The following is a 55,372-nucleotide window of genomic DNA, read 5'->3' as shown; positions in this document are numbered from 1 at the left end:
CAGACGCGCCGCGGCCACCGGGGCGGTCCGGCCCGCCGGATCGGCCGCACTCTCGCCCTCGTCCTGCCCGTCGTCCTGGTTCTCTCCGGGACCCTCGCGGTCACCCGGGTCAACTGGACGGGAAGCCCGTCCGGCTCGGTGCTGGCCGCCTCCGACGTCTCCGCGGCGAAGGTTCACGCCGCGGAGGCCGCCCAGGCTCCGCAGGACGTGCTCCGTGACCAGCTGATGACCGAACTCCAGGACCAGAACCCCGGGGTCGTCCTCACCCACCTCCAGCAGGCGGTCAACGGACACCCGTCGCTGGCGCAGCACTGCGGCTCGATCGCCCGCGCCCTCGGCAAGGCCGCGGTGCGCATCTACGGCGCCTCGCGTGCCCAGTCGTACGCCCGCCCGGTCTGCGACACGGCCTTCGCCTCGGGTGTCCTCGCGGCGCACAGCTGATTGCGGTACGGCCCGCTTCCGGTGGGAAGTGGGTAACACCTGCCCGAGGAGTCCGCTGCCACCGGCACGCGGTGCGGGGGCGCCACGTACAGTGCGGTCATGACCCATCCGAACGCCGCGTCGCGCCCCACTCAAGCCGTGGTCCTGGCCGGTGGCCAGGGCTCCCGGCTGCGTCCGTACACCGACGACCGGCCCAAGCCGATGGTCGAGATCCCCGGCACGGGGACTCCGATCATCGGCCATCAGCTCATCTGGCTCGCCGAGGAAGGCGTGACGGACGTGGTGGTCTCCTGCGGCCACCTCGCCGAGGTCCTGCAGAAGTGGCTCGACTCGGCCGACCTGCCCGTCTCCGTCACCACTGTCGTGGAGTCCGAGCCGCTCGGCCGCGGAGGCGGCCTGCGGTACGCCGCCGCGCATCTGCCGCACCCCGACCGGCCCTGGTACGCCACGAACGGGGACATCTGGACGCGGTTCTCCCTGCGGGACATGGCCGACTTCCACGCGGAGCGGGACGCTGTCGCGACCCTGGCTCTGGCTCGTCCGCGTATTCCGTGGGGCGCGGTGAAGACCGACGGGTTCGGGCACATCACCGACTTCATCGAGGCTCCGCCGTCGACGTTCGAGATCAACGCGGGTGTGTACGTCTTCTCGCCCGAGTTCGCCGGACTGCTCCCCGAGCGGGGGGACCATGAGCGGACGACGTTTCCCCGGCTGGCCCGGGAGAAGAAGCTGGCCGGTTTCCCCATTCCGCAGGGGGCGTACTGGCGGGCCATCGACACGGCCAAGGATCTGACGGAGGCCGCGAAGGAATTGGCGGCGCTGGGCCGGTGACGGCGGCGCTCCGGCCGACGGCCGGTGGGAGCTGGTCGCGCAGTTCCCCGCGCCCCTGACCCGGCACATGTGCACCAGGCCGCCGCGCCCCTGACTCAGCACCTGTGCGCCACGCCGGCGCGCCCCTGACACGGCACACACGCGCCGCACCGAAAGGGCCCCGTACCGCCAGTGGTACGGGGCCCTTTCCTGCTGGTCGGGTCAGCCCAGCAGGCCGCCCACCAGGCCGGGCTGGCCGCCTGAGGACGTGCCGCCGCCGGAGGTGCTGGTGCCGCCCGTCGACGTGGAGCCGCCGGAGGTGCTGCTGCCGCCCGTGCTGGTCGGCCCCGCCGTGGTGCTGGGGGCGCCGCCCGTGGCGGGCGAGGTCGGGCGGGGCGGGACCTGGCCCGTGGTGCCCTGGGTCTGGCTGGGCGTCGTGACGGTGGCGCCGGTGCTGTGGCCGGCACCCGGCGTCGTCGCCGCCCCGGAGGGCACCGCGCCGGCCGTGGCTCCGCCCGTCGGAGTGCTGGAGGCCGCCGGGGTCTTCTTGTGCCGCTTGCCGGGCTCCTGCGGGAAGGGGGAGCCGGGGAGCTGGTTGCGGGGGGCCTCGCCGGGGCCGGGGACGACCACGCGGCTGGAGTCGCGCACCGCGCCGCCCAGCAGGGAGCCGATGAGGAGGGTCAGACCGACGGTGACGGCCGTGATCAGGGCGCCGCGGCGCAGCACGTACCGGCGCAGTTCCCAGATGTCGGAGCGGGGGCCGAGCCGGCGCCAGGCGCTGCCCGCGAGGCGGCCGTCGATGGAGTAGACGGGGGCGCCGGCGATGATCAGCGGGGACCAGGCGGCCAGGTAGATGATGTCGGGGGCGTCGTAGACCGGGACGGTCTTCCAGCTGACGGTGACGATCAGTGCGGCCGAGAGCAGGACGCCGACGACGGCGGCCACGCGCTGCCAGCATCCGAGGATGGTCAGGACGCCGACGACCACCTGGAGGAAGGCGATCACCAGGCCGGAGCCGACCGGGTGGTGCAGGGCGAACTGGCGCAGCGGCTCGGCGACGTCCCAGGGGTGGAGCGTGTTGAGCCAGGTGACCATCGAGCCGCGTTTGCCGCCGTCGAAGTAGACGGGGTCGCACAGCTTGCCCATGCCGGCATAGATGGAGATGAAGCCGAGGAAGATGCGCAGCGGGAGGAGGACGACTCCGAGGTTCAGCCGGCGGCCGGGGTAGTACGCGTGCCGGGCCGGGTCGTCGCCGTGACGCTTGGCGGGGCGCGGGCTGTCGTCGTCGGTGTCGGCCGGGTCCTGGTAGTCGTCGTACGGCTCGCCGTCGTACGGCTCGTAGCCGGTGTCCGGGTAGGGCGGGTCGTCGTAGGCGCCGGTCACCGTGCGCATGTGCGGCAGGAGACGGGTGCCGTCGGCGTCGGGTGCGGTGCGCTGGTGGCCGACGAGGGGGGTCTCGACGGTCTGGTCCAGTGTGTCGTAGGCGTCGGCGTAGCCCGTCTGGACGCGCGGGATGACCTGGGTGGCACCGGCCTCGGGCTCGTCGGCGTAGCGGACGCTGCTGCCCCGCACGGCCTGGAGGAGGCGGTGGGCTCCGGTGTCGTCGGGGGCGGACTTGCCGCTCCACACGACGGGGCGGCGGCGGCCGGCGGCGCCCGCCCGGCCCGCCGTACCCACGACGGGCTTCCGGGCGGTGTCCTGGCCGGCGCTCAGATGCCGGGCGATCCGCTGGGATTGGGTGCGCTTCACCGACGTGCCGAGCTGCACGCGGAAGCTGGCGTGATTGACGATGACCTGCGCCGGATCGCTCGGCACCTTCACCATGCTCAGCGCGGGAGCGTCGTCGAATCCCGACGAGCGGTCCCCCGTGGGTGTGCGGGGTGTTCTGGTGTCCACACTCATCTAACCGAGTGACGTGGCGTTAGGACACTGCCCTGACCGGGCGGATGTGTCTGGACCCCGTCAAAGCCGCACCGAACGCCACATGGACGCCAAAATTACCCCGCAAGGGTGAACTTCCGGACGGGTATTCGAGCCCGTCCGGACCGTTGTTCAGCTCCGCCTGCGCGCGGTCTCGTACAGGACGATCCCCGCAGCCACACCCGCGTTCAGCGACTCCGCACCGCCCGGCATCGCAATGCGGACCCGGAAGTCGCAGGTCTCGCCGACCAGGCGGGACAGGCCCTTGCCCTCGCTGCCGACCACGATGACGACCGGCCCCTCCAGGGCCTGCAGATCACCGAGTTCGACCTCGCCGTCCGCCGCGAGGCCGACCACCGTGACGCCGGCCTTCTTGTAGGACTCCAGCATGCGGGTGAGGTTGGTGGCGCGGGCGACCGGGGTACGGGCGGCCGTACCGGCGGAGGTCTTCCAGGCGCCGGCGGTCATGCCGGCCGAGCGCCGCTCGGGGACGACCACTCCGTGGCCGCCGAAGGCCGAGACCGAGCGGACGACCGCGCCGAGGTTGCGCGGGTCGGTGACCCCGTCCAGGGCGACGACCAGCGGGTCCTCTCCCTCGTCGGCCGCCGCGTCGAGCAGGTCCTCGGGGTGCGCGTACTCGTACGGCGGGACCTGCAGGACCAGGCCCTGGTGGTTGAGGCCGTTCGTCATGCGGTCCAGCTCGGGACGCGGGGCCTCCATCAGGTTGATGCCGCCCCGCTCGGCGGCGAGCTGGAGGGCCTCGCGGACGCGCTCGTCGTTGTCGATGAACTGCTGGACGTAGAGCGTCGAGGCGGGCACGCCCTCGCGGAGCGCCTCGACGACCGGGTTGCGGCCGACGACCAGCTCGGAGGCGGACTTGCCGCCGCCCCTGCGCTGCTGCGTGCGGCCCTGCGCGCGGCGGGACTTGGCAGCGGCGGCGCGCTGCTTGGCGTGTCCCTTGCGCATCTCGGCGGGCGGGGTCGGGCCCTTGCCCTCAAGGCCACGGCGCCGTTTGCCGCCGCTGCCGACCTGCGCGCCCTTCTTGCCGGACATGCGGCGGTTGTTCGCGGCCATCAGTTACTCGTCTCCGTGAGCGTCGTACATACGTCTTATGCAGTGTGCCGCCCGGCGGGCCGGGCGGCACAGTCGATCAAGCAAGGGGTCAGCGGGCGCCGAGGCTCCAGCGCGGCCCCTGCGGGCTGTCCTCGATGACCAGACCGGCCTGGGCCAGCTGGTCGCGGATGGCGTCGGCGGTGGCCCAGTCCTTGCGGGCGCGGGCGGACTCGCGCTGCTCGAGGACGAGCCGGACCAGGCTGTCGACCACGCCGTGCAGATCCTCGCCCCGGTCGGTCTCGCCGGCCCAGTGCGGGTCGAGCGGGTCGAGGCCGAGGACGCCGAGCATGGCCCGGACCTCGGCGAGCCGGGCGACGGCGGCTTCCTTGTCGTCGGCGGCGAGTGCGCTGTTGCCCTGCCGGACGGTGGTGTGCACGACGGCGAGCGCCTGCGGGACGCCCAGGTCGTCGTCCATCGCCTCGGCGAAGGCGGGCGGGACGTCGGCGGCCGGCTCGACGGTCTCCCCGACCAGCTCGGTGACGCGCTGGACGAAGCCCTCGATCCGCGCGAACGCGGACTCGGCCTCGCGCAGCGACTCCTCGCTGTACTCGATCATCGAGCGGTAGTGCGGCGTGCCCAGGTAGTACCGGAGCACGATCGGCCGCCACCGCTTGACCATGTCGGTGACCAGGACGCTGTTGCCGAGCGACTTGGACATCTTGTCGCCGGCCATGGTGACCCAGGCGTTGTGCACCCAGTACCGGGCGAAGTCGTCGCCGTAGGCCTTGGCCTGGGCGATCTCGTTCTCGTGGTGCGGGAAGATCAGGTCGAGGCCGCCGCCGTGGACGTCGAAGGCGGAGCCCAGGTACTTGTGGGCCATCGCCGAGCACTCCAGGTGCCAGCCGGGCCGGCCGGGTCCCCACGGGGTCGGCCAGGTGGGCTCGCCGGGCTTGGCGGACTTCCACATGGCGAAGTCGCGTGCGTCCCGCTTGCCGGTCTCACCCTCGCCGGACGGCTGGCGCAGGTTGTCCAGCTCCTGGCGCGACAGCTCCAGGTACTGCGGGTAGGACCGTACGTCGAAGTAGACGTTGCCGTCGGCCGCGTAGGCGTGCCCGCGCTCGATGAGGCCCTGCATCATCTCGACCATCTCGGTGATGTGGCCGGTGGCGCGGGGCTCGTACGTGGGCGGGAGGCAGCCGAGGGCGGTGTAGCCCTCGTTGAAGGCGCGCTCGTTCTCGTACCCGATCGACCACCAGGGGCGGTTCTGCTCGTGGCTCTTGGCGATGATCTTGTCGTCGATGTCGGTGACGTTGCGGACGAACGTCACCTGGTAGCCGCGGTACTCGAACCAGCGGCGCATGATGTCGAAGTTGAGGCCCGAGCGGATGTGGCCGATATGGGGTGCCGCCTGCACGGTGGCGCCACACAGGTAGATCGAGACACAACCCGGCTTGAGCGGGGCGAAGTCACGGATCTGCCGGGCGCTGGTGTCGTACAGGCGAATGGTCACCACTCCAGAGTAGTGGGCGCCGGGCAGTGCCATGCGCCCACCGGCAAGGATTCCCCCGTGCCAGGAGCCCGCTCAGAGCAGGCCGACCACCTTGCGCGGCAGGACCCGCACGACCGCCCGGTCGGCGTCCTGCGCGGAAGCCGGGTTGAAGTCGGCGTACTTCTTGCCGGTGTACTTCACGCTCAGCTCGTCGATGAGGTCCTGGCCACCCTCGGTGGTCGTCTCCACGGTGCCGCGGATCTCGGCGTACTCGTAGGGCTGCTCGGGGTTCATGACGACGACCGTCACACGGGGGTCGTTGCGGAGGTTCTTGTACTTGCGCCGGTCGACCGTGGTGGAGAACAGCAGGGTGTCGCCGTCGCGCTTCACCCAGACCGGGGACATCTGCGGGCTGCCGTCGGGCTGGATGGTGCCGACGACGATGAACACCTTGCCGTCGAGCACGGACTTCAGGCGGTCGGACAGTACGGCGGACATGGGCACCCTCCGGATTCCAGGGGTCACTGGCGGTCCTGCGGGTACCCTCGCACGCCGTCAGCTCACCCGCACGACGAGCGCCGTGGCCACCGCCATGAGTCCTTCCTCACGGCCCGGGAAGCCGAGGCCGTCGGTCGTCGCGCCGGACACCGAGACGGGCGCGCCCGCCGCTTCCGAGAGGATCTTCTGGGCCTCGTCGCGCCGCTTGCCGATCTTCGGGCGGGGTCCGACGACCTGGACGGCGATGTTGCCGACGGCGAAGCCGGCCTCGCGCACGATCCGGGCGGCCTCGGTGAGCAGCGTGACCCCGGAGGCGCCGGACCACTCGGGGCGGCCGGTGCCGAAGTGCCGGCCCAGGTCACCGAGCCCGGCGGCGGAGAACAGCGCGTTGCAGGCCGCGTGGGCGACGACGTCGGCGTCGGAGTGGCCGGCCAGGCCGGGGCCCTCGCCCTCCCACTTCAGGCCCGCGCACCACAGTTCGCGGCCCTCCTCGAAGGCATGGATGTCGGTGCCGATGCCGACCTGGGGCAGGACGAAGGGGACCTCAGAAGCCATCGTTCAGCCTCCTGCGGGCCAGGACCGCCTCGGCGAGGACAAGGTCGAGCGGGCGGGTGACCTTGAAGGCCTCCTCGTGGCCGGGGACGGCCACGACCGTCAGCCCCAGCCGTTCCACCATGCTCGCGTCGTCGGTGACGTCGCCGGTGACGGTCTCGTGGGCACGGACCAGAGTCGCGCGGTCGAAGCCCTGCGGGGTCTGCACGGCCCGCAGCCGGGCCCGGTCGGGCGTGGCGACGACCGGCTCGGGCTCACCGGCGGCTCCGGCCGCGGGCTCGACCTCCTTGACGGTGTCCGCGAGCGGCAGCGCGGGCACCACGGCGGGGGCTCCGGCGTATACGGCCTCGATGACGGCGTCGACGGTGTCGACCGGCACGAGCGGCCGGGCCGCGTCGTGGACCAGGACGATCCCGTGCTCCGGCGGCAGCGCGTCCAGGCCGAGCCTGACCGATTCCTGCCGGGTCTCCCCGCCGGGGACGACCAGGAAGTCGGTGCGGTCGGGCAGCGCGTGCGCGTCGAGCAGCGACTTGACCTCGGCGGCTCCCTCCGGCGGGGCCACTACGACCACCAGGGAGACATGGCGGGACGCGGCGAGGGCGCGGACCGCGTGGATGAGCATGGGGGTGCCGTTCAGCGCGCGGAGCGCCTTGGGGGCGCCCGGACCTAGGCGCACGCCCCGGCCGGCGGCGGGAATCACGGCGGCGACGGGGGTCTGCGCGGGTTGGGGGCGCGATTCGTCAGACATCGGTTCCTGTCAGGTTTGTGTGCTCGACCTACGTGGGTATGGCCTGGAGGAGTGCCGGGCGCGACGCCTTGACCGGACCCTTTCCGTGACCCTGGTCGAGCCATCAGCCCGGGCCCGGCACATCAAGTATCGGGGGGTTTCCCCGAAGGGGTACGGGAGGCTTTCCGGCATCCCGTACCGGCGCGGGGGTTTCCCGGGAACGAACATGCCGCAGCGCCCGGCGACAGAATGTGTCATCGGGCACCGCGGCATTTCACTGTGCTGAGCGTGCCGGAAGCGAAAACTCGCTGCCGCTGCGCGTCAGGAGGCGAGCACCTCGTCGAGCAGAGCCTCTGCCTTGTCCTCGTTCGTGTTCTCGGCGAGAGCAAGCTCGCTCACCAGGATCTGGCGGGCCTTGGCGAGCATGCGCTTCTCACCGGCGGAGAGTCCGCGCTCGCGCTCGCGACGCCACAGGTCACGCACGACTTCCGCGACCTTGATGACATCGCCGGAGGCGAGCTTCTCCAGATTTGCCTTGTAGCGACGGGACCAGTTCGTGGGCTCCTCGGCGTACGGCGCGCGCAGCACCTCGAAGACCCGGTCCAGCCCGTCCTGACCGACCACATCACGCACGCCGACGAACTCCGCATTGTCCGCTGGCACACGTACCGTCAGGTCACCCTGGGCGACCTTCAGCACCAAGTAGGTCTTGTCCACGCCTTTGATCTGGCGAGTTTCGATGGCCTCGATCAGCGCGGCCCCGTGATGGGGATAGACCACGGTGTCGCCAACCTTGAACGTCATGTGACAGGTACCCCTTCCGTGGCTATCCAGGGTAACACGGATACGGCGTCTTCTGAATGGCGTTTTCGCAGGTCAGGGCATATCTCGGGGCTTGACAACAGCAACCGGAACGTGCTGCGGGGAGTCTGCGGAACCGGGTATTCGCAGGTCGGAGGGGCTGTCCGGGCGCGGCGAAACATGTACGTCACAGGCCCTGCGAGGCCACCCCGAGCGGCCGAACGTCCCGATTTGTCTCGTTCCAAGCGTACGACTTCCGCTACTCCGTTCGGTGACCCGGGACGGATGTGAGACGAATCCGGAATTGATCAACGGGGCCCGGCAGGGTGCTCCGGTGATCAATATCCGGCCGTCCGCGCATTCCTTCACGGAAAATTTTCGAGGGGTGTTGAGAGAGGCTCACCGTCGCGTTATGTGAATGAAGGACGAGCGGCCCCGCAATGTGACCGTGGAGTCACGTGCGGCCTGTGCGGTACCCCCACCTGGAGGGAAGGCCGGGGCCTGGGGGAGGGTCGGGTGCAGTGGCGCCGGAACGGCTCGGTAACCTAAGGCCGCTGACAGACACTTAGGGTGGCTTTATTAGGGGAGCCGCCCGCGCGTTCAAGGAGTTGCCGCCGCCGTGAGCAGCAGCCTTCGACGCGGCGCCCTCGCCGCCTCCGCCATCGTCTTCTCGATCGCCTCGCTCGCCGCCTGTGGCGCCGGCAACAACGCACAGACCCTGGAGATCAAGCCGGACAACGCGGCGACCAGCGTCGGTGACATCAAGATCCAGAACGCCGTGGTCATCACCCAGCCCGACCTGAAGTCGACGGGGCCGGCCGCGGTCGCCGCGACCCTCTTCAACACGGGTGACACCGACCAGACGCTCCAGTCGATCGCCATCCCGGGCTCCGGCGAGACCGTCAAGCTGACCCCCTCCAAGGGCCAGAGCCTGACCGTCCCGGCCCACGGTTCCCTGGTCATCGGCGGCAAGAACAACGCCTCCGCGGTGATCCCCAACGGGCGTGAGTCGGTCCAGGACGGCAACGCCCAGAAGGTCACCTTCACCTTCAGCAAGACCGGCAAGGTGAGCCTGCCGGCCTTCGTGGTCCCGGCCACCAGCTACTTCGGCACGTGGGGCCCGTCGGAGATCCCGTCCGCCTCGGCTCCCGCCTCCGGCGCCCCGGGCGCCTCGGCCTCCCGCAGCGGCAAGCCGGAGCAGGGCGACGAGAGCAGCCCGTCCGGCACCCCCACCGGGCCGGCCGCCACCCCGAGCGACTCGGCCTCCCAGTCGGCCGCCGGCCACTGACCCAGCCGCACGCACGAGGGCGGCACCCCCGCAACGGGGTGCCGCCCTTCGTCGTACGCGAACCGGACCGCCGACGGTCTACGGCTCGAACTTGTACCCCAGACCCCGCACCGTCACCAGGTACCGCGGCGCCCCGGGGTCCGGTTCGATCTTGGCGCGCAGGCGCTTGACGTGGACGTCGAGGGTCTTGGTGTCGCCCACGTAGTCGGCGCCCCAGACGCGGTCGATGAGCTGCATGCGGGTGAGGACGCGGCCCGCGTTGCGCAGGAGCATCTCCAGGAGGTCGAACTCCTTCAGCGGGAGGTCGACCTTGGAGCCGCCGACGGTGACCACGTGGCGGTCGACGTCCATGCGGACCGGGCCGGCCTCCAGGGCGGCCGGGGTGACCTCTTCCGGCTCGCCGCGGCGGCGCAGCACCGCGCGGATGCGGGCCACCAGCTCGCGCGAGGAGAACGGCTTGGTGACGTAGTCATCGGCTCCTATTTCGAGACCGACGACCTTGTCGATCTCGCTGTCCTTCGCGGTCACCATGATCACGGGGACGTTGGAGCGGCCGCGCAGCTGACGGCAGACCTCGGTGCCGGGCAGGCCCGGCAGCATGAGGTCGAGGAGGACCAGGTCGGCGCCGTTGCGCTCGAACTCGTCCAGTCCGTCGGGGCCGGTCGCCGCCACGGCGACTTCGAAGCCCTCCTTGCGGAGCATGTACGACAGGGCGTCGGAGAAGGACTCCTCGTCCTCGACGACGAGCACTCGGGTCACGGAAGGACCTCCGGGGCGGGAAGCGGTTCGTACGCGGATGTTTCCTGGGGTCCGGCCTCGTCATCGAGGCCGGGATGCTGCCCGGCGCGGTCGCGGGCCGCGCCCGCCTCCGGCAGCCTGAGAGTGAAGGTGGAGCCCTGGCCTTCGGCGCTCCAGACCGTGACCTCCCCGCCGTGCGAGGCGACCACGTGCTTGACGATCGCGAGACCCAGACCGGTGCCACCGGTGGCCCGGGAGCGGGCCGGATCGACACGGTAGAAGCGCTCGAAGACGCGTTCCTTGTCCTTCTCCGAGATGCCGATGCCCTGGTCGGTCACGGCCAGCTCGATCATGTCGCCGCCGGGCGCGGACACCCGGCGGGCGGCTATGCCGACGCGGGTGCGGGCCGGGGAGTAGTTGACGGCGTTCTCGACCAGGTTGCCGAGGGCGGCGGCCAGCTGCCCGCGGTTGCCCCAGACGTGCAGGTCCGCCGTGCCGCCCGCGGCCATCGTGATCTGCTTCGTGCCCGCCTGGTGGCGGCAGCGGTCGATGGCCTCGGCGACCAGCTCGTCCACGCGGACGGGCTCGGCGTCCTCCAACGGGTCGTCGTTCTGCACCCGCGAGAGGTCGATCAGTTCCTGGACCAGATTGGTCAGCCGGGTCGCCTCGATCTGCATCCGGCCCGCGAAGCGCTGCACGGCCTCGGGGTCGTCGGAGGCATCCATGACGGCCTCGGAGAGCAGCGAGAGCGCGCCGACCGGGGTCTTCAGCTCGTGGCTCACGTTCGCGACGAAGTCGCGGCGTACGGCCTCGATGCGGCGGGCCTCCGTCAGGTCCTCGACCAGCAGCAGGACCAGGCGGGAGCCGAGCGGGGCCACGCGTGCGGAGACGGCGAGTGCCTCGCCGCGTCCGGTGCCCCGCCGGGGCAGGTCCAGCTCGACCTGACGTATCTCACCGTCCCGTCTGGTGTCCCGGGCCATCTGCAGCATGGGTTCGATGGCGAGTTTGCCGCCGCGGACCAGCCCGAGGGCGTACGCGGCGGAGCTGGCCTTGACGACGGCGTCGGCCTCGTCGAGGACGACGGCGGAGGAGCGCAGCACCGACAGCACGGTGTCCACGCCGGGCGGGAGTACGGGATCGATGTGCAAGGAAGTCCTGGTGGGTCGCTTCTGGTCGCGTTCGCTCCAGCGGAACGCCAGCATGGCGATGACACCGGTGAGCACCCCGGCGATCGCTGCCGCTGCGGCGACCGCCGCGTTCACGTCCATGCATCCAGGTTAGGCATGCGGTACGACATGACCACAGCCGTCGAGGTGCGACCTCCAACACTCGTCGCCCAGAGTTCACCTTGGAGCCAGTACCGGTTCATTTGGGGTGGCGGAAACAGACGCGTACGGGGCACACGTTGGGAGCATGGGGTTCGTACCGCCGGTTTCGCCACGGGGCGCACGCGTGAAGTGACGGCCCCCGGAACCCCCGAACGATGACGCACGAGAGGGAACCCTGATGCGGGACGCGTACCACGAGGAACTGGACTCGATCGGCGACGGACTGGTGGAGATGGCCCGGCTGGTCGGATCGGCGATCGGGCGCGCCACGACCGCCATGCTCGACGCCGACCTGAAGCTCGCCGAGAACGTGATCGAGGCCGACCAGAAGGTCGATGAACTCCAGCACGACCTGGAGGCCCGGGCGATAGCCCTGCTGGCCCGTCAGCAGCCGGTGGCGACGGATCTGCGGATAGTCGTCACCTCGCTGCGCATGTCCGCCGACCTGGAGCGCTCCGGCGACCTCGCCCAGCACGTGGCGAAGCTGGCCCGTCTTCGCTTCCCGTCGCGGGCCGTGCCGCAGGACCTGCACGCCACCATCCTGGAGATGGGCCAGCTCGCGCAGCGCCTGATGGCCAAGGCCGCCGAGGTGATCATCACGAAGGACGTCGACCTCGCGCTCCAGCTGGAGCAGGACGACGACGAGATGGACCTGCTGCACCGCACCCTCTTCCAGCACCTGATCGACGATCGCTGGAAGCACGGCATCGAGACGGCCGTGGACGTCACCCTGCTGGGCCGCTACTACGAGCGGTACGCCGACCACGCCGTGGCCGTCGCCAAGCGCGTCGTCTACCTGGTCACCGGCGAGCACGCGGACGAGCTGCAGCAGGACATCCAGCCGGTGACCGGGGTCGAGGGCGCGTAACCCTCCCGGGGGAGCCAGGGGCTCCACGGCCCGGCGCCTCCGTGCGCCGTTGATGCGCCCGGCAGAACGGGCATGAAATGGGCGAGGGCAGCCCTGCCCCAGCGTCTAGGAGGGACCCATGGCCGAATCCCCCGGCACCACCCCCGACCCCACGCAGGAGCGCGACACCGAGCAGCCCGCCGAGACCAGGAGCCTTCCGCTGTTCGGCGCCTGCGGCTGCGGCTCGGGATGCAGCTGCGGGTGCCAGTCGGGCAACCCCTGCCAGTGCGGCTGAACGACGACCGGGGGCCGGTGCGAACTCGCTTCGCACCGGCCCTTCGCCGTACCGGAGGCGGTCCGGATGCCGTACCGGAGTCGGTACCGGATGCGGCAGCTGATGCCGTCCGGAGGTGGTACCGGAGGCGGCAGCTGATGCCGTCCGGAGGCGGCGGCTGATGCCGCCCTGAGGCGGTACAGGATGCCCGTCCCGGCCGCCGGGCGCAGCATGGACGTGAGCAGTGGCAAGGGGAAGGAGGCGTGAGGCCATGCCGAAGTTCATGGACGTACACCGCGGGATGAAGGGCGTCACGGCCGATCAGCTGATGGAGGCGCACCGGGCCGACCTCGCCATCGAGAAGGACGAGAGCGTGCACTTCGAGCGCGCATGGGCGGACCCGGAGTCCGGAATCGTCTACTGCCTCTCCGAGGCTCCCTCCGCCGAGGCCGTCCAGCGCATCCACGAACGCGCCGGACACCGGGCCGACGAGGTGCACCCGGTACCGCTGGAGGTCTGAGAACGGCCTCAGGACGCCCGTGCGCGCCGGTGCAGATCCTCCAGGACGCTGTGGAGCGTGGCAGTCCGGTGCCGGTCCACCGGGCTCCGTCCTCCCGGGCGATGCGGTCCAGCGCGCCGGACTCCCCCGGATCGCCGCCGAAGGCCTACGGCTGGAAGCTCAGCCGGCGGGCCAGGACGTCCCGGGCCACCTGGCTGACCGTGCGGCCGTCGGCGAACGCCCGGCCCCGGAGCCGGTCCAGGGCCTGCTCGGGGTCCGCGTCCACCTGCACCATCACCATGCCCACCGCCTGGTAGACCTCGGTGTGGTCGGCCTCGGAGGCCGCCACCCAGGACGCCACCTCGTTCTCGGCGTCCTGACCGCTCTCCCCGGCCTCGGCTGCCTGGAGGTCCGCCAGCGCGTAGGTGACCGCGTCGCGCACCCACAGCGCGGTGCGCAGATCCGGCTCCGCGAGCCCGCCGGTCTGTTCGCTGTACAGGTCGAGCGTGCCGATCGCGGCGCCGTTGACGCCGAGCGGCAGCGAGAACACCGCGCGGACGCCGAGGCCCACCGCCTCGTGCGCGAAGATCGGCCAGCGGCGGACGTCGGGGCCCTGGGTGAGGTCGGCCGCGATGACCGGGGCGCCCTGGTCGAGAGCGGTCTGACAGGGGCCGTCGCCCACGGTGTACTGCAGCTCCGCCAGCCGGGCGGCCACCCGGTCGCTGGCGCACCAGGTGACCCGGACACCCTTGCCGCCGGAGATCGACACCGACGAGCCGGCGACCGGCAGCAGCCGGGCGCACGCCTCGCACAGCGCGCCGGGCACCGCTTGCGGATCGCCGGCACCGCGCGCGGCAGCGGCCAGCGCCTCGGTGACCCGCAGGCGCTCCGCGTCCGGCGGCCCGCCACGGCCGGCCGACGCCCGGGGCTCCTCGGGCGGCATCCGCATCACCCCCGCGGCATACGCACATCCGACATGATCCACCAGTGATCCCGTCCGTCCCCCGGACCGGACGGACATCACCGACCCGTTCCTGCTACCGGGTTCCCAGCATGGGAGAAGTACGCGGGCGAAGCCGATCGCTTGTACGGCGTGTCACCGACGGCCGACGGTGATGGCCCACCGGACGCCGGAGGGTGCCGTCACACTCACCGTTCCTCCGCTTGTACGGCGTGTCACCGACGGCCGACGGTGATGGCCCACCGGACGCCGGAGGGTGCCGTCACACTCACCGTTCCTCGTGGTCGGGCTCGTTCCACCTCCAGCCGGTTCTCGATGCTGCCGACCTCCCCGGCGACGCACGTCACCGGAAAACTCAGCCCGACCGGTTCGATCCGGACGGTCAGCTTCCCGGCGCCCTCGCAGTTCACCGCCACCGTCAACGTTCCGGTTCTCAGGCCGCCTTCCAGGTCCATCTCCCGGTTGCCGCCGACGTTCACCGCCTGGGCGACCACCGTGCCGTCCGGCAGGACCGGTGCCTCGGTGACGGATTCGCCGGGGACGTGCTCGGCGCGAGGAGAGGGCGACGAAGGAGACGAGGGGGAAGCGGCGGAAGAGGGAGCAGAGGGAGGCGAGTTGGGCGAGTTGGGCGAGGGAGGAGAACTGACTGAAGGGGAAGAAGCGACCGAAGGGAACGACGGGACCGGAGGGGTTGAAGAGCCGGACGTGCGGCGGGCGTTCGTCGAGGCGCCGCCGTCACCGCCGTCACCGCCGTTGCCGCCGCAACCGACGGCGAGCGCGGCGACAGCGGCGAGCACCACCGCTGGCCTGAACAGCCGGCGCCTGGCGGCCGGGCCGGCCGCCAGGCGATACCTGCGGCGCTGCTTCGCAGGAAAGGATTCCAGTGACATCTTCTCCCCAGGCTCGCTCCGGAGACGGTCGGACACGGTGACCGTAGGGCGGGACCATGGCGGAGGCGCAGCTTCCGCGGATCTCCTGAGCAAGAACTGAGGTGGCCGCCCACCCGCGCCACGCCGTCCGCCTGGCCGCCCGGTCCGGCTGGGCCGTCCGCAGCGGCGACGAGTACGGCGGCGGCTTCTCCTCCTGACCCGGTCGGGCCTTCAGCCTGCCGACTCCACGGTCAGGTCACCGTTCGTCGTCGACAGATCCAAGCGGTACCTGCCCGACGGGTCGTTCCGGAACGCGAGCTTCTTGTCGCCGTGGGAGTCGTCCGCCGCGATGCGGTACCGGGTGGGCGGGGCCGTGACCGTGAGGTTGCCGTTGGTCGTGCCGGCCGTGATGTTCTGCGGGGTGGCCGCGTGGATCGTCACCTCGCCGTTCGAGGTCTGCGTGTCGATGCCGCCGCCTTTGACGTCCTTGACGGTGACGTCGCCGTTGGACGTGCGCAGCTTCACCGGGCCCGCCGCGCTGTTCACCGCGATCTCACCGTTGCTCGTGTGCACGTCGACCATGCCGACGCCGGTGAGGGTGAGGCCGCCGTTGGACGTGCCTCCCGTCACAGGAATACCGGCGGGCACTTTGACGACGTAGTCGACGCCGCAGTCCTCGCCGCAGCCGGAGAGCGTCAGGACGCCGTTCTCCACGCTGAACGACGAGCCACGCGGCTTGTCACGGCGATAGCTGACCTTGCGGTGCACGGAGACTGTGGAGACGTCCGCCGAGGCGTCCACCTTCACCGCGCCGTCCTTGCCGTCGAGACGGATCGAGGTGACTTTCCGGGACACGTCGGCGTCGTCCTGGAACGTTCTCTGCTCGAGGGCCGAGCACGCGGAGAGCCCGCCGGCTGCGAGAACAGCCGAAGTCACCGCTACAAGGATGCGCGTATGCGTGCGCTGCATGAAGTTCCCCCGTGTGGAGCAAGTTGTGCGTCGATGATCATTCACGTCGACCATACGCAGCCACACCAGCGCGCACATTGGGGAAAACCCCCCTTGCCAGGAGGGAAACGGGGGCGGCGGCATTCCTCACCGCAGCACGGAAGACGGCCCGGTCAGGTGCCGGAGCCACCGTCGTTCGTGAAGCTAGGCCGCCTTGGGCCGCGCCGCACGTGTGTCCGAGACGGGCGCCTGGGCGTCCTCGAGCGGGAAGGTCTCGTCTTCCCCGAAGTCAGGGGCCTGGAAGGGGTTCGTCGCCGGAGGCGGCGATGCCGCGGTGGAGCGGCGGGGTTGCCCTTCCAGGGCGGAGAACAGCGACGTCGTATCGATGGGAGGACTCTCTTTCGTTGCAGGTCCCTCAAGGGGCCTGGGTGTGCCGTGACCGGGCACAGCGGTCCTACAGCTTGATCATCTTGGCGTACGGGCTCAAGATCCGCATCTGCACAGAGCCGAAATCCACGAGCGCCGCGATTCCGTCCTCGATGCCGGTTACCCGACCGAGGCCGTACACGTCGTGTGTGACCTGATCGCCCACGGCGAAGTGCTTGGGAGCCGGTGTGACCGGCGCCTTGAAGGGGCTGGTGGGCAGATGGCGCTTCGGCGCAGCAGGCTTCGTCATGGTTCAGTATGACCCTATGGGCGGCCGGTTCGCTGTGGCCGTCGGCACAGATCCTGACGGCGGACCCGCGACCGTCACATGCCGCGACGTCCGATCGGCGCCGTCCAGCGGCTTCCCGACCGGCTCGGGCAGCCGAGTGATCTACGGCCGATCACCGGTCTGACCTGGCGTTCGCGGGGCCGGCCACGGCTGGAGTGATCGCCGAGCGGAAGCGGGGCGAGCCGTACGCCGGGTCGCGCGCGAACGGTATAACGATAGGAGCAGACAGGCGCGCGAAATGCGCCTGCGAACCAGGTGTCGCCACGCCGCGGCCGTTGGGCAGACCGCCAGGTGGGGCGGGCGTTCGACGTACGCATGCATCTGACGCGTCGACCGTCGCGAGTCTGACGGCCCAGAGCGCGAGTCGGACGGCCCAGAGACGGCCCGAGTCCGGCAAAGAGCCCCCCACCAGCGCATAACCGCAGGCAGGGGGCTTCTTCAGCTCGGCTTACTTCTTCTTGCCCTGGTTCTTGACCGCCTCGATCGCCGCCGCGGCCGCCTCGGGGTCGAGGTACTTGCCGCCGGGGGTGGTCGGCTTGAAGTCGGCGTCCAGTTCGTAGAACAGGGGGATGCCCGTGGGGATGTTCAGGCCCGCGATGTCCGCGTCGGAGATGCCGTCGAGGTGCTTGACCAGGGCGCGCAGGCTGTTGCCGTGGGCGGCGACCAGGACCGTGCGGCCGGTCAGCAGGTCGGGGACGATGGCGTCGTACCAGTACGGGAGCATGCGAAGGACGACGTCCTTCAGGCACTCCGTCTTCGGGCGCAGCTCCGGCGGGATCGTCGCGTAGCGCGCGTCGTGGGCCTGGGAGAACTCGGAGTCGTCCGACAGCGGGGGCGGCGGGGTGTCGTACGAGCGGCGCCAGAGCATGAACTGCTCCTCGCCGAACTCGGCCAGCGTCGCCGCCTTGTCCTTGCCCTGCAGGGCGCCGTAGTGGCGCTCGTTCAGCCGCCAGGAGCGGTGGACCGGGATCCAGTGGCGGTCCGCGGCCTCCAGCGCGAGCTGGGCGGTGCGGATCGCGCGCTTCTGGAGGGACGTGTGGACCACGTCGGGCAGGAGATCGGCGTCCTTCAGGAGCTCGCCACCGCGGACTGCCTCCTTCTCGCCCTTCTCGTTCAGGTTCACGTCCACCCAGCCGGTGAACAGGTTCTTCGCGTTCCACTCGCTCTCGCCGTGGCGGAGGAGGATCAGCTTGTACGGTGCGTCGGCCATGGCTTCGAGCCTACCTAAGGGCCCGGTGGGGCCGCCCCGGGCGCTCGGGTCGTGGGACGGCCGGCCGGGAGCCCGCCCGGCCGCTTTCGAAGTTCCGGTTAACGCTTCCACAACCTTTGCCCACATTCATCTGTCTCGTTATCGCCAGGTGAATCCAGGGGGAAGAAGAGCCGAAACGTGACCGTGCGTTCCAGGACCGCGGCGTCGCGGAGATCCTGGACAAGGAGACCAGCGCCTCCCGGTACACCAGCCACGACGAGCTGAAGTACTCGCTGCGCTCGCTCGCCATGTACGCCGACTTCGTCCGGCACGTGTACATCGTGACCGACGGCCAGAAGCCGCACTGGCTCGACGACACCGCACCGGGGATCACGGTCGTCGACCACCGCGACATCTTCCCGGCGGATGTGCTGCCGGTCTTCAACTCGCACGCGATCGAGACCCGGCTGCACCACATACCGGGCCTGTCCGAGCACTACCTGTACTTCAACGACGACGTCTTCGTCGGCCGCCGGGTCACCCCGGAGCACTTCTTCTTCGGCAGCGGTCTGCTGAAGATCCCGGTGTCCCCGCTGAAGATCGGCGTCGGCAAGCCGCACGCCGAGGAGACGGCGACCAACTCGGCCAGCAAGAACGTACGGCGGCTGCTGCTGGAGAGGTTCGGGCGGATGACGACGAACAACTTCATGCACACCCCGCTGCCGCAGCAGCGGGGGGCGCTGCTGGCGCTGGAGGAGCTGTTCCCGCAGGACATCGGCCGCACCACGGCGTCCCGGTTCCGCTCGCCGCAGGACATCGCCATGACGGCGCCGCTGCTCTACCAGTACGCGCTGATGACCGGCCGGGGCGTGCCCGGCAAGTTCAGCTTCCGGTACGTGAACATCAGCAGGCCGGACGCCGAGCGGCGCCTGGCCGATCTGCGCCGCAACCGCCGCTTCGACTTCTTCTGCCTGAACGACGTCGACGTGGCGCCGGAGGAGCGGGAGCAGGTCAGCGTCCGGATGCACGAGTTCCTGGAGAACTACTTCCCGTTCCCGAGCCCCTTCGAGAAGCAGAAGCCGTCCCAGGACGCCTTCGCTCGCGAGGAGCCGGGGCAGGGCGCGTTCGCCGGCGAGGAGCCGGGGCAGGGCGCCTTCGCGCGTGAAGAGCCGGAACAGGGCGCCTCCCCTCACCGAGAGCCGGAACAGGGCGCCTTCGCTCGCCGAGAGCCGGGGCAGAGCGTCTTCGCGCGTCAGGAGCAGGACCCGGCCTCGTTCGGGCAGCAGAGCTGACGGGCCGCGGCCATGGCCATCGACATCCGCCACCGGTTCGCGGCACCGCCGCCGGGCCTGCGGGCCGCCCGGGATCTCCTGGTGCGCCTGCGGCTGTGGCTGGCCGCCCGGCTCTGGGCGCTGCGCGCGGCCCCGGCCCGGCGCCGGCTGCGGGCCGGTGTCCCGGGACTGCGCCGGGTGGTCTGCGGACGGGTGCGGCTGTACGGGCGTACGGTCGCCGGATACACCGCGGCGGACGCCGCCGCGGACGACCTGGAGCAGGTGTGCGCCCTGCTGGAGACGGTGGGCGTCCCCTACTTCCTGGTCCCGGGCGAGCAGGAGCCCGGGGTGCTGCGGCCGGTGGTCGGGGTGGACGAGTCCCACCGCGCCGCGGTCCTCGCCCACGCCGGGCGGCACTTCGCCGGCAGCGCCCGGTACGTGGGCGGTGTGGGCCCGGACGGGGCCGTGACCGGCGCGGCGCTGTGGGCCGACGGGAAGCTGCCGCGGGCGCTGCGCGGGGCCGCGGTGCTGCGGACCGGGGTGGTGCGGCTGGGCCCCGGCGGGCAGGTGCTCAGCGGGCTGGAGTCCGGCTGTGACATCGAGTTCTGGCGGCACGGCCGGGAGCTGGGCGCTGATCCGGCGCATCTCACCGTGCCCGGCACCCGCCTGCGGGACGACTTCGGCCCGGCGCTGGTCGCTCCGCGTCGCAACGCCGTCTCCGAGGTGGTGCCGTCGGCGGCGCAGCAGCCGGCCGCGGTGGCGGGGCGCGGGCGCGGCGTGCCCACGTTCGCGGCGTTCGCCGAGCCGGGCATCGACGAGGTGCGCTTCCCCGTGGATGCCGTGTACACGTGGGTCGACGGGGACGATCCGGCGATGGCCGTGAAGCGGCGCGCGCACCAGGCGCTCGCCGATCAGGTCATCGCCGCGCGCGAGACGGGTGCCTCCCGCTACACCAGCCACGACGAGCTGCGGTACGCGCTGCGCTCGCTGGAGATGTACGCCGGTTTCGTCCGGCACGTCTATCTGGTGACCGACTCCCAGGTGCCGGCCTGGCTGGACCCGGAGGCGGAGGGCCTGACCGTGGTCGACCACCGGGACATCCTCCCGGCGGACGCGCTGCCCGTCTTCAACTCGCACGCGATCGAGAGCCGGCTGCACCGCATACCCGGGCTGTCCGAGCGTTACCTCTACTTCAACGACGACGTCTTCATCAACCGGCCGGTACGGGCCGAGCCCTTCTTCCACGGCAACGGCATCGCCCGCATCCCGCTGTCCCCGCTCAAGCTCGGGGTCGGCGCCCCGCACCCGCTGGAGCCGGCGCCGAACTCCGCCGGGAAGAACGCCCGCGAGGTGATCCACCGCTTCCACGGCAGGTCCGTCACGCACAAGTCGCTGCACACACCGCACCCCCAGTTGCTGGCCGTCATGCGGGAGATGGAGAGTCTCGGCATCACGGAGCTGGAACGGACGGCGTACTCCCGGTTCCGCTCGACCACCGACGTCGCTCCGGCGTCCACGCTGCACCACCACTGGGCGATCGCGACCGGTCGGGCCGTGCCGGCCGACTACCGCTTCCGCTACGTGCAGTTGGGCACGCCGGACATGCGGCGGCGGCTGGCTCGTCTGGCAGCCGGCGAGGACGTCGACTTCTTCTGTCTCAACGACGTGGACACCGCGCCGGCGGACCGGGTGGCGGCCGAGGCGGCGATCCGTGCGTTCCTGAAGCGGAAGTATCCGTTCCCCAGCCGCTTCGAGCGGACGGCCCGGGCCGTCTCCCGTCCGGTCGCGCCCCGCACGCACAGCGACTCGCACGTACAGCGGCTCGCTTGACGCGTCCCGTTAATCCAGTGGCGGCACCGGAGGCCCCATCGGTAAGTTGTGACCTCGTTCAGGGCCACTTACATTCGCGGGGGATTCTCGATGTCACCAGCCGGTATGAAACGTGCCGTCCGGGAGTCCGTCTCCGGCCTCCCACGCGACTTCTGGTGGCTGTGGACCAGCACGCTCGTCAACCGGCTCGGCGCCTTCGTGGCCACGTTCATGGCCCTCTACCTCACGCTCGACCGCGGTTACTCCGCCTCGTACGCCGGTCTCGTCGCCTCCCTGCACGGGCTCGGCGGCGTCGTCTCCGCGCTGGCCGGCGGGGTGATGGCCGACCGGCTCGGCAGGCGGCCCACCCTGCTCGTCGCCCAGACCGCCACCGCCGCCTCCGTCGCCCTGCTCGGCTTCATGACCGACCCGGTCGCCATCGCCGCCGTCGCCTTCCTGGTCGGCATGGCCTCCAACGCCTCGCGGCCGGCCGTGCAGGCGATGATGGCCGACATCGTCCGCCCCGAGGACCGGGTGCGGGCCTTCTCCCTCAACTACTGGGCCATCAACCTCGGCTTCGCGGTCTCCTCCATGGGCGCCGGTTTCATCGCCGAGGTCAGCTACCGCGCCGGGTTCCTGATCGAGGCGGGGATGACCCTGGCCTGCGCGATCGTCGTCTTCGCCAAGCTGCCCGAATCCCGGCCCACGGCCCCGGCCAAGCAGGCGGAGGCGGACGTCGGCCTCGGCACCGTGCTGCGGGACGGCCGCTACATGGCCGTGGTCGGACTGTGCTTCCTCGTCGCCCTGGTCTTCCAGCAGGGCTCGGTCGGGCTGCCGGTGGCCATGGGCCGGGCCGGTTTCTCGCCCGCCGACTACGGCATGGCCATCGCCGTCAACGGCGTCCTGATCGTGGCCCTGCAGATCCCCGTCACCCGGTTCATCGAGCACCGCGACCCGCGCACCCTGATGGTCGTCTCCTCGCTGGTCGCCGGTTACGGCTTCGGACTCACCGCCTTCGCCGGCTCGGTGGGCGTCTTCATGGTGACCGTGTGCGTGTGGACCCTGGCCGAGATCGTCAACGCCCCCATCCAGGCCGGTCTCGTCGTCCGCCTCTCCCCGGTCCACGGCCGCGGGCGCTACCAGGGCATGAACACCCTCTCGTGGTCCCTCGCCGCTCTGATCGCCCCGCTGATGTCCGGCACGGTCATCGACCGGTTCGGCGCGGGGTGGCTGTGGGGCATGTGCGCGGTGGTGGGCACGGTCGCCGGGGCCGGATACCTGGTGCTCATGCGCCGCCTGCCCCAGGAGAGCCCCGCGGCGGCACCGGCACCGGCGGACGCCGAGGCCGAGGCCGACACGGCCGGGGCACGGGCGACGGCACCGGCGCCGGCGGACGCCGAGGCCGGGACGGCCGGGGCGCGGGCGGTCTGAGAGGGGGCGGACGGCCGGCGCGGAGCGCTCGCCGGTCGCCGTGACGCGGGTCACATCCAGCCGTGTCACATCCCGGCGGGCCGGCCCGTCAATGAGGTGACAGCAGCGGCAACCACACAGGAGCTGGAACCATGGACGCTCGCATGAACCTCCACGCCAACCCCCTCACCGGCAAGCTCTTCAAGCACTTCAACGCCGCGGGCAAGGTGATCGCGGACTCCTCGCTGCCGGCCGCCGTGCAGGAACTGGTGAAGATCCGCGCCAGCCAGATCAACGGGTGCGCGTTCTGCACCGACATGCACACCAAGGACGCCACGGCCGCCGGCGAGAGCGCCACGCGGCTGCACCTGGTCGCGGCCTGGCGCGAGGCCACGGTGTTCACCGACGCCGAGCGGGCCGCCCTGGAGCTGGCCGAGCAGGCCACCCGGATCGCCGACGCGGCCGGCGGGGTCACGGACGAGGCGTGGGCGAATGCCGCCAAGCACTACGACGAGGAGCAGCTCGCCGCCCTGATCGCCCTCATCGCCCTGATCAACGCCTACAACCGGGCGAACGTCATCGTGCAGCAGCCCGCAGGCTCCTACGTGCCCGGCATGTTCGGCTGAGCCGCGGCACGACGTCTCACGGGTGCATGCGCGCACCCTTGAGGACCTTGTCCACGCCGTTGCGCGGGCCGTACACCGCCAGCCCCACCACATCCAGCGCGGCGGTCGGCACGGCCCGGACCGCCGCGCGGTTGTCGCGGTCGTTGCCCGTGGAGAACAGGTCCGCCGTGAACACCGCGCGGGGCAGGGCACGGCTCAGTGCCCTGCCGTGGGCGGCCTTCAGGGTTTCCTTCGTGCCCTCGAAGACGAGCACCGGCTGGCGGAACATCGGGAGGTAACCCACCCCGTCGGCGTCCTCGTAGGGCTCGCCGATCACCTCGGGCAGTGTCGCGCCCAGGCCGCTGACCAGGAACGCGGTCACGTTCAGACGCTGCCAGGGCTCCAGGTCCTCGCGCAGCAGCACGGCGATCTTCGTGTCGAAGCGGACGGGTTCGGGGCTCGTGGACCCGTTCATCCCGGGGCTCGTGGACCCCGTCATCCCGGGGCTCGTGGACTCGTTCATGGAGTGAGACTGCCGACCGGCGCCGGGCCGCGTCTTGTACGTTCTTTGCATGGCCGCAGGTCAGGAAGTCACCGCATGGCGGCCCCGGGTCCCGGGTGTCACCGAGGTCTTCCACGCCCGGTTCACGGAGTACGCCTACCCGATGCACGTCCACGACGCCTGGACGCTGCTGATCGTGGACGACGGGGCGGTGCGGTACGACCTGGACCGGCAGGAGCACGGCACCCCGCTCGACACCGTGTCGCTGCTGCCGCCGCACGTCCCGCACAACGGCTCCCCCGCCACCCCGGACGGGTTCCGCAAGCGGGTCGTCTATCTCGACGGCAGCCGGCTCGGCGACGAGTTCATCGGCCCGGCCGTGGACACGCCCGATCTCCGCGATCCCGTACTCCGGCTGCGCGTCGGGCAGCTGCACGCCGCCCTCGCCCGGCCCGGCGACGAACTGGAGGCGGAGAGCAGACTGACCCTCGTCGCCGAGCGGCTCCGCGGCCATCTGCGGCGACGCACGGATGCCCCGCGCCGCCACCCGGACCCCGTACTCGCCCGTGACCTGCGGGAGTTGCTCGACGCCCGGGTGGCGGACGGTGTCTCGCTGGAGGAGGCCGGTCTGCTGCTGCACGCCCATCCCGCCCATCTGGTGCGGGCGTTCAGCGGCGCGTACGGCATCGCCCCGCACCAGTACCTCATGTCCCGCCGGGTCGGGCGCGCACGGCGGCTGCTGCTGGACGGGGTGCCGCCGGGCGAGGTGGCGCCGCTGACCGGGTTCTACGACCAGGCCCATCTCACCCGGCACTTCAAGCGGCTGGTCGGGGTCACTCCGGGGCGCTACCGGGACAGGGCGCGCTGAGCCTCGTAGAGGTTGCGCGGGCGCACGGCGTCCGTGGTGCCGTACAGCTCCAAGCGGGAGTGCAGGTCGCCGGTGAAGTCGGGCACGTCGGTCTGGTCGGACTCCGTCACCGTGTTCAGCCCCACGGTCGCCGAGCAAGGGGCCAGTCCGTCGATCTTCATCAGGCCGGCCCTGCCGTTGGTGACCCGGATGTTCCAGTGGGTGAAGCGGGCGCCGAAGAGCGGGCCGGCACTGGCGTCTCCGCCGTGGCGGCCGTTGTTGTTCACGGTGATGTCGGTGCGCACGTTCGCGAAGGGCAGGCCGCGGTGGCTGTCGAAGGTGCCCATCTGCATCTCGCCGCGCGACCAGACGTTGTACGAGGACAGGCCCTCGACGTTGATGCCGTGCAGCTGGGTGCCGGCGGGTGCGGGGAGCGTGCGCTGTTCGATCGCGAAGTCCTCGATCAGGTTGTCGTGGGAGCCCTCGCGGCAGAAGTAGGGGTGGTGCGAGCCGCGGCCGGCGACCCTGGTGCGGCGCAGGGTGCAGGCGGAGGCGGCGACCAGGCCGAAGCCGTTGTCGACGTGCCGGACCGTGACGTCGTCCGCCCAGCAGTCGTAGGCGCACTGCAGGACGACGCCGTTGTAGCCCTTGTCGAGCAGGTGCGGGGACTGCGGGGTCTGCACCGCCTCCAGGGTCAGGCCCTCGACGCCCGATCCGGTCAGCTCCGGCACGTGCGTGGTGAACCGCGGCTCCCACTGCGGGCGGAGGTCCAGCGGGAGGGGGCGTTCGAGGGTGACGCGGCGGCCGTGCACGCGGGCGATGCGGACGGGCCATTCGTACGGGACGTACGACAGCAGCTTGGACTTGTCCTCCCAGACGTACGACGCCGGGCCCGGGCCGCCGCCCGCCATGTGCTGCAGGAGCGTGTGGCCGGCGTCGTCGGCGAGGCGGAGCAGGACGAGCCGGCCGGGATGCAGTGCGGAGGCGTCGGCGACCGTCCAGGAGCCCTGCTTCGCCGGTGCCACGGTCGTCAGGGTGGTCCACTCGTCCCGCCTGTTGCCGGTCCAGCCCTCGAACGGCCAGGCCCTGGCCCTGATGGCGGCGGTCAGGGAGTCCAGGCGGCCCTTGGGGGCGAGCCAGATCAGACCGCCCGCCCAGGACCAGGAGGACTTGTCGCCGCCGTAGCGGGATCCGTAGACGCCGATCAGCTCGGTGAGGTTCTTCGTCGCGTACAGGGTCGTACGGCCGCTGCCGGCGCCGCGCAGGACGACGTTCGAGTCGCCGATGCGGATGACGTCGTCGATGCGGTAGGTGCCCGGCGGGATGGTGACCGTGCCACCGCCGGCCCTTCCGGCGGCGGCGATGGCACGGTTGATCGCGGGGGCGCAGTCCGTGGTGCCGTCGGGTACGGCGCCGTAGGCGGTGACGTCGGCGACGGTCCGAGGGCGGGGGAGGCGGCCGGCTCCGGCCCGGTGGCCGGCCCGGCCGATGTACGGGATCTGCGGGTGCGTGAAGGGGGTGCGGGTGAACTCGTGCCACGAAGCGGGCGGTTCGGCGGCGCGGGCGGTGCCGGTCGCGGCGCCCAGGGCCATCGCGGTGGCGCCCGCGAGGACAGTCCGTCTGGTGAGGTGCGCGTTGCTCATCTCCACCCGCCCCTTCGCTTCATGTACATGAATTGGGTTCATGAATGCGTTGGCGGTGAGCATGTCATTGCGGCCCGTGTACGGGAAAGGGGTTGTACAAGAGAAAAGAGCGTCAGTCCGCGGGGCGCTCGATCAGGTGCATGAACGCCTCCAGGTTCCGCGTGGACTCGCCGCGGGCCACCCGCCAGGCGTACTCCTTGCGGATCGAGGAGGCGAAGCCCAGCTCCAGCAGGGTGTTGAAGGCGCCGTCGGCCGCTTCCAGGACCTGGCCGAGCAGCCCGTCGACCGCGTCCGGGGTGACGGAGGCGAGCGGCAGGCGGGCGGTGACGTAGACGTCGCCGAGATGGTCGACGGCGTAACTCACGCCGTACAGCTTGAGGTTGCGCTCCAGCAGCCAGCGGTGGACCCCGGACTCGTTCTCGTCGGGGTGGCGGATGACGAAGGCGTTCAGCGAGAGGGAGTGCCGGCCGACGAGGAAGGAGACCGTGGTGGACAGCTTGCGCGAACCGGGCAGCCTGACCACGTAGTTCCCGGGCCCGGGGCTCTCCCACTCCAGTTCGGCGTCCTTGAAGACAGCCTCCAGGACCTGCCCGGCCTTCTCGACGTCACCCATGGTGGGAGCGTACGTGACGGCGGTGGGACTGGGTCGCGGCCGTATAGACCTCGGCGGTGGCGGCGGCCGCCGTGTCCCAGCCGAAGGACCGGGCGTGCCGGGCTGCGGCCTCGCCCATGCGCGTGGAGAGGGCCGGCTCGTCGGCGAAGCGGCGCAGCACGCGCGCGTAGTCGGCCGGGTCGTGCCCCTGGACGAGGAAGCCGGTCTCGCCCTCGCGCACGGCCACCGGCAGACCGCCGACCGAGGCCCCGAGCACCGGGGTCCCGGCCGCCTGCGCCTCTATGGCGACCAGCCCGAAGGACTCGCTGTACGACGGCATGACGAGGACCGACGCGGCCCGGAACCAGTCCGCCAGCTGCTCCTGGCCGACCGGCGGGCGGAAACGTACGACGTCAGCGATACCCAGCCGGGCCGCCAGCTTCTGCAGCCCCTCCGGCTTGGCGAGCCCGCTGCCGCTGGGACCGCCGACGACCGGCACGAGGATGCGGGAGCGCAGCTCCGGCCGCTCGTCCAGCAGGACGGCCACGGCCCGCAGCAGCACGTCCGGCGCCTTCAGCGGCTGTATGCGGCCGGCGAAGAGTGGTATCAGGGCGTCCTGCGGCAGGCCCAGGCGGGCCCGGGCGGCGGCCCTGGCCTGCCCTGCGGTGGCGTTCTCGGGTGCGCCGGCGGGGAAGGGGCGGAACCGCTCCAGGTTCACGCCGGGGTGGACGACGGCGACCTTCGCCGGGTCGGCCGCGTAATGCCGGACCAGCTCGTCCGCCTCTTCGGCGGTGTTGGCGACGAGCCGGTCGGCGGCGGCCACGATCTGGGTCTCGCCGATGACGCGGGCGGCGGGCTCGGGGGTGTCGCCGTCGGCCAGGCTGGCGTTCTTGACCTTGGCCATGGTGTGCATGGCGTGCACCAGCGGGACGCCCCAGCGCTGGGCGGCGAGCCAGCCGACATGGCCGGAGAGCCAGTAGTGGGAGTGGACCAGGTCGTAGTAGCCGGGCCGGTGGCCGGCCCAGGCCTGCATCACACCGTGCGTGAAGGCGCACAGCTGCGCCGGCAGGTCCTCCTTGGCGAGGCCTTCGTAGGGGCCGGCGTCCACGTGCCGGACGAGGACGCCGGGTGCCAGTTCGACGCAGGGGGGCAGTCCGCCGGCCGTGGCCCGGGTGAAGATCTCGACCTCGATGTTGATCGCGGCGAGGCGCTGGGCCAGCTCCACGATGTAGACGTTCATCCCGCCGGCGTCGCCGGTGCCGGGCTGGTGGAGCGGTGAGGTGTGTACGGAGAGCATGGCGACCCGACGGGGCCTGCGGTGCGGCCAGAGCCGCGGGGCGACCGACGGGGAGCGTCGCCCGAGCCTGCTGACGTACTGGCTCACGTGGCGTTCCTCCTTGCTGCGGGCATGCCTGCCGGAGGGCCCACCTCGCCCTCCAAGGGGGTCCAACAGCAACCGGGGGCCCGGCCATTTCCCGATCAAGCCGCTTTACCGAATCATTACGATGCATCGCTCAACCGTTCGAACCGGATCCATGTCAGCGGGGAGGCACCCCGAAAGGGGCACGGGGAACTGCCCGACCAGCCACAGCGGACCCGCAGGAAAGGCGCCCCGAAGGGGGCGCGGGGAACTGCGCGACCGACCACGGCGGACCCGCAGCCGGGCGCCCCCCGCGGGCATGACGGCGAGTCCCCGCACCCGCTTACCCTCGTATGCATGGCAGCCCGCGCAGCGACCCTCCCCCACCCCCGGCTTCGTCCGACCGGGGGGACCTCCGTCGTGGGAACGGTGACGCGCGGGACGACCAACCCCAACCGGCTGCGCCGCATGGACCGCTGGATCGCGGCCGTACACGGCGCCGAGCTGCGGCGCGCCGCGGACCCGGTGGCGATCGACCTCGGTTACGGCGCCGCACCCTGGACCGCCGTGGAGCTGCTGACCCGGCTCCACGCGACAGCGCCCCGCACGCGCGTGGTCGGCATCGAGATCGAACCGGAGCGGGTGGCGGCGGCCAGACCGTACGAGCGCGCGGGGCTGACCTTCCGGCACGGTGGCTTCGAGATCCCCGTGCACGGCCGCCCGATGCTCATCCGGGCCGCCAATGTGCTGCGGCAGTACGACGAGGGCGAGGTCGCCGCGGTGTGGGAGCGGCTGTGCGCACGGCTCGCCCCGGCCGCCGGCGGCTCGCGCGGCGGACTGCTGGTCGAAGGCACCTGCGACGAGATCGGCCGTCGGCACGTGTGGGTGGCGCTCGGCCCCGACGGCCCCCGCACGGTCACCTTCGCCACCCGGCTGGGCTCCCTGGAACGCCCCTCCGACCTCGCCGAACGGCTGCCGAAGGCGCTGATCCACCGCAACGTGCCGGGCGAGCCGGTGCACGCCTTCCTCCGCGACTTCGACCGCGCCTGGGCCGCCGCCGCGCCCTACGCCTCCTACGGCGCCCGGCAGCGCTGGCTCCGCGCGGTACGGGACCTGACGGCGGACTGGCCGGTGACGGACTCCCCGGCCCGCTGGCGGCAGGGCGAAGTGACCGTCGCCTGGAAGGCCTTGGCACCGGTGCGCTGACCGCCCGGTGCCGGTGCGCCGACCATCCGGTTCCGGTGCGCTGACCACCCGGTGCCTGTGCGCCGACCATCCGGCGCCGGTGCGCTGACCACCCGGTGCCGGTGCGCCAGTTGCTGCCCCGCGTACGCGTCCGTGCCGCGTGGGCTTCGACGAAGAGGGGAACGATCTGCGTGCGTCGTTCGTCACATCGGCACGGAGATCGCCGTACCGGCGGTCGGCGGGGGGAATTCCGGTTTCCGACGGCCTCTGTCGCTTTGCACGCGGCCGTGGCACGATCCCTCAGGCGACCGTAAGTTACTGACGGTAAATCAGTTTGGGGGAAGTGGTATGGGTTCGGGCAAGCGCGGCCTGCTCACGGCCGCCCTGACCGTGGTCTGCGCGGTGACCGTTCTCTCGGCACCGGGCACGGCGTTCGCGGCCCCCGCGCCCACGCCCGCACCCACGGCCGGCGGCTCACCGGGCCCCACGCCGACTCCCGATCCCGGCAAGGACCTTGAACAGGTCCGCGAGAAGCTCGACGCGCTCTACCACGACGCGGCCGTCGCCACCGACTCCTACAACGCGGCCGAGGAGAAGACCAAGAAGCAGTCCGCCGAGATCGTGGAGCTGGCGAAGAAGATCGTCCAGGGGCAGAAGCGGCTGACGAAACTCAAGGACCAGGCGGGCGCCGCGGCCCGCGACCAGTACCGCACCGGCGGCCTGTCCTCCACCGCCCGGTTCCTGCTCAGCGACGACCCCGGCCGGTTCCTGGACGGCGCCGGCCGGGTGCTCCAGGGCCAGCAGGCGGCGAAGAAGCTGATCGGCGAAGTGTCCCGCACCCAGAAAGAGTTGAAGCAGTACGCCGAGGACGCGTCCGCCCAGTGGAAGAAGCTGGAGAGCAACCGCAAGGCCAAGGCCGCCGCCAAGAAGAAGATCGAGGAACAGATCGACGCGGCCGAGAAGCTGGAATCCCGGCTGGAGAAGAAGGAGAAGGAACGGCTCGCCCAGTTGGAGCGGGAGGCCGCCGACAAGGCACAGACCGCCTGGCTGGACACCGGCATCCTCAAGGACATCGACGGCAAGGCCACCGCGCAGGGCAAGAAGGCCGTGAAGTACGCCACCGCCCAGCTCGGCAAGCCGTACGTGTGGGGCGCCGAGGGACCGGACGCCTTCGACTGCTCGGGCCTGACCTCCCAGGCCTGGGCATCGGCCGGCCATCCCGTGCCGCGCACCTCGCAGGAACAGTGGAAGCAGCTCAAGCACGTCGACATCAAGGACATGCGCCCCGGCGACCTCGTCATCTACTTCGGTGACGCCAGCCATGTCGCGATGTACGTCGGTGACGGCGCGGTCATCCACGCCCCGCGCCCGGGACGGTCGGTGACGCTCGCGGGCGCCGGCACGATGCCGATCCTGGGTGTCGTACGACCTGACGCGTAGGCCTCACAGCCGTGTCCCGCAGAGCGGTGCGGCGCCGTTGAACCGCGGCCGTCCCACAGGTGCGGACTTCGCCGCGGCTGATCGCGCCCACGCGGCCGAACCGCACGCCGGACAGGGCCTCGCGCCCCTTCGGCAACACTCGTGACGCATGCCATACACGTCATGCCGGCGCACGCCGCCCACGTCGCCGTGACCCACGCCATGTGACCCAATGCACCGCCAACCCCTGCCCAAACCCGCCCAGGACGTGAGCTTCGTCATCCCTTCCGGGCCGCCGGCCTGTCCAACTGCGGTACGGAACGCGGCATATGACAGTGGCGGCCACCGGAGCGACGCGGCTCACACCATTCCATCGGGGCGGTCACAGCCGCTATGGTCCCGGTCTGGTGAGTCGAGACCCCTCGACGCCGCCGTGCCCTCGGGGGGAGGGAAGGAACCCAACACGATGCCCGTACCCGTACCGCGGCAGAGAGCGATCCCGGCCGTGGAGAGTGGTCAGGCGCAGGCCGCCCGCACCGTCGGCGGTCCCCTCAAGGAAGAGGCCCACCGCGACGCCACGACTGTGAACGGCACCGGCGCCACTCTCACCCTGCTGCTGATCGAGGACGATCCGGCCGGCTTGCCGATCGTGCCCGACCTGCTGGACCCGGCCGGCAAACCGATCCGCGTCCGCACCGCCCGCAACCTCACCGAGGCCGAGCGGCTGCTCACCGACGACGTCCACTGCATCCTGCTGGACCTGGCGCTCCCGGCGCCGGGCGGCAGCGGCACCGACGACGAGCTGGCCGTGCTCAGGCACGTCCTCCAGCTCGCGCCCCGGCATGCCGTGATCGCGCTGACCGCCTCCGGCGACGCCGAGCGCGGCGCCGAGGCCGTGCGCGTCGGCGCCCAGGACTACCTCTTCCGGGACGAGCTGGACAGCCGGCTGCTCAGCCGTGCCATCCGCTACGCGGTGGAGCGGAAGCGCTCCGACACGGCCGAGCGGCGGCTCGCCGAGGGCAAGCTGCGCGCGCAGGAGAACCGCCGGCTGGAGCGCGGCCTGCTCCCCACCCCGCTGCTGGAGGGCTCCGCGCTGCGCTTCGCCGCCCGCTATCGCCCCGGCCGCTCCCGGGCCCTGCTCGGCGGCGACTTCTACGACGCCGTCCGCACCCCCGACGGCACCGTGCACGCCATGATCGGTGACGTCTGCGGGCACGGCCCGGACGAGGCCGCGCTCGGCGTGGAGCTGCGCATCGCCTGGCGGGCGCTGACGCTGGCCGGGCTGTGCGGGGACGAACTGCTGAACACGATGCAGCAGGTGCTGGAGCACGAGCGCTCCGACGAGGAGATCTTCGCGACGCTGTGCACGGTGGACATCGCGCCGGACGGGCGCCGCGCGGGCCTGTGCCTGGCGGGCCATCCGGCCCCGCTGATCGCCCGCCCCGGCCGTCCGGCCCGGCTGCTGCCGTACGACAACAACGGCCCCGCGCTCGGCCTGCTGCCCGGCGCCCGCTGGCCGCGGATGCAGGTGGAGCTGGGCGCCGAGTGGAGCCTGATGCTCTACACCGACGGCCTCATCGAGGGCCGCGTCGGCGTGGACGGGGAGCGGCTCGGCCAGGACGGCATGGTGGAGATGATCCGCCGGCAGCTCTCCGAGGGGCTGCGGGGCGAGGACCTGCTGCGGGCGGCGGTGAGCGAGGTCCGCGACCTCAACGGGGGCGAGCTGACGGACGACGTGGCGGTGGTCCTGCTGGACCGCACGGCGTGACCGGGGTCTCGCCGTAGGGCTCCTCCCGCAGGGTGCCTCCCGCAGGGGGCCTCCCTGCGGGGTTCTCGTCGACTGTCGGGTGCGGGCGGGTCGGGGCTGTTCGCGCAGTTCCCCGCGCCCCCTGGGCAAGCTGGAACTCGCAGGCTCAAGGGGCGCGGGGAACTGCGCGACAAGGCACGGGCGACCCGCACCCGGCGGCGGTGAAGCGGCCCTCGGCGGGATGCCCCTAGCGGCCGCCGTTGTACGGCCCGTACGGACCGTCGCTGCTGCTTCCGCGGCGGCGGCCCCAGCCGCGGCCGCCGCCGACCTGCCGGAGGGCGGGGCGTACGTCCACGATGTAGACGATGCTCGCGACCGCGCCGGCGATCGGCAGGATGGACAGGATCGAGAACAGCCAGCTGACCACGAGCGCGATGCCGAGGATGATCAGCCAGAAGACCTTGTTCTGCTTGTCGGCCGCGCGGAAGGCGTCCTCGCGCCGGAACGCGGCGTCGAACAGCCCGAACGCGGCCAGGGCCATCAGAACGATCTTCAAGATGCCCATGAACCCGTCGAAGCCCGACATCAGCATGCTGTCCACCGCCCGTTCGATCCCGATCACTGCTACGCCGCCACCGTACCCATAGAACGGGCCGGACACCCCAAAGGTGCCCGGCCCGGATGCGTCTTGCCGGTCGTCACTTGGCCGGCGGGGTCGTCTTCTTCGCCGTGGTGCTCTTGCGGGGCGCCGGGGCCTTCTTCGCCGCGGCCTTCTTCTCCGCCTCGGGCTCGGCCTGCGCCGCGGCCGGCGTCGGCTCGCCGTCCCCGGCCGGCTCCGGCTTGCCCTCGACGACGATCGCCAGTTCCTCGATCTCCTCGGCGGCCTCGCCGCGCCAGGTCTTCACGGTCTGCTCGCCGTGCTCGGCGACCTTCTCGTAGGCCTCGCGGGCCTTGACGGCGTACTCGGCGGCGACGCCGACGCCGCGCAGGGCGAGGTCCTGGGCGGTCTCGCCGAGCTTCTTGAGGTCGACGTCGAGGGTGCCGATGAACTCGTTGACCTTGGTCTGCAGGGTCTCCTGCGCCTCCTTGGCGCGGGCGGCGGCCTTCTCCTGCACGGCCTTCGGGTCGGTGTTGCGCACGGCCTCGATGCGGGCCGGGGCCTCGGCGCGCAGCTGCTCGACCAGGGCCGGCACCTTCTTGGCCTGCTGAAGCGCCAGGTCGGCGGTGCCTGCGGCGAAGTAGAGCGGGGTCGGGTCGCTGAGGGTCTTGCGCAGGTCGTCGGTGATGGCCATGGTGAGGGTTCCTCCCGGATCGGATTCGCGTTCGGCTGGGATGGTGGTCCGCGGTGGGCGTCCGGAGCCCTGGTCCGGCGTCATCCGGCCGTCCGCCGTGGACCGGCGTCTGTTTCGCTTCCGGCGGCATCGCCTCCGCCGGCCGTACGGCTGCCGTCGCCGGTCTCCCGGCCCACGGCCCCCTCCCCGTCCTGCCCGCGCTCGGCCTGCTCGCCGGTCCCGAATCCGTTCTCCTTGCGGAAGGATTCGTAGATCTGCAGCAGCACCTGCTTCTGGCGCTCGTTGAGAGAGGGATCGGCGAGGATGACCGCCCGGGTCTCCACCTCGTCCAGATCCCGCTCGGCGTCGAGGATGCCTGCACGGACGTACAGCGTCTCGGCGGAGATGCGCAGGGCCTTGGCGACCTGCTGGAGCACCTCCGCGCTGGGCTTGCGCAGCCCGCGCTCGATCTGGCTCAGGTACGGGTTGGACACCCCGGCGGCGTCGGCGAGCTGCCGCAGCGACAGCTGCGCGTTTCGCCGCTGCTCGCGCAGGTACTCACCGAGATTGCCGACGTTCAGCGATGCCATGCCTCCACCTTGCCCCACCCGCGCTAACAATTGCAAGCATCCGCTTGCAGAAGTGTGCCACGTGTCGGACCGCTGTGGCGGCCCATAGCGTGTCGGCATGGACCTCGACACCGTCCGGACCTTCGTCGCCGCGGCCGACACGGGGCAGTTCCGGGAGGCCGCCGCCGAGCTGGGAGTCACCCAGCAGGCCGTCTCCAAACGCATCGCGGCGCTGGAGCGCAAGCTCGGGGTGCGGCTGTTCACCCGCACCCCGCGCGGCGCCGGGCTCACCATCGACGGGCAGGCGTTCCTGCCCCACGCGCGCGAGCTGCTGCGCGTCGGCGAGCGCGCCGTCGCCTCCGTGCGCCCCGGCCGCCGTCCGCTGCGCGTCGACATCATCGCCTCGCGCGGCGCGGCGTCGGCCCTGATGCGCGGCTTCCACCACGCGCACCCCGAGATCGACCTCGACGTGGTGATGCTGCTCGACATCGAGACAGCCGTCGCCTCGATCCGGTCCGGTGCGATCGACGCGTCCTTCCGCGCCGTCACCGCGCCCGGCCGGCCCCTTCCCGGGGACATCGCCGCCGTCCGGGTGCTCGACGAACCGCTCCAGCTCCTCACGGGCCCCGCACACACCCTGGCGGGCGCCCGCTCGGTGACCGTCGCTCAGCTCGCCGGGCACCGGATCTGGATGCCCGGCATCGTCCCCGGTTCCGAGTGGGCCGCCTACTACGACGACCTTATCGCCGAGTTCGGCCTCACCATCGAGGCGACCGGCCCCAACTTCGGCTCCGACGCGCTCCTCGACACGATCGCCGGCACACCGTCCCTGGCCACCTTCATGGGCGAGCACACCCTCCCCCGGCTACCGCCGGGAGGCGCCCCCGGCGTCCGGCCCGCCGGCCACGGCCTGCGCCGCATCCCGGTGACCGGCCCGACACCCGTCTACCCGCACTCGCTCCTCTGGCACCGCGACAACCCGCACCCGGCGCTGGCCACCCTCCGCGCCCACCTCGCCGCCACGACCGCCGGCCAGGACACCGCCGGGACCTGGGCACCGGGCTGGGTGATCCCCCGCTGAGCCGGCGGGGAACCGGTCAGGATTCGAGAAGCGGCGGCCGGGCGGACGCCGCTAGCGTGGCGGAGGCGATTTCACGGACGGAGAGACGATGAGCATCACCATGAGGACGGACGTGACGGCGGGCGCGGCGCACGCCGCCGACAGCCACGAACTGATCCGCGTGCACGGTGCGCGCGAGAACAACCTCAGGAACGTCAGCGTCGAGATCCCCAAGCGCCGGCTGACGGTGTTCACGGGCGTCTCCGGTTCCGGCAAGAGCTCCCTGGTCTTCGACACCATCGCCGCGGAGTCGCAGCGGCTGATCAACGAGACGTACAGCGCGTTCGTCCAGGGCTTCATGCCCACGCTGGCACGGCCCGACGTCGACGTGCTGGACGGGCTGACCACCGCGATCATCGTCGACCAGCAGCGGATGGGCGCCGACCCGCGCTCCACGGTCGGCACCGCCACCGACGCCAACGCCATGCTGCGTATCCTCTTCAGCCGGCTCGGCACCCCGCACATCGGCTCGCCCAAGGCGTTCTCCTTCAACGTCGCCTCGATCAGCGGGGCGGGCGCGGTCACCGTGGAGCGCGGCGGGAAAGCCGTGAAGGAGCGGCGCGAGTTCAGCATCACCGGCGGCATGTGCCCGCGCTGCGAGGGCCGCGGCTCCGTCACCGACATCGATCTCACCCAGCTCTACGACGAGGACAAGTCGCTCGCCGAGGGCGCGCTCACCATCCCCGGTTACAAGTCCGGCGGCTGGAACCACCGCCTCTACACCGAGTCGGGCCTCTTCGACCCGGACAAGCCGATCCGCACCTTCACCAGGCGGCAGCTGGACGACTTCCTGTACCGCGAGCCGACCCGGATGAAGATCGCGGGCATCAACATGACCTACGAAGGTCTGGTCCCGCGGATCCAGAAGTCGATGCTCGCCAAGGACCGCGAGGCGATGCAGCCGCACATCCGGGAGTTCGTGGACCGCGCGGTCACCTTCACGACCTGCCCCGACTGCGCCGGCACCCGGCTCAGCGCGACGGCCCGGTCCTCGAAGATCAAGGGGATCAGCATCGCCGACGCCTGCGCCATGCAGATCAGCGACCTGGCCGAGTGGGTGCGCGGCCTGGACGAGCCGTCGGTGGCGCCGCTGCTCACCTCGCTGGGCGGCACCCTCGACTCCTTCGTGGAGATCGGCCTCGGCTACCTCTCCCTGGACCGCCCGGCCGGCACCCTCTCCGGCGGCGAGGCCCAGCGAACCAAGATGATCCGCCATCTCGGCTCCTCACTCACCGACGTCACCTTCGTCTTCGACGAGCCGACCACCGGTCTGCACCCGCACGACATCCGGCGCATGAACGACCTGCTGCTCCGGCTGCGGGACAAGGGCAACACCGTGCTCGTCGTGGAGCACAAGCCGGAGGTCATAGCGATCGCCGACCACGTGGTGGACCTCGGCCCGGGCGCCGGCACGGCGGGCGGCACGGTCTGCTTCGAGGGCACCGTCGCCGAGCTGCGCGCAGCCGACACGCTCACCGGCCGCCACCTGGACGACCGGGCCACGCTGAAGGAGACGGTCCGCAAGCCGACCGGAGCCCTGGAGATCCGCGGTGCGACGGCCCACAACCTGCAGGGCGTCGACGTGGACGTGCCGCTCGGCGTGCTGGCCGTCGTCACCGGTGTCGCCGGCTCCGGCAAGAGTTCGCTGGTGCACGGTTCGATCCCGGCCCGCGAGGGCGTCGTGTCGGTCGACCAGACGCCGATCCGCGGCTCGCGACGCAGCAACCCGGCGACGTACACCGGGCTGCTGGAGCCCATCCGCAAGGCGTTCGCCAAGGCCAACGGCGTGAAGCCGGCCCTGTTCAGCGCCAACTCGGAGGGCGCCTGCCCCGGCTGCAACGGCGCCGGTGTCGTCTACACCGACCTGGCGATGATGGCCGGGGTGGCCACCACTTGCGAGGAGTGCGAGGGCAAGCGGTTCGACGCCTCGGTGCTGGAGTACCGCCTCGGCGGCCGGGACATCAGCGAGGTGCTGGCGATGCCGGTGACGGAGGCCGAGGAGTTCTTCGGCAGCGGCGAGGCGCGCACCCCGGCCGCCCACCGCATCCTGCGGAACATGGCCGACGTCGGCCTCGGCTACCTCACCCTCGGCCAGCCGCTGACCACGCTGTCCGGCGGCGAGCGGCAGCGGCTGAAGCTGGCCACGCACATGTCCGAGAAGGGCGGGGTCTACGTCCTGGACGAGCCGACCACCGGTCTCCACCTCGCCGACGTCGAGCAGTTGCTCGGCCTGCTCGACCGGCTGGTCGACTCCGGCAAGTCGGTGATCGTCATCGAGCATCACCAGGCGGTCATGGCGCACGCGGACTGGATCATCGACCTCGGTCCCGGAGCGGGCCACGACGGCGGCCGCGTCGTCTTCGAGGGCACCCCCGCGGAACTGGTCGCGGCACGGTCCACGCTGACGGGCGAGCACCTGGCCGAGTACGTCATGCCTCCGGCGCAGGGCCGTGCGGCGCGCCGCTGAGCTGTCGGGCGTCTTCCGGCCGGGGCCGGGTGGGAGCCGGTCGCGCAGTTCCCGGCGCCCCTTCGGGCCGCGTTCCGCCGGAGGCGGAGTAGGCAAGCCGTCCCTCCCCGGGCACGCCGTCTCCGCGGCGCCGTCGAGGCATTGGCCGTCGGGGCCGCGGCGCACGCTGTCTGCCCCGCGCTGCCGGGGCGTCGGTCGTCGCGAGCACGGCGCACGCTGTCCCGCGCTGCCGGGGCGTTGGCCGGGATCACGGCGGACCCGCTGTCCCCGCGCGGGCCGCCGTCAGAACGGCAGCGGGCGGGCGTGCACCACGTCCAGCCGGGACACCGCCCGGGTGAGCACCACGTAGAGCCGGTGGGCGCCCCGCTCCTCCGCCTCGGCCACGGCGGCCGGTTCGACGGCGACGACGTGGTCGTACTCCAGTCCCTTGACCAGGCTCGCGGGGACGACGGTGACCCGGGCGCCGAGCGCGTCGGGGCCGGCCGTCTCGATGCCGGCCGCGGTGAGCGCCTCGCGCACCCGGTCCGTGTCGGCGTCCGCCGCGATCACCCCGACCGATCCCTCCCGGGCGAGGGCGTCCCGTACGGCGGCGACGGTGGTGCCGGGCACGTCGTCGGTCGGCCGGAGGGTCAGCTCTCCGTCCGAGCGCAGGGAGGTGGCGGCGGGCACGGCGACACCGAGCCGGGCCAGGAGCCGGTTGGCCAGCTGCAGCACGGCCGCGGGCACCCGGAACCCGGTGGTGAGCGGCACCACGGCCGCGTCCGGCCGACCGAGGTGGCGCAGCTGGACGGACCAGTCGCGGGCGGCCCACGGGGTGGTGCCCTGGGCGAGGTCGCCGAGGACGGTCAGCGACCCGAACACGGCCCGGCGGGCGATGGCCCGGCACTCCATCGGGGAGAGGTCCTGCGCCTCGTCCACGACGATGTGGCCGTGGCCCTCGGGGTGTTCGATCAGTCCGGCGAGTTCGTCGAGCAGGACCAGGTCGGCGGCCGACCAGCGGGCCGACTTGTACGAGCGCGGCGGGCGGGGCCACAGCAGTGCGGACTGCTCCTCGGGGTCCAGCAGCCCGTCGGCCGCCCGGGCCAGCACCGCGCGGTCGGTGAGGAGTGCGGCGAGGATCTCCTCGGGGCGGACCTTGGGCCACACGGTGTCGAGCTGTTCGGTCAGCGGCCGGCACCGCTCGATCCGGCGCACCCAGGAGGCGGGCAGGACTCCGGAACGCCGTTCGGCCCGGTCCCGCAGCCGCCGTACCACCCGGGTGCGCACCCGCTCCCGCCCGACGGCGTACGGCGGTTCCTCGGCGCGCACCTCCTCGACGACGGCGGCGAGTTCGTGTGCGGGCACCCGCCAGCGGTAGGAGCCGTCGGGTACGGCGAGGTCGGCCACGCCCGCGGTGGTCACCCGCTCGTACAGCGCCCGGCGCAGCACCTCGGCCATCCGCGGGTCGTGCTTGACGGTGGCCGTGGGGTCGGGGTCGGTGCCGGTGACCGGGTGGCGGGCGATCTCCTCCAGCAGCGTGGACTGGCGCACGCCCGACTCGCCGAGGGCGGGCAGTACCTCGGCGATGTACGTCAGGAAGGTGCGGTTGGGGCCGAGGATGAGCAGGCCGGAGCGCTGGAGCCGCTTGGGGTGGGTGTAGAGCAGGTAGGCGGCGCGGTGCAGGCCGACGGCGGTCTTGCCGGTGCCGGGGGCGCCCTGCACGCACACCGACTCGGTGAGGGCGGCGCGTACGAGGTCGTCCTGCTCGGGCTGGATGGTGGCGGCGATGTCCCGCATGGGTCCGACGCGGGGCCGCTCGATCTCGCGGGCCACGATGGCACTGGTCCGTGACTCGCCCCGGCCGAGGTGCTCGTCCTCCAGCCCGGTGAGGTCGGCGGAGTCGCCCCGGCTGCCGGGCGCCCAGCCGAACCGGCGCCGGACCTCGACGCCCTGCGGGTCGCGGGCGCCGGCCTGGTAGAAGGCGCGGGAGACGGGGGCCCGCCAGTCGACCACGAGGGGCGGCGCGGCCGGGTCCTCGGTGATCCGCAGCCGGCCGACGTGGTAGTGCTGGCCGCCGTGTCCTGGCTGCCCGGCGCCGAAGTCGAGGCGGCCGAAGAAGAGCGGGCCCGGCGGGAGTTCGCGCATGGCCTTGGCCTGGCTGCGCAGCCGGTGGCCGAGGACTTCGGCGTCGGCGCCGGAGGCGGAGACGTCCTCGCCGATGACGACCTGTTCGGCGGCGCCCTCGACCATGGCGGCGAGGGCGGCGCGGCAGGTGTCGTGGTAAGCGCGCTCGGTGTGGAGGGCGTCCATGAGGGCGGGGTGGAGTGACGTCATACCCACCAGCCTACGGCAATAATGTGACCGAGTTAAGTTTTTAACCCAGTTTCATCAGGCGGCCCCCGCCCCACGCGGCCGACCCGGTCCACTCGCTCGACCGGGTCTCACTCGGTGCCGCCGGCCGCCGTCCCCGCCAGCCCCGCCGCCAGCTGCCGGAACGCCCGCTCGGCCGCCCGCACCGCGTCCGGCGCGACCTGGGCGACCGGCTCCCCCGCCGCGATCCGCCGCCAGTTCTCCAGCGCGAGGATCCGCTGCACGGCGACGATCTGCCCCGCCGCCAGCCGCGCGTCCAGCCCCCCGCCGAGCGCCTCCGCGAGCGCCGTCTCCTGCCGCTCCAGATGCCCGTGGGCCCGCGCCACCAGAGCGGGGGTGCCGTAGAGCAGGGTGTGGAAGGCGAGCACGTCGGGATGGTCGTTCAGCCCGGTGACCGGGTCGCGCCGTTCCAGGCCGGCGAGGAAGTTCCGGCGCAGCGCGTCCACCGGATCGGCCGCCCCGGCCACCACCCGGGCGGCCTCGGTCTCGTGGTCCGCGATCCGGTGCAGGACCAGGTCCTCCTTGGCCGGGAAGTACCGGAAGAGGGTCGGCTTGGAGATCCCGGCCGCGGCGGCGACCTCCGCCACCGACACCGCGTCGAAGCCCCGCGCCAGGAAGAGCCGTACGGCGATGTCCGACACTTCCTGGTACATCCGCTGCTTCTTGCGCTCACGCAGGCCCATCTCACCCATGCCGCCGAGCCTACGCAGCGCAGCGGCGCACGACGGACGCCGGCGCCCCCGGGAGAACCGGACTCCGGTTCCGTCACGGCCCTCTACGCGAGGACACGAGCGAGATATGGATTCGCCGCCGGCCGGACGGCCAGGCCCAGGGATGCGGTGGCCGCCGAGAGGGTCATGGCGTACGAGTGGACCGCGCGGCGCACGTTCGGCGCGTCGAGCCCCTTGCGGGTGGCCATGCGGTCCAGGTCCACGTAGGCCGAGCGGACGGTCTCGATCCAGCGGTACGCCCCCACGTCCTGCTGCCAGTTGTGGGTGTACTGCGCGGGCAGGCAGCGCTCCCAGCGCCGGAACATCCGGTGGCGGATCTCCGGCCGGGTCGGGGTCAGATGCATGTGCCGGACCAGGTCGTACAGCGGGTCGCCGACCAGGGCCATCTCCCAGTCGATGAGCGTCAGGCCGAACCCGTCCTCCCGGCGCACCAGGTTCCAGGGGTGCAGGTCGCCGTGCAGCAGGGCGGGAGCGCGGTGGGTCACCCTGTGCCGGGCGAGGATCTCCTGGAGCCGGGGGGCGTCGGGCAGTCCCAGGAAGCGGGCGAGCTGCCGTGACTCCTTGGGGAGACCGGCGACCAGGGTGACGAGCTGCTCGCTGAGCCAGCCGTAGAACCCGGTCCAGCCCGCCGTCGGGTCCACAGCGGTGTGGTCGATGCCCGTCAGTCCGGCGAGCTGGTCGACGAGGCCGTCCGCCTCGTGCGGGCGCAGCCCGTACACCGGGTGACTCGGATACTGCCAGGGGTCGCGGGGCCCTTCGTAGGTGAGGATGGTGAACCGGTCGTCGGGACGTGTCCGTCCGTCGGCGCCCCTGGCCAGATCCTGCCCCAGCGCGAGCACCCTGGGTGCGGCCACCGGCACCCCCGACCACTCGATCTGCCGGAGCACCGCGTGCTCGCTGAGGAAGCTGGGCTCGCGACGGCCGGCGTCCGCCCGGGAACGGCGGACCACCACGGGGAAGTCGATGCCCGGAACCCGGACGACCGAGTTCACGTGCGTGACGCCTTTGAACACCCGGGTGGACGGAGCCGCCGCCTCCAGCGCCAGTGCCTCCGCGACCGCGGAGTCCGGAAAGTCCGGGCGCTCGGGAAGACGCCTGTCGGGCACCCACCCGGCCGGCCTGCGGATCCGGCCCCGCCGGCCCTCGCCGAGTGCCTGCGCGGCCGCACGCCAGCGCACGAGAACGCCCTCGATCTCTGCCGCCTCAGGCACCCGGGGAAGCCGCAGCGGCTCCGCGGCGGCCTGCAGGGCCGTCTCCACGGCGTTCGTCGCCCTGTCCAGACTCCGCTGGTCGAAGGAGCCCTCCAGGGACTTCGCGGCCCGCATCACGTCCGGGTAGACGGACTGCGCCCGCTCGAAGGCCACGTAGTGCCGCAGGTCCTCGGCCAGCCCCCGCACGGCGGCGGGCCGGACCTTCCCCATGGCCTCCGCCCAGGCGTCGACGACCTCCGCCCACTGATGGGCCGGGTACTGCATACGCACCAGATGGATCGCGAGATCGTGCAGGTGGTCGCCGAAGGTGGCCAGTTCCCAGTCGACGCATATGAGCGGCGGATCACCGCCGTACGACATGATCACGTTGTCGCGGTGCAGGTCGGCGTGGAGCAGGCCGTAGGGCCGCCGGGTCATGGCCGGCACCCGGTCCGCGAACTCGGTCAGGGCGGACGCCGGGACGCCGAGGGTCGAGAACAGACCGCCGAAGTACGGCCAGTTGGGCTGCCGGATCCGGGTCTCCGCCAAGTGGGCCAGCGTCCGCAGGAAGCCCTGGCTGTCGGTGTGGTCCTCGGGCCAGACCTGCGGGAGGACGGGCAGCGCGCCAGGGGGCACCCGGGCGGTGCCGGCCAGCAGACCGGCCAGCGCCTTCACCAGCATTCCGTCCACCGGCATCCCGTTGGGACAGACCGACGAGAGCGGCACTCCCTCCACATAGCTGTGGACGGCGAACCCGTCGCCCTCGGCCAGGCACTCCGGCACATGGGGGAGCGCGTCCCCGAGGGCACCGAGGATCTCCGGCTCGTCGGCCCAGGTCCGGATCACCACGGGCAGTGCGTCCACCCGCCGGACGCGCGCGGTCACCGGGGTGCCGGCCGCACGGCCGACCAGCTGTGCCATCCGATCCGTCAGCGGGAGCACGTAGTTGTGGTTGTGAAAGCCGTGGGTCACCCGCCCTTTTTCGTAGGCGAGCTCGAGGAACGCTTCCAGCACGGCGGAGGCCCGGACTCCTTCGGTACGCCCCGGCCGTGTGCGGGGGTCGGGTGGTGCGCCCACGGGCCGCTCCTGGTGCTCAGGCGGAGAACGGACGAAGTACTCATACGATACGGCCGGCGCCACTCGGCCCGGCCGGAATCACGGCGGGCCTCGCCGTCCCAGGGCCCGTACTCGCGGTACCAGCGCGCAAGTGCCGAAGCGATCCTGCGGGTTCCCGGAACCGGGTCGAGCCCGAGCGGCAGCGCGGCGTCGGCCAGGACCCTGCGCAGCTTGAACGCGGCCGGAGCGATCTGCCGCCAGCTCGCCTCCGGACCGGCGTCCATCTGCAGAGCCGTCCGGATCACGTCGGTGAACACGGACTGTGCCTTCTTGTAGGCGAACAGACGTCCCAGATCGCTTTCCCACCCGCCGGCACTGCCGGTCCGGACCCCTTCGACGGTTTCACACCAGCGCCGCACGACCGCACGTGCCTGCCGTGTGGGGTAGCGCATCAGGTGGAGGTGGGTCGCCAGGTCGTACAGCGGGTCGCCGAACATCGCCAGTTCCCAGTCGATCGTCCACAGTCGCTGCATGGCGTCGACGATGAGGTTCTCGCGGTGCAGATCGGCATGCAGCAGGCAGAACGGCCGTTGCTTGAGTCCGGACACGTACTTCCGCAGGTGTCCGAACGACTCCGGGCCCAGTCCGAGGTCTTCGAACAGCCCGGCGAACTTGTCCTGGTTCGCGAGATAGACGCGCTGCTCGGTGAAAAGGACCAGACGGTCCAGAAAACCGTCGGTGTCACCGTCCTCGGGACGGTCGTCCGGCTCGCATCGCCGATCCACCGCGAGTGCGTCGGGCCGCACCGCGACCAGCTGCCGGAACATGTCCATGATCTGACGGACGTACATGTCGGGGACCGTGGCACCCGATCTGTGGAAATAGCCGAGCGTATGCCCTTCGATGAAACGCTGCAGACCGATGCCCCCCACCTCGATGATGTCGGGGATTCCACGGATCAGGCCACTGAGAGCCTGCAGCAGTTGCTCCTCGGACGAAAAGCAGCGGCGGTCGAACCAGAGCAGGTCGGCCCGCGGTTCTCGGCATTTCCACCGCCCCGACCGCTCGTCTTCCATGGCGTCGGACAACGGAAACACATAGGTCTCGTGGTGGTAGCCGCGAAGCGGTCCCTCGACCGCGCTCTCGTCACCACTCGCCTCGACCGCGTGCAGTCGGGCAAGGGAAGCTGGTTCGGGTGGCATTTCCTGTTTCTCTCGCCATGACCCTTCCGAAGGGTGCAGAAGTGGGAGCACGGTACTCCTCTTCGGACGGGCTCCGTGCCAGACCTCCACGACACGACGTGTCGAACCGGTTCCCGCCGGCCGGCGTGAGCTGCGGTGCTGGCCGCGGCGCCCGGCGTGGTCCACACTGGCCGGGGAACAGGAGGAGGCCCATGGGCAGCGCAGTCGATCAACGTGCGGCTCTGCAAAGGCTGCTGACAGACGTGCGTGCCGTACTGCTCGACTTCGACGGACCGGTCACCGACCTGTTCGGCGACCGGTCGACGGCTCCGGTCGCTCGCAAGATCAAGGCAGCCGTTCGGGCATTCTGGGGACCCCTCGACGCCGACGTCGAGGAATGCGACGACTCCCACGGCGTCCTGCGCCGTCTGAGGGACATGTACGACCGGCCGGCCCCGGACACCCGCGACCCGCGGGCCCTCGTGGCAGCCGAGGCCCTCGTCACCGACTACGAGTACGAAGCCGTCAAGTCGGCCCTTCCGGCTCCCCGGGTGAACCCCCTCATCGACGTGCTCTTCGACCACAAGCTTCCCCTCGTGATCGTCAGCAACAACTCCGACGGCCCCATCTGGGAGTTCCTCAAGGGTGAGAAGGTTCAACGGCAGGCCAAGGTCGACTTCGTCGTGGGCCGCGACCCGTTCGAACTCCGGCACATGAAGCCCGACCCCGACTCGGTGCACCGCGCCATGGAGCACCTCGGCCTGCCGGGCGGATCCTGCCTTCTCGTGGGGGACCAACTGACGGATCTCGAGGCTGCCCGGGCGGCCGGCACCCTCTTCCTGGGATACACCCAGTCACCCGAACGCGCGAAGAAGATGCTGGACCTCGGTGCCGACTGGGTCGTGTCCTCGCACCAGCCCCTCATCGAGGCCGTGGAAAGCCTGCCGGACAACGACTGATCCGTTTTTGCCACCCACTTGCCCGGGCATGATGGTGGCCAGGGGAACCACGGGAACTCGCCGCCGGATCGCAGCAGCGGCGCACACGGGGGGTACGTGTGTCATCTCGCACGCCGGGCGACGACGGCCCGAGCAGACTGGAACGCATCCGGGCCGCATTCGGCGCGTGGAAACCGCGCATCGTGCGATGGCTGCTCGCGCTCGTCGCACTGCTCGGCGTCGCCGCCGAGGTCATCGACCCGCTGGGCGATGCGCTCAAGGGGCGACAGCTGCTGGGCGGCTCGTTCGCCGCGCTGATGGCCCTCATCCTCTTCGACGCCATCAGCGAGTCGGAGCCGAAGGAGGTCTCCGGGGTTCATGTCTTCGCCGACCGCGACGAACTGCACGCGGAGTTCCGGGAGGCGTTCCGGGCCCGGCTCGTGCGGGTGGACTTCTCCGGCTTCACCATGCAGACGCTGCTGGACGCGCTGCGGGTACCGCTGGAGAAGATGGCCGACCACGAGGTACGCACGGTGGAGCTGAAGCTGTGCGTGATCATCGCCCATCTCAACCTGCCGATGGGGCTGCCCGGAGGCCTCGTCCCCGCTCCGCGCAGCGGTGAGCCGGACACCGAGATGTTCTACTTCCACGACTCGCCGGAGAACCGGCAGCGGATGCGGGACGACTTCACCAAGCACAACTGGATCACGCTGAAGAACCTGCTGCAGCGGGTCCACCAGCGCAATCCCGGGATCAGCATCTCCTGCGAGATCCGGGAGTCTCCGCAGATACCCGAGCGGAAGCTGTACATCCTCAACCAGGAGACGGTGTTCTCGACTCCCTACGGCATCGAGAACAGGGACATCACCTGGCGCGAGAACAGTTACCGGATCCTCGACACCGAAGGCTTCGGGCCGCTGTACGGGCAGGCCCGCTACATCGGCTGGGACCTGCGTTCGAAGTCACGCTCGACCCGGCAGATCGCGGAGCACCACATGGAGTGCCACCGCAACCTGTGGGAGAAGCTGGCCTACATCAAGCCGGAGAACCCGGTCATCCCCGATCCCGTGTGGGTCCCACCCGCACGCCGGACCGCCTCGTGAACGGTTGACCGGTCACCGGCACCGCAACGCCAGCAGCAGGGGCTCCAGGGAGCCGACGACGTGCTCGGCTCCGGCTTCCCGCAGAAGCTTGCCCTTCCGTTCGTTGCGCGCGTAGCCGAGGAACGGCACGCCTGCGTCGCGGGCGGCGGCCAGGTCGGAGGCGGAGTCGCCGATCATCAGGGCGGCCGTGGGCGCCGCGCCCATCGCGCTGAGGGCCCGGTTGAGGCAGTACGGGTCGGGCTTGAGCAGCTGCAGGTCCGTGGTGCGGCCGTAGATGTGGGGGCTGAAGCAGGAGGTGAGGCCGCGGGTGTCGAGGTAGGCGCGGACCACCCGGGGGGAGTTGTTCGTGGTGATGGCCAGGCGGGAGCCGACGGCGGTCCAGGTGCGGATCAGCGGGTCGGCGTAGGCGGTGGGCAACGCGGAGGCGGCGGCCCGCAGCTCCTCCTTGGTGAGACGTTCCTCCATTTCGACGACGAGGTCGCTGCCGGGGTGCCGGCGGTCCACGGCACGCAGCACCCCGTGCGGGTCCATCGCTTCGCGCTCGGTGTCGTCGAGCAGTCCGGGCAGCCCGTGCCCGGCCAGCCAGTCGACCAGTTCGGCCGCCACCCGTTCGGCCTTGTGCCTGGCGAACAGCCGGCAGATGGGCCCGTCGAAGTCCCAGAGAACCACCCGGGCGCGGCGCAGCAGTTCTCGTAGCTGTGCGGCCGTGCCGGCCGCCGTACCGGTCGTCGTGTCAGTCGTTGTCTCTGAGGTCACTAGGAGAGTGTCAGGTCCGTGGTGATGGTTTCCCAGAGGGCGTCGAACCACTTCTGGGACTGCTCCACGAACGCGGCGTCCCGCCGCCCGGCCCGTTTCTCGAAGGAGAACAGCAGGGACTCGGAGCCGAGGGTGTCGTACATCTCGAGCGTTCCGCTGTCCGTCGGCTCCTCGCGGCGCGCGATCATGTAGTACGCGAACAGCGCCTCCACACCGTTGAGCAGGTACAGCTTCGCCGGCGGGGTGAACGGCAGCGCCCGGAACGTGACGCGCACGTCGATGTCGTGGGTGGAGCGCAGCGCCTGGAGGTTGTACTGCAGCACCTGTCCCTGGGCGTTGCGCATCGCCAGCCAGCGCTCGTGCACGGCGTCGGCGTCGCCGTCGGCGTCGACGGAGACCGGGAAGGCGAGGTTGATGTCCCGGGACGGCAGCAGGATGCGTACGTCGATCCGGTCGGGGCGGATGCGGCCCTCGTGGATCAGCCGGAGCGGCTCGCCGAGGGCGGGGATGAGGGACTGCGCGGTCAGGCAGGCCGCGTCGATGCGCACGTGCGGCGCGGAGAACGCCTCGGTCAGCCGGGGGGCGAGGCCCACCATCGTCGGCTGGGGTTCGTCATGGGCGGGAGAGGCCGGCTCGGCGATCCGCGGCGGGCTGCCCTTACTGACGTTGCTGAGCAGACCGTCCTGCGCGAGTGCCCGCAGCGCCTGGCGTACGGCACCGCGCTCCACCCCGAACTCCTCCGCCAGCTCGGCCTGGGTGGGCAGGCGCTCGCCCGGCCTCAGGTCACCGCTGCGGATACGGCTGCGCAGGGTGTCGGCAATCTCCTGGGAGCTGAGCCTTCTGCTGCCGTTCACTGCCACGTTCTCCTGGGTCACGACCAAACGCTACAACCCTGGTCCATCTCAGGGGAGTTGTTCGAAGGTTGTTTGTAACTGATGCCCAAGTGGGGACAACTTAATCAGAGTTGGTTGCCAACTTGGTCAAGTTGGCAGACCGAAAGGGGGAACGTCCATGCCTGTCCTCGCGCTCCTCTCCGCCCTCGTCGTGGTCGGCTTCGAGCAGCTCGTCCAGTGGCGCTTCGGCGCCGTCGGCATCGCCGGGCTGCTGATGCTCACCGTCGGCGTCAAGGCCGGGAACCCGACCGTCAGCTCCGCCGGCGCCGTACTGCTCGCGGTGCTGCTCGCCGGACCCGCGCTATAGCGTCAGCACCAGTTCCGAACTGATCGTCTCCCACAGCGCGTCGAACCACAGGCGCGACTGCTCCACGAACACCTCGTCCCGGTGCCCGGCCCGCTGTTCGAAGGCGAACAGCACGGACCGGGTGCCGTCGGCGTCGTACAGCTCCACGTGCTCGTGCTCGATCTCCCGCTCGCGGCGGCCCAGCGTGTAGTACGCGAACAGCGCCTCGGCACCGTTGAGCAGGTACAGCTTCACCGGCGGGGTGAACGGCAGCGCCCGGAAGGAGACCTGGACGTCGATGCCGTGGGTGGTGCGCAGGGCCAGCAGGTTCTGCCGCAGCACCTGGCCCTGGGCGTTGCGCTGGGCCAGCCAGCGCCGGTGCAGCAGGCCGCCGTCGTCGGTGTCCACCGGCGTCGGGAAGGCGAGGTCGATGTGCCGGCTGGGCAGCAGCACCCGGACCTCGATCTTGGCCGGTTCCAGCCGTCCCGCGTGGATCTGCCGGAGCGGCTCGCCCATCGCCAGCGTGAGCGAGACGGAGGTGAGGCAGAGGGCGTCGATCCGCACGTGCCGGGCGGCGAATGCGGCGGCGATGCGCGGTGTCAGACCCACCATGGTGGGCTGCGGGGACGCCGCGGCACCGGCCGGGAGACCCACGGGCCGCGGCCCCGTCGCCACGGTGGCGGGGCTGCCCTTGGAGACGTTGGTGAGCAGCTGCTCCGACTGCAGTATGCGCAAGGCCTCACGCACGGCCGCGCGCTCGACGCCGAACTCGTCGGCCAGCTTGGCCTGCGTGGGCATGCGCTGACCCGGCCGCAGCTCGCCGGACCTGATCCGGCTGCGCAGTACGTCGGCGATCTCACGGTGGGACGAGCGGTGCCGCTGGGGCCTCGTCCGCCCACTGGCGGAGGCGTGCTCCGGGTCCACAGTCAAACGCTACAACTTCCCGCCAACTTAGGGCAGTTCGCCGACAGCTGGTTATGAGACGCTTCCGGCGGAGATAAGTAAAGTGAAGTTGGCAGCCAACTTGCCCGACATGGTCGAGCTTTCCAGTGGTTGGCCGACCGGGTTCCCTTCCGGAGGGGAGCCGGGAGCCCGGACAGGGGACGGCCACCGGAGCGCACAGTCACAACTGAACATCCGGCACAGCCACAACTGAACAGCGACATCGCACAGCCACAACCGAACAGCTCGCTACGGATGCACAGTCGGTCTCCCGACGGGAGAAGGGAGCCTCAGAAGAGGTCCGGGCACCACGGGCGCCCGGGCGAGCGGAACAGGGCGTCGGCCTTCCGGGCGGCGCCCTCTCGTTCTTCCCGGACCCGGCCGAGCGCGGCCAGCCGCAGCGCGGACTCGTCCCCGAGCCACAGCCGCGCCAACTCGGCAACCTCCAGTGTCAGATCGGCGCCCCCGGCGCCGACGGGTGTGCAGGACGCGCCCTCGGGCGAGGCCGCCAGCCGGAACCGGCCTCCCGCGAGACCGCCCTCGTCGACGACCTGGAGCACCAGCGCCCCCTCCCCGTCGTAGGTCCGCGCCTCCAGGGCCCGTACGACGTCCAGGATCCGCACCCACAGCCAGTCGGCGTGCTCGGTGACCCGGGCCGCGCGCGGGTCGGGCAGCAGATGCGGCAGCAGATCACCGGGGCCCCGCCAGCCCGACTTGACCTTGGTGATCCAATCGATCGAGCACAGGTACCACCACAGGGCGCGCTCGGCCGCCGGGCTGATGCCGATCAGCCAGTTGACGTCGGCGGTGTTGTGCGGCTGCTTGCCGTGCCAGTTGTCGTCGGACTCGTACGACACCAGGCCCTCGACCTCGCCGGCGGCCGACCGGTACACGGCGTAGAACGGCTCGGTCCAGTCGCCGACGCGGAGCGCTCCGGTGTTGAGCTGCCACCACCGCTCGTCCCGGCTGACCGCGCCCGGCTGGGCCCGGCGGAACCGCTCGTGCAGTTCGGGACCGAGCTTGCGCACGTCCTCGGCGTCCACCAGGTCGATCCGGCCGCCGTCCGCGGGGCCGGACCAGCGCGGGTCCAGGCCGGCCCGGGTCACGTCGACCGTCCACTCGGTCGTCCAGGCCGCCGGGCCGAAGCCGTACCGCCCGTAGATCGGGTACTCGGCCGCGATCAGCGTGGCCACGACGTCGCCGCGTTCCTTCGCCGCCGCGAGGTCCTGGTCCATCATCCGGGTCAGCAGGCCCCGGCGCCGGTGCGTCGGGCTCACCGTGACGTTGGAGATCGCGTCCGCGGGCACGGGTGTGCCGCCGACCGCGGTCAGTTCCTGGTCGAAGGAGCGCAGAGTGGCCACGCACCGGCCGCCGTCGAAGGCGCCCAGCCGGCGGCCCGGCATCCGGCGCCGGGCCTCGATCTGCTCCGGCGCCAGGACCGGCGGCCTCAGGAAGCCGGTGCACAGGGCGCGCTGCCAGTCCTCGAACTCGTCATCGGTGATGATCCGGACGTCGGTCATGAGGCCCACGGTAGGCGGACGGTTCCCGCGTGTCGCCCGGATTTCCGGGGCCCCGGCCGGCCCCGCTCACAGCAGCAGTTCGTCCACCTGGGCCTCGCCCTCCCGGTAGCGGCGCGCGATCTCCCCGCTGCAGTCGTCGACCGTGCGCTGCAGCCGCTGGCGGCACCGGGAGACCTGCTGCTCGTAGCGGACCAGCCGGCCCATGGCGGCGGTCAGTTCGTGGTCCGTGCGCGCTTTCAGGTCGGACAGTTCGACCTCCCCGAGCATCTCGGCGGCCAGCTGCCGGTACTCCTCGTTGTGCGGGGTGCCGAGGGTGACATGACGGGCCGAGGAGCGGTGCCGTGCCGGGGCGTCCTTCAGGATCTCCGGGAGCCGGTCGACCACCGAGCCGTCCGCCGGGGCCGGCACCGACGCCCGGCCGCGCCGGCCCAACTCCGCGCGCAGGATGTCGATCCGGCCCTGCAACAGCCGTCGCACATAGCTGAGGTCCGCCTCGTCGCGCTGGGCGTCGCGGCGCAGGACACGCAGCTCGGGCAGGCTCAGCCGGGGCAGGTCGGGCTCGGGCGGCTCGACGGGCAGCGCGGGATCCGCAGTGCCGTCGGCGCGCTGCGCGGGCGGCCGGCACGTCTTCGGCGTCCCCAGCCGCCCGCTGGTACTCGGTGTGCTCATCTGCTTCTGACCGTCCCCTCGACCGGCGTGTGGAAGCATCGTGCCACCCCAACCGGCCGCTATGTGACCGAGTGCCCCCGAACGGCCCCAGATGGGCGTGAAGAGATCCATAATGGACCCCCTGCGGCGGCGCGCCGGGCACCCGGCATGATGGTCCGCATGCGTGCGGTGGTGCAGAGAGTGAACGGCGCGAGCGTGGTCGTGGACGGCGAGACGGTCGGCGCGATCGAGGGCGAGGGGCTGTGCGTCCTCGTCGGTGTGACCCATGAGGACACCAAGGAGAAGGCGGCCCAACTGGCCCGCAAGCTGTGGTCGGTCCGGATGCTGCACGACGAGAAGTCGTGCAGCGACACCGCCGCCCCGCTCCTGGTGATCAGCCAGTTCACGCTGTACGGCGACGCCCGCAAGGGCCGCCGCCCCACCTGGAACGCGGCGGCCCCGGGCGATGTCGCCGAACCGCTGGTGGACGAGGTGGTGGCCCGGCTGCGCGCGCTGGGCGCGACGGTGGCGACGGGCCGCTTCGGCGCGCAGATGCAGGTGTCCCTGACGAACGACGGCCCGTTCACGGTGCTGCTGGAGATCTAGGCGCCCGTACCGGCGCCCCCGAAGGGGCGCGGGGAACTGCGCGACCAGCCCCCGCGCACCCGGGGCCGAACGACTACGGCTGGACCACGACCTCCTGCGCGGCAGCCGTCTCCCCGGCCAGGAGCCGCGCGTCGGTGGGTACGTTCCGCTTGACCAGCGCCAGGGCGACCGGGCCCAGCTCGTGATGGCGTACGGACGTCGTCACGAAGCCGATCTTGCGGCCCTCCGGGCCCTCGTCCGCGAGGCGGATGTCCGTGCCCGCCACCGGCAGATGGACATCGCTGCCGTCCAGGTGCAGGAAGACCAGCCGGCGGGGCGGCTTGCCCAGGTTCTGCACCCGGGCCACCGTCTCCTGGCCCCGGTAGCAGCCCTTCTGCAGATGCACCGCCGTGCCGATCCAGCCCAGCTCGTGTGGGATGGTCCGGTGGTCGGTCTCGAAGCCGAGCCGGGGCCGGTGCTGCTCGACCCGCAGCGCCTCGTAGGCGAGCAGCCCGGCGGCGGGCCCGTGACCGGCCGCGAACTCCTCCAGGGCGGCGCGCGGCAGGAACAGGTCACGCCCGTACGCCGTCTCGCGTACGACGACCCCCTCCGGCACGGCGGCGATCGAGCCGGCGGGCAGGTGCACCACGGCGGTGTCCCCGGTGCGGTCGGCGACCTCCACCCGGTAGAAGAACTTCATCGACTCCAGGTACGCGATCAGCGCGTCCTGCGTGCCGGGCTCCACGTGCGCCCAGACGGTCGTACCGTCGTCCACCAGGTACAGCGCGTGCTCGATGTGCCCGTGCGCGGAGAGGATCAGAGCCTCGGTGGCCTCGCCGACGGGCAGTTCGCTGACGTGCTGGGTGAGCAGGAGGTGCAGCCAGCTCAGCCGGTCCTCGCCGGTGACGGTGACGACACCGCGGTGCGAGAGGTCGACGAAACCGGTGCCGTCGGCGAGTGCGCGCTGCTCGCGGAACAGGTCGCCGTAGTGGGCGGCGACACCTTCGTCCACGCCCTCGGCGGGGACGGCGCCGGGCAGGGACAGCAGGGGGCTTTTCATACGGCAAGCCTACGACGTGGTAGTTGAGCCCTTCAGCGAACAGTCCTGGCAACGGCCGAAGATCGCGAAGTGCTTCATGTCGGTGTCGAACCCGAACTGCTGCCGCAGCTTGGCCGTGAACTCGGCCGCCACCTCCATGTCCGCCTCGATGACGTTCTCGCAGTCCCGGCACACCAGGTGCAGATGGTGGTGGCGGTCGGCGAGGTGGTAGGTCGGCGCGCCGTGGCCGAGGTGGGCATGACTGACCAGGCCCAGTTCCTCCAGCAGTTCCAGCGTCCGGTAGACGGTGGAAATGTTGACCCCCGACGCCGTCTTCCTCACTTCCACGAGGATGTCGTCGGGGGTCGCGTGCTCAAGGGTGTCCACGGCTTCGAGGACAAGCTGCCGCTGCGGCGTCAGCCGGTAGCCGCGCTGCCTGAGGTCGCTCTTCCAGTCGGTGCTCACCACACCGACGAGTCTAGAACTACTTGAAGAAGGCGATGCCGTCGTCCGGCATGTCGTCGGGCAGGGCCTTGGCCCAGCGCTCGACGTCCTCCGGCGTGACGACCTTCTTCAGCTGGGCCGACATGTAGGGGCGCAGCGGGACCTCGGCGGTCTGCTTCTCACCGACCCACATGAGATCGCCCTTCACGTACCCGTACAGCCGCTTGCCGCCGCTGTACGGCTGCGCGGCGGGCGTGCGGGCGACGGTGTCCGTGACCAGGTCGATCTGCGGCTTCTTGTCGGCCATCTCGCCGTACCAGATCTCGATGACACCGTCGTCGCGGCTCATCGTGACCTCGACCTTGCGCTCGGCGTCGATCCGCCAGAAGCCGGACTCCGACTCCAGCGGGCGGACCTTGTTGCCGTCCTCGTCCAGCACCCAGGTGTGCGAGTGGTACTCCAGGAAGTCCCGGCCGTCGTGGCTGAAGGTGACCTCCTGACCGAAGTTGCACTTCTGAGAGCCGGGGAAGTCGTGCACGCCCGCGCCGGCCCACTTGCCGAGCAGGAAGGCGAGCGGGACGAGGTCCTTGTGCAGGTCGGACGGGATCTCGATCATGGCGGAAGTTCCTAGGTGTGGATCAGCGCTGGCCCTGGTACAGCTTCTTCACGGTCAGACCGGCGAAGGCGAGCACGCCGACGCAGACCAGGACCAGCAGGGTTTCGAAGAAGATCTCCACGGGTGCTCCTTGAGCGAGGGTCGGGGGTCCCCCTGCCCGGAGAGCTCGGGGGAGGACGACAGAGCCGGAGCCCAGCTTACGCGGCCCGGGCCCGGCTCTCCTGACGAGGTCCGCTCAGGTGAGCAGCTCGGTCTGCAGGGTGACCGTCTGCCGGAACGGCACCGCGTCCACCCCGCCCTTCCGGGACAGCGTGATCACCGCGACGGTGTCCCCGGCCGAGAGGTACGCCTGCCGGACCTGCTCGGCGCCGTACGGCTTGCTCTCGGTGAACGGGACGAACGTGACGTCGTCGAACCGGGCCTTCGCCGGGAACGTCTCGTCCAGCTCGTAGCCGTCGGCACCACGCATCAGGTAGGTAGGGGCCGAGGAGCCGACGAGGTCGCCGGTGAGCAGCTCCTCGGCGACGGCGGCGGTGCCGAACTGCAGCAGCTGGATCCGGGTGCGGGTGCCGTCCGGGGCGGTCCAGCCGCGGGCCGCGATGTGCCGCAGGCCGAAGTCGGTGAGCTTCTGGCCCAGCTCCCGGCGGTTGTCCCGGCCCGGGTACTGGGCGAGGAAGTCCTTCGTCGCCAGCCAGCCGTCCGTGCCGCGCATCGCCGGGTCCGCCATGGCGCCCTCGGGTGCGGGCAGCAGCAGGGCCCGCAGGTCGGCGTAGTGCGCCCCTGCTCCGTTCCCGGCGGCGAGCGGTCCGGGGCTGCCGGCCGGCAGCGGCGGCCTGACCAGTTCGGGGTACTCCCAGCGCCCGTCGGATGCGGTGGCGAGGCCGGGCAGGTCCGTACGGTCCATCCGGGTCACCCCGTACGCCGTGCCGGCTCCGGCCACGGCGAGGACGGCCACGGCCGCGGTCCACCGCAACGCGGCCCGCAGCGCCCTGCGGTCCTTCTTCGGAGCGGCGGCGGGAAGGGCGGGCGGGGGGCCCGCGGGCAGCGGCGGAAGGCCGGGCACCGCCGGCTCCGGGGCCGGCTGCTCCGCCTGTGTCTGCTCGGTCATACGGCCTTCCCCGGGTCCTTGATGCGGTCGAGCTGGGCGGCGACCATCTGCGCCACGCCCTTCTTGTCCAGCGGCTTGGCCGCGGTCGCGGTGGTGGAGACGAGGACGTCCCCGACGTAACCGGAGCACACCATCATGTCGAGCTTCTCGCCCGGGTCGGCCGGCGGCAGGAAGCAGGCGGTGTCCTCGTGTCCCGCGATGGCCGGACCCTTGCGGAAGATCT

Annotated in this window: 55 protein-coding genes (2 of these 55 only partly in view); 20 read left to right on the top strand and 35 right to left on the bottom strand. The window is 71.5% G+C overall.

The genetic code is table 11. From position 1 onward, the window contains the following. Together ACZ4SF_RS18305 and ACZ4SF_RS18300 are read left to right on the top strand one after the other, a co-directional pair. Positions 1-441, top strand: the 3' portion of a protein-coding gene (locus ACZ4SF_RS18305; protein WP_468385145.1) for a hypothetical protein. Its footprint begins 21 nt before the window's first position; only the last 441 of its 462 coding nucleotides appear in the window; its start codon lies off the left edge, out of view; the stop codon is at positions 439-441. A gap of 99 nt (positions 442-540) precedes the next feature. After that, positions 541-1,272, top strand: coding sequence for a nucleotidyltransferase family protein (locus ACZ4SF_RS18300; protein ID WP_468385143.1), 732 nt, complete (start codon positions 541-543; stop codon positions 1,270-1,272). Positions 1,273-1,473: 201 nt separating this feature from the next. On the opposite strand, the gene ACZ4SF_RS18295 is transcribed toward ACZ4SF_RS18300, so the two are convergent. The 7 genes from ACZ4SF_RS18295 to ACZ4SF_RS18265 form a co-directional block, all read right to left on the bottom strand. Further along, entirely contained in the window at positions 1,474-3,153 is a 1,680-nt protein-coding gene (locus ACZ4SF_RS18295) for a DoxX family protein (protein WP_468385140.1), read from the bottom strand. A gap of 150 nt (positions 3,154-3,303) precedes the next feature. Then, entirely contained in the window at positions 3,304-4,245 is a 942-nt protein-coding gene (gene rlmB, locus ACZ4SF_RS18290; protein ID WP_468385137.1) for a 23S rRNA (guanosine(2251)-2'-O)-methyltransferase RlmB, read from the bottom strand. 88 nt (positions 4,246-4,333) lie between these two features. Beyond that, positions 4,334-5,734, bottom strand: a complete 1,401-nt coding sequence (gene cysS, locus ACZ4SF_RS18285; RefSeq protein ID WP_468385134.1) for a cysteine--tRNA ligase — start codon at positions 5,732-5,734, stop codon at positions 4,334-4,336. A 72-nt stretch (positions 5,735-5,806) separates the two neighbouring features. Then, the gene (locus ACZ4SF_RS18280; protein WP_468385132.1) at positions 5,807-6,211 is read right to left on the bottom strand and encodes a PPOX class F420-dependent oxidoreductase; all 405 of its coding nucleotides are present in this window, start codon (positions 6,209-6,211) and stop codon (positions 5,807-5,809) included. Between the two features lie 57 nt (positions 6,212-6,268). Then, positions 6,269-6,766, bottom strand: a complete 498-nt coding sequence (gene ispF, locus ACZ4SF_RS18275) for a 2-C-methyl-D-erythritol 2,4-cyclodiphosphate synthase (protein ID WP_468385130.1) — start codon at positions 6,764-6,766, stop codon at positions 6,269-6,271. After that, entirely contained in the window at positions 6,756-7,511 is a 756-nt protein-coding gene (gene ispD / locus ACZ4SF_RS18270; RefSeq protein ID WP_468385127.1) for a 2-C-methyl-D-erythritol 4-phosphate cytidylyltransferase, read from the bottom strand. Before ispD ends, ispF begins: the two co-directional genes overlap by 11 nt. Before the next feature lie 300 nt (positions 7,512-7,811). Further along, the gene (locus ACZ4SF_RS18265) at positions 7,812-8,294 is read right to left on the bottom strand and encodes a CarD family transcriptional regulator (protein WP_003953493.1); all 483 of its coding nucleotides are present in this window, start codon (positions 8,292-8,294) and stop codon (positions 7,812-7,814) included. Positions 8,295-8,910: 616 nt separating this feature from the next. Between ACZ4SF_RS18265 and ACZ4SF_RS18260 the strand changes: the two genes are divergently transcribed. Beyond that, positions 8,911-9,579, top strand: a complete 669-nt coding sequence (locus tag ACZ4SF_RS18260; protein ID WP_468385124.1) for a copper chaperone PCu(A)C domain-containing protein — start codon at positions 8,911-8,913, stop codon at positions 9,577-9,579. Positions 9,580-9,657: 78 nt separating this feature from the next. Here the strand turns inward: ACZ4SF_RS18260 and phoP are convergent, their stop codons facing one another. After that, positions 9,658-10,338, bottom strand: a complete 681-nt coding sequence (gene phoP / locus ACZ4SF_RS18255; RefSeq protein ID WP_014673455.1) for a two-component system response regulator PhoP — start codon at positions 10,336-10,338, stop codon at positions 9,658-9,660. Further along, positions 10,335-11,585, bottom strand: a complete 1,251-nt coding sequence (phoR, locus tag ACZ4SF_RS18250) for a two-component system sensor histidine kinase PhoR (protein ID WP_468385121.1) — start codon at positions 11,583-11,585, stop codon at positions 10,335-10,337. The genes phoP and phoR overlap by 4 nt, the downstream gene beginning before the upstream one ends. Before the next feature lie 238 nt (positions 11,586-11,823). Between phoR and phoU the strand changes: the two genes are divergently transcribed. The 3 genes from phoU to ACZ4SF_RS18235 all read left to right on the top strand — a co-directional run bounded on the left by phoU (position 11,824) and on the right by ACZ4SF_RS18235 (position 13,286). Continuing rightward, the gene (gene phoU / locus ACZ4SF_RS18245) at positions 11,824-12,513 is read left to right on the top strand and encodes a phosphate signaling complex protein PhoU (RefSeq protein ID WP_468385118.1); all 690 of its coding nucleotides are present in this window, start codon (positions 11,824-11,826) and stop codon (positions 12,511-12,513) included. A 118-nt stretch (positions 12,514-12,631) separates the two neighbouring features. Beyond that, the gene (locus ACZ4SF_RS18240) at positions 12,632-12,787 is read left to right on the top strand and encodes a hypothetical protein (protein WP_201833051.1); all 156 of its coding nucleotides are present in this window, start codon (positions 12,632-12,634) and stop codon (positions 12,785-12,787) included. A 250-nt stretch (positions 12,788-13,037) separates the two neighbouring features. Further along, positions 13,038-13,286: an SCO4226 family nickel-binding protein gene (locus ACZ4SF_RS18235; RefSeq protein ID WP_468385114.1), complete on the top strand. Its 249-nt coding sequence runs from the start codon at positions 13,038-13,040 to the stop codon at positions 13,284-13,286. Between the two features lie 145 nt (positions 13,287-13,431). Here ACZ4SF_RS18235 and ACZ4SF_RS18230 read toward each other — a convergent pair whose 3' ends face one another. The 5 genes from ACZ4SF_RS18230 to ACZ4SF_RS18210 all read right to left on the bottom strand — a co-directional run bounded on the left by ACZ4SF_RS18230 (position 13,432) and on the right by ACZ4SF_RS18210 (position 17,968). Beyond that, positions 13,432-14,208, bottom strand: a complete 777-nt coding sequence (locus ACZ4SF_RS18230; protein WP_468385112.1) for a GAF and ANTAR domain-containing protein — start codon at positions 14,206-14,208, stop codon at positions 13,432-13,434. 233 nt (positions 14,209-14,441) lie between these two features. Then, on the bottom strand, positions 14,442-14,720 hold the full coding sequence (locus ACZ4SF_RS18225; RefSeq protein WP_468385110.1) for a hypothetical protein: 279 nt from the start codon (positions 14,718-14,720) through the stop codon (positions 14,442-14,444). A 606-nt stretch (positions 14,721-15,326) separates the two neighbouring features. Then, the gene (locus ACZ4SF_RS18220) at positions 15,327-16,031 is read right to left on the bottom strand and encodes a DUF4097 family beta strand repeat-containing protein (protein ID WP_468385108.1); all 705 of its coding nucleotides are present in this window, start codon (positions 16,029-16,031) and stop codon (positions 15,327-15,329) included. A 466-nt stretch (positions 16,032-16,497) separates the two neighbouring features. Next, positions 16,498-16,719, bottom strand: coding sequence for a hypothetical protein (locus ACZ4SF_RS18215; protein ID WP_468385105.1), 222 nt, complete (start codon positions 16,717-16,719; stop codon positions 16,498-16,500). Between the two features lie 487 nt (positions 16,720-17,206). Next, positions 17,207-17,968, bottom strand: coding sequence for a phosphoglyceromutase (locus ACZ4SF_RS18210; RefSeq protein WP_468385103.1), 762 nt, complete (start codon positions 17,966-17,968; stop codon positions 17,207-17,209). A 152-nt stretch (positions 17,969-18,120) separates the two neighbouring features. Between ACZ4SF_RS18210 and ACZ4SF_RS18205 the strand changes: the two genes are divergently transcribed. The 4 genes from ACZ4SF_RS18205 (at position 18,121) to ACZ4SF_RS18190 (ending at position 23,063) form a co-directional block, all read left to right on the top strand. Next, positions 18,121-19,239 carry a stealth conserved region 3 domain-containing protein gene (locus ACZ4SF_RS18205; protein ID WP_468385955.1) on the top strand — a complete coding sequence of 373 codons (1,119 nt, stop codon included), beginning with the start codon at positions 18,121-18,123 and terminating at the stop codon, positions 19,237-19,239. A gap of 12 nt (positions 19,240-19,251) precedes the next feature. Continuing rightward, positions 19,252-21,048, top strand: coding sequence for a stealth family protein (locus ACZ4SF_RS18200; RefSeq protein WP_468385101.1), 1,797 nt, complete (start codon positions 19,252-19,254; stop codon positions 21,046-21,048). Positions 21,049-21,153: 105 nt separating this feature from the next. Beyond that, a complete protein-coding gene (locus ACZ4SF_RS18195) occupies positions 21,154-22,458 on the top strand; it encodes an MDR family MFS transporter (protein WP_468385098.1) in 1,305 nt (434 codons plus the stop codon). A gap of 131 nt (positions 22,459-22,589) precedes the next feature. Beyond that, a complete protein-coding gene (locus ACZ4SF_RS18190; RefSeq protein ID WP_468385096.1) occupies positions 22,590-23,063 on the top strand; it encodes a carboxymuconolactone decarboxylase family protein in 474 nt (157 codons plus the stop codon). A 16-nt stretch (positions 23,064-23,079) separates the two neighbouring features. Here the strand turns inward: ACZ4SF_RS18190 and ACZ4SF_RS18185 are convergent, their stop codons facing one another. Further along, positions 23,080-23,616 (bottom strand): DUF2000 family protein, encoded by a 537-nt coding sequence (locus ACZ4SF_RS18185; protein WP_468385093.1) that lies wholly within the window; start codon positions 23,614-23,616, stop codon positions 23,080-23,082. Between ACZ4SF_RS18185 and ACZ4SF_RS18180 the strand changes: the two genes are divergently transcribed. Then, positions 23,615-24,412, top strand: coding sequence for an AraC family transcriptional regulator (locus ACZ4SF_RS18180; protein WP_468385090.1), 798 nt, complete (start codon positions 23,615-23,617; stop codon positions 24,410-24,412). The two genes, ACZ4SF_RS18185 and ACZ4SF_RS18180, sit on opposite strands and share 2 nt — an antisense overlap. Here the strand turns inward: ACZ4SF_RS18180 and ACZ4SF_RS18175 are convergent. The 3 genes from ACZ4SF_RS18175 to mshA all read right to left on the bottom strand — a co-directional run bounded on the left by ACZ4SF_RS18175 (position 24,391) and on the right by mshA (position 28,010). After that, positions 24,391-26,034: a glycosyl hydrolase family 28-related protein gene (locus ACZ4SF_RS18175; protein ID WP_468385087.1), complete on the bottom strand. Its 1,644-nt coding sequence runs from the start codon at positions 26,032-26,034 to the stop codon at positions 24,391-24,393. The two genes, ACZ4SF_RS18180 and ACZ4SF_RS18175, sit on opposite strands and share 22 nt — an antisense overlap. Before the next feature lie 112 nt (positions 26,035-26,146). Further along, complete coding sequence (locus ACZ4SF_RS18170; RefSeq protein WP_468385084.1) at positions 26,147-26,647, bottom strand: type III secretion system chaperone family protein; 501 nt, start codon at positions 26,645-26,647, stop codon at positions 26,147-26,149. After that, complete coding sequence (mshA, locus tag ACZ4SF_RS18165; RefSeq protein ID WP_468385081.1) at positions 26,640-28,010, bottom strand: D-inositol-3-phosphate glycosyltransferase; 1,371 nt, start codon at positions 28,008-28,010, stop codon at positions 26,640-26,642. Before mshA ends, ACZ4SF_RS18170 begins: the two co-directional genes overlap by 8 nt. 333 nt (positions 28,011-28,343) lie before the next feature. Here mshA and ACZ4SF_RS18160 point away from each other — a divergent pair, with 333 nt between their 5' ends. The 3 genes from ACZ4SF_RS18160 (at position 28,344) to ACZ4SF_RS18150 (ending at position 32,358) form a co-directional block, all read left to right on the top strand. Next, positions 28,344-29,192, top strand: coding sequence for a class I SAM-dependent methyltransferase (locus ACZ4SF_RS18160; protein WP_468385078.1), 849 nt, complete (start codon positions 28,344-28,346; stop codon positions 29,190-29,192). A 327-nt stretch (positions 29,193-29,519) separates the two neighbouring features. Then, positions 29,520-30,611: a C40 family peptidase gene (locus tag ACZ4SF_RS18155; protein WP_468385076.1), complete on the top strand. Its 1,092-nt coding sequence runs from the start codon at positions 29,520-29,522 to the stop codon at positions 30,609-30,611. A gap of 445 nt (positions 30,612-31,056) precedes the next feature. Next, on the top strand, positions 31,057-32,358 hold the full coding sequence (locus tag ACZ4SF_RS18150; protein ID WP_468385073.1) for a PP2C family protein-serine/threonine phosphatase: 1,302 nt from the start codon (positions 31,057-31,059) through the stop codon (positions 32,356-32,358). A gap of 226 nt (positions 32,359-32,584) precedes the next feature. Here the strand turns inward: ACZ4SF_RS18150 and ACZ4SF_RS18145 are convergent, their stop codons facing one another. The 3 genes from ACZ4SF_RS18145 to ACZ4SF_RS18135 all read right to left on the bottom strand — a co-directional run bounded on the left by ACZ4SF_RS18145 (position 32,585) and on the right by ACZ4SF_RS18135 (position 34,198). Then, positions 32,585-32,938: a DUF2516 family protein gene (locus ACZ4SF_RS18145; RefSeq protein WP_468385952.1), complete on the bottom strand. Its 354-nt coding sequence runs from the start codon at positions 32,936-32,938 to the stop codon at positions 32,585-32,587. 97 nt (positions 32,939-33,035) lie between these two features. Then, a complete protein-coding gene (locus tag ACZ4SF_RS18140) occupies positions 33,036-33,629 on the bottom strand; it encodes a hypothetical protein (protein WP_468385070.1) in 594 nt (197 codons plus the stop codon). A gap of 80 nt (positions 33,630-33,709) precedes the next feature. After that, positions 33,710-34,198 carry a helix-turn-helix domain-containing protein gene (locus tag ACZ4SF_RS18135; protein ID WP_468385067.1) on the bottom strand — a complete coding sequence of 163 codons (489 nt, stop codon included), beginning with the start codon at positions 34,196-34,198 and terminating at the stop codon, positions 33,710-33,712. Positions 34,199-34,295: 97 nt separating this feature from the next. Between ACZ4SF_RS18135 and ACZ4SF_RS18130 the strand changes: the two genes are divergently transcribed. Together ACZ4SF_RS18130 and ACZ4SF_RS18125 are read left to right on the top strand one after the other, a co-directional pair. Continuing rightward, positions 34,296-35,258 (top strand): LysR family transcriptional regulator, encoded by a 963-nt coding sequence (locus tag ACZ4SF_RS18130; RefSeq protein WP_468385064.1) that lies wholly within the window; start codon positions 34,296-34,298, stop codon positions 35,256-35,258. An 88-nt stretch (positions 35,259-35,346) separates the two neighbouring features. Continuing rightward, positions 35,347-37,764, top strand: a complete 2,418-nt coding sequence (locus ACZ4SF_RS18125) for an ATP-binding cassette domain-containing protein (protein ID WP_468385061.1) — start codon at positions 35,347-35,349, stop codon at positions 37,762-37,764. A gap of 282 nt (positions 37,765-38,046) precedes the next feature. Here ACZ4SF_RS18125 and ACZ4SF_RS18120 read toward each other — a convergent pair whose 3' ends face one another. From ACZ4SF_RS18120 to ACZ4SF_RS18105, 4 genes are all read right to left on the bottom strand, one after another. Continuing rightward, positions 38,047-40,077 (bottom strand): HelD family protein, encoded by a 2,031-nt coding sequence (locus ACZ4SF_RS18120; RefSeq protein WP_468385059.1) that lies wholly within the window; start codon positions 40,075-40,077, stop codon positions 38,047-38,049. 107 nt (positions 40,078-40,184) lie between these two features. Beyond that, the gene (locus ACZ4SF_RS18115; protein ID WP_468385057.1) at positions 40,185-40,805 is read right to left on the bottom strand and encodes a TetR family transcriptional regulator; all 621 of its coding nucleotides are present in this window, start codon (positions 40,803-40,805) and stop codon (positions 40,185-40,187) included. Between the two features lie 83 nt (positions 40,806-40,888). After that, on the bottom strand, positions 40,889-43,111 hold the full coding sequence (locus ACZ4SF_RS18110; protein ID WP_468385054.1) for a phosphotransferase: 2,223 nt from the start codon (positions 43,109-43,111) through the stop codon (positions 40,889-40,891). Continuing rightward, complete coding sequence (locus ACZ4SF_RS18105) at positions 43,003-44,343, bottom strand: phosphotransferase (protein ID WP_468385051.1); 1,341 nt, start codon at positions 44,341-44,343, stop codon at positions 43,003-43,005. The genes ACZ4SF_RS18110 and ACZ4SF_RS18105 overlap by 109 nt, the downstream gene beginning before the upstream one ends. 140 nt (positions 44,344-44,483) lie before the next feature. Between ACZ4SF_RS18105 and ACZ4SF_RS18100 the strand changes: the two genes are divergently transcribed. Both ACZ4SF_RS18100 and ACZ4SF_RS18095 read left to right on the top strand, forming a co-directional pair. Further along, entirely contained in the window at positions 44,484-45,230 is a 747-nt protein-coding gene (locus ACZ4SF_RS18100) for an HAD family hydrolase (RefSeq protein WP_468385048.1), read from the top strand. A gap of 98 nt (positions 45,231-45,328) precedes the next feature. Continuing rightward, a complete protein-coding gene (locus ACZ4SF_RS18095) occupies positions 45,329-46,312 on the top strand; it encodes a hypothetical protein (RefSeq protein ID WP_468385045.1) in 984 nt (327 codons plus the stop codon). Between the two features lie 12 nt (positions 46,313-46,324). On the opposite strand, the gene ACZ4SF_RS18090 is transcribed toward ACZ4SF_RS18095, so the two are convergent. Together ACZ4SF_RS18090 and ACZ4SF_RS18085 are read right to left on the bottom strand one after the other, a co-directional pair. Then, positions 46,325-47,068 (bottom strand): HAD family hydrolase, encoded by a 744-nt coding sequence (locus ACZ4SF_RS18090; protein WP_468385042.1) that lies wholly within the window; start codon positions 47,066-47,068, stop codon positions 46,325-46,327. Next, a complete protein-coding gene (locus ACZ4SF_RS18085) occupies positions 47,068-47,949 on the bottom strand; it encodes a winged helix-turn-helix domain-containing protein (protein ID WP_468385039.1) in 882 nt (293 codons plus the stop codon). The genes ACZ4SF_RS18090 and ACZ4SF_RS18085 overlap by 1 nt, the downstream gene beginning before the upstream one ends. A gap of 130 nt (positions 47,950-48,079) precedes the next feature. Between ACZ4SF_RS18085 and ACZ4SF_RS18080 the strand changes: the two genes are divergently transcribed. Further along, positions 48,080-48,268 carry a hypothetical protein gene (locus ACZ4SF_RS18080; protein WP_468385036.1) on the top strand — a complete coding sequence of 63 codons (189 nt, stop codon included), beginning with the start codon at positions 48,080-48,082 and terminating at the stop codon, positions 48,266-48,268. Here ACZ4SF_RS18080 and ACZ4SF_RS18075 read toward each other — a convergent pair. From ACZ4SF_RS18075 to ACZ4SF_RS18065, 3 genes are all read right to left on the bottom strand, one after another. Next, entirely contained in the window at positions 48,263-49,177 is a 915-nt protein-coding gene (locus ACZ4SF_RS18075; protein WP_468385033.1) for a winged helix-turn-helix domain-containing protein, read from the bottom strand. The genes ACZ4SF_RS18080 and ACZ4SF_RS18075 overlap by 6 nt on opposite strands. Before the next feature lie 302 nt (positions 49,178-49,479). Beyond that, the gene (locus ACZ4SF_RS18070; RefSeq protein WP_468385030.1) at positions 49,480-50,709 is read right to left on the bottom strand and encodes a GNAT family N-acetyltransferase; all 1,230 of its coding nucleotides are present in this window, start codon (positions 50,707-50,709) and stop codon (positions 49,480-49,482) included. Positions 50,710-50,775: 66 nt separating this feature from the next. Then, positions 50,776-51,378 carry an RsiG family protein gene (locus ACZ4SF_RS18065; protein WP_468385027.1) on the bottom strand — a complete coding sequence of 201 codons (603 nt, stop codon included), beginning with the start codon at positions 51,376-51,378 and terminating at the stop codon, positions 50,776-50,778. 159 nt (positions 51,379-51,537) lie between these two features. Here ACZ4SF_RS18065 and dtd point away from each other — a divergent pair, with 159 nt between their 5' ends. Next, entirely contained in the window at positions 51,538-51,963 is a 426-nt protein-coding gene (gene dtd, locus ACZ4SF_RS18060) for a D-aminoacyl-tRNA deacylase (RefSeq protein ID WP_468385024.1), read from the top strand. Between the two features lie 73 nt (positions 51,964-52,036). Here the strand turns inward: dtd and ygfZ are convergent, their stop codons facing one another. The 5 genes from ygfZ to ACZ4SF_RS18035 form a co-directional block, all read right to left on the bottom strand. Then, complete coding sequence (gene ygfZ / locus ACZ4SF_RS18055) at positions 52,037-53,002, bottom strand: CAF17-like 4Fe-4S cluster assembly/insertion protein YgfZ (RefSeq protein WP_468385021.1); 966 nt, start codon at positions 53,000-53,002, stop codon at positions 52,037-52,039. 9 nt (positions 53,003-53,011) lie between these two features. After that, positions 53,012-53,449, bottom strand: a complete 438-nt coding sequence (locus tag ACZ4SF_RS18050) for a Fur family transcriptional regulator (protein WP_468385018.1) — start codon at positions 53,447-53,449, stop codon at positions 53,012-53,014. Between the two features lie 16 nt (positions 53,450-53,465). Next, positions 53,466-54,041, bottom strand: a complete 576-nt coding sequence (locus ACZ4SF_RS18045; protein WP_468385015.1) for a heme-binding beta-barrel domain-containing protein — start codon at positions 54,039-54,041, stop codon at positions 53,466-53,468. A 235-nt stretch (positions 54,042-54,276) separates the two neighbouring features. Continuing rightward, entirely contained in the window at positions 54,277-55,149 is an 873-nt protein-coding gene (locus tag ACZ4SF_RS18040; RefSeq protein WP_468385012.1) for a hypothetical protein, read from the bottom strand. Then, positions 55,146-55,372, bottom strand: partial view of a hypothetical protein gene (locus ACZ4SF_RS18035; RefSeq protein ID WP_468385010.1) — the 3' portion only. The gene runs 664 nt beyond the window's last position; the window shows 227 of its 891 coding nt (coding positions 665-891); the start codon falls outside the window, past its right edge; it ends in the stop codon at positions 55,146-55,148. Before ACZ4SF_RS18035 ends, ACZ4SF_RS18040 begins: the two co-directional genes overlap by 4 nt.

This window comes from Streptomyces sp. NPDC027663 (assembly GCF_055566415.1).
Note: the sequence above shows the minus strand (reverse complement) of the source record. Positions and strands in the feature narration are given on the sequence as shown.

Coding starts and splice junctions, on each gene's coding strand:
- ACZ4SF_RS18080 (WP_468385036.1), top strand. CDS start 48,080: ATGCCTGTCCTCGCGCTCCTCTCCGCCCTCGTCGTGGTCGGCTTCGAG.
- ACZ4SF_RS18070 (WP_468385030.1), bottom strand. CDS start 50,709: ATGACCGACGTCCGGATCATCACCGATGACGAGTTCGAGGACTGGCAG.
- ispF (WP_468385130.1), bottom strand. CDS start 6,766: ATGGCTTCTGAGGTCCCCTTCGTCCTGCCCCAGGTCGGCATCGGCACC.
- ACZ4SF_RS18150 (WP_468385073.1), top strand. CDS start 31,057: ATGCCCGTACCCGTACCGCGGCAGAGAGCGATCCCGGCCGTGGAGAGT.
- ACZ4SF_RS18065 (WP_468385027.1), bottom strand. CDS start 51,378: ATGAGCACACCGAGTACCAGCGGGCGGCTGGGGACGCCGAAGACGTGC.
- ACZ4SF_RS18185 (WP_468385093.1), bottom strand. CDS start 23,616: ATGCAAAGAACGTACAAGACGCGGCCCGGCGCCGGTCGGCAGTCTCAC.
- ispD (WP_468385127.1), bottom strand. CDS start 7,511: ATGTCTGACGAATCGCGCCCCCAACCCGCGCAGACCCCCGTCGCCGCC.
- ACZ4SF_RS18155 (WP_468385076.1), top strand. CDS start 29,520: ATGGGTTCGGGCAAGCGCGGCCTGCTCACGGCCGCCCTGACCGTGGTC.
- ACZ4SF_RS18045 (WP_468385015.1), bottom strand. CDS start 54,041: ATGATCGAGATCCCGTCCGACCTGCACAAGGACCTCGTCCCGCTCGCC.
- ACZ4SF_RS18240 (WP_201833051.1), top strand. CDS start 12,632: ATGGCCGAATCCCCCGGCACCACCCCCGACCCCACGCAGGAGCGCGAC.
- ACZ4SF_RS18160 (WP_468385078.1), top strand. CDS start 28,344: ATGGCAGCCCGCGCAGCGACCCTCCCCCACCCCCGGCTTCGTCCGACC.
- ACZ4SF_RS18215 (WP_468385105.1), bottom strand. CDS start 16,719: ATGACGAAGCCTGCTGCGCCGAAGCGCCATCTGCCCACCAGCCCCTTC.
- ACZ4SF_RS18170 (WP_468385084.1), bottom strand. CDS start 26,647: ATGGGTGACGTCGAGAAGGCCGGGCAGGTCCTGGAGGCTGTCTTCAAG.
- ACZ4SF_RS18120 (WP_468385059.1), bottom strand. CDS start 40,077: ATGACGTCACTCCACCCCGCCCTCATGGACGCCCTCCACACCGAGCGC.
- ACZ4SF_RS18265 (WP_003953493.1), bottom strand. CDS start 8,294: ATGACGTTCAAGGTTGGCGACACCGTGGTCTATCCCCATCACGGGGCC.
- ACZ4SF_RS18300 (WP_468385143.1), top strand. CDS start 541: ATGACCCATCCGAACGCCGCGTCGCGCCCCACTCAAGCCGTGGTCCTG.
- phoR (WP_468385121.1), bottom strand. CDS start 11,585: ATGGACGTGAACGCGGCGGTCGCCGCAGCGGCAGCGATCGCCGGGGTG.
- ACZ4SF_RS18200 (WP_468385101.1), top strand. CDS start 19,252: ATGGCCATCGACATCCGCCACCGGTTCGCGGCACCGCCGCCGGGCCTG.
- ACZ4SF_RS18040 (WP_468385012.1), bottom strand. CDS start 55,149: ATGACCGAGCAGACACAGGCGGAGCAGCCGGCCCCGGAGCCGGCGGTG.
- ACZ4SF_RS18295 (WP_468385140.1), bottom strand. CDS start 3,153: ATGAGTGTGGACACCAGAACACCCCGCACACCCACGGGGGACCGCTCG.
- ACZ4SF_RS18235 (WP_468385114.1), top strand. CDS start 13,038: ATGCCGAAGTTCATGGACGTACACCGCGGGATGAAGGGCGTCACGGCC.
- ACZ4SF_RS18230 (WP_468385112.1), bottom strand. CDS start 14,208: ATGCCGCCCGAGGAGCCCCGGGCGTCGGCCGGCCGTGGCGGGCCGCCG.
- ACZ4SF_RS18190 (WP_468385096.1), top strand. CDS start 22,590: ATGGACGCTCGCATGAACCTCCACGCCAACCCCCTCACCGGCAAGCTC.
- ygfZ (WP_468385021.1), bottom strand. CDS start 53,002: ATGAAAAGCCCCCTGCTGTCCCTGCCCGGCGCCGTCCCCGCCGAGGGC.
- ACZ4SF_RS18175 (WP_468385087.1), bottom strand. CDS start 26,034: ATGAGCAACGCGCACCTCACCAGACGGACTGTCCTCGCGGGCGCCACC.
- ACZ4SF_RS18135 (WP_468385067.1), bottom strand. CDS start 34,198: ATGGCATCGCTGAACGTCGGCAATCTCGGTGAGTACCTGCGCGAGCAG.
- ACZ4SF_RS18195 (WP_468385098.1), top strand. CDS start 21,154: ATGAAACGTGCCGTCCGGGAGTCCGTCTCCGGCCTCCCACGCGACTTC.
- ACZ4SF_RS18130 (WP_468385064.1), top strand. CDS start 34,296: ATGGACCTCGACACCGTCCGGACCTTCGTCGCCGCGGCCGACACGGGG.
- ACZ4SF_RS18140 (WP_468385070.1), bottom strand. CDS start 33,629: ATGGCCATCACCGACGACCTGCGCAAGACCCTCAGCGACCCGACCCCG.
- ACZ4SF_RS18180 (WP_468385090.1), top strand. CDS start 23,615: ATGGCCGCAGGTCAGGAAGTCACCGCATGGCGGCCCCGGGTCCCGGGT.
- phoU (WP_468385118.1), top strand. CDS start 11,824: ATGCGGGACGCGTACCACGAGGAACTGGACTCGATCGGCGACGGACTG.
- ACZ4SF_RS18100 (WP_468385048.1), top strand. CDS start 44,484: ATGGGCAGCGCAGTCGATCAACGTGCGGCTCTGCAAAGGCTGCTGACA.
- ACZ4SF_RS18115 (WP_468385057.1), bottom strand. CDS start 40,805: ATGGGTGAGATGGGCCTGCGTGAGCGCAAGAAGCAGCGGATGTACCAG.
- ACZ4SF_RS18125 (WP_468385061.1), top strand. CDS start 35,347: ATGAGCATCACCATGAGGACGGACGTGACGGCGGGCGCGGCGCACGCC.
- ACZ4SF_RS18210 (WP_468385103.1), bottom strand. CDS start 17,968: ATGGCCGACGCACCGTACAAGCTGATCCTCCTCCGCCACGGCGAGAGC.
- ACZ4SF_RS18280 (WP_468385132.1), bottom strand. CDS start 6,211: ATGTCCGCCGTACTGTCCGACCGCCTGAAGTCCGTGCTCGACGGCAAG.
- dtd (WP_468385024.1), top strand. CDS start 51,538: ATGCGTGCGGTGGTGCAGAGAGTGAACGGCGCGAGCGTGGTCGTGGAC.
- rlmB (WP_468385137.1), bottom strand. CDS start 4,245: ATGGCCGCGAACAACCGCCGCATGTCCGGCAAGAAGGGCGCGCAGGTC.